Raw genomic sequence first — 53559 nt, forward strand, 5'->3', positions numbered from 1 at the left:
CTGTTCAGGCGTAGAGCGATCATGGACGGGGCAATTGATCCCGTCTAATCTAACCTGGCATTCGATTGATACCTGGATTAGATCAATGTTCGAATTGACCCAACTGCGCTGCTTCACCACCGTCGCCACCGAACTCAACTTCCGCCGCGCCGCCGAGCGGTTGAACATGACCCAGCCGCCACTCAGCCGGCAGATCCAGTTACTGGAACATCATCTGGGCGTCGAACTGTTTACCCGCAGCACGCGCAGTGTCGCGCTCACCGCCGCCGGCCGGGCGTTTTTCATCGAAGCGCAGAATCTGCTCGAACGCGCGCAACAGGCTGCCGTCACCGCCCGGCGCTTTGCCGAGGGCGATATCGGTTCGGTGAACATCAGTTTTGTCGGCAGCGCGGTGTACGAGTTCTTGCCCAAGGTCATCGCCGAGGCGCGCCTCAAGCAGCCGCAGGTGAAGATCGACCTGACTGAAATGAACACCTATCAGCAACACGAAGCCCTGCGCGCCCGACGCATCGATCTGGGCATCGTCCGCGCGCCGTTGCTGGAACCGGGCTACGCCACCGAATGCCTGGTGCGCGAGCCGTTTGTGCTGGCGGTGCCGAGCGGCCATCGACTGGCGGAGGCTGACGACGTTTCAGTGAAGGATCTGGATGGGCAGCCGTTCCTGATGTATTCCCACGCGGCCTATCCGCCGTTCAACGAATTGCTGACCGGCATGCTGCGTTCGGCCCGGGTCGCGCCGGATTACGTGCAGTGGCTGGGGTCTTCGCTGACGATTCTGGCGCTGGTCAACGCGGGCATGGGGCTGGCGCTGGTGCCGCGTTGCGCGACCAGTGTGGTGTTCAGGAGTGTGGTGTTTCGCGAGATCGATCTGGGCGAAGGGGTTCAGAGCGAGCTGCATCTGATCTGGCGGGAGAACAACGACAACCCGGCGTTTGCGATGTTGCTGGAGGGCATTCGCCGGGCGGTGAAGGATGGATGGGGCTAGGAATGGGTATGAGGATATGGAGGGTACTTCGGCGGAGGAGGTGCCTTTGATGCCTCGATCAATGGTTTCTCCAGCCGCTTTCCGTCCGGCCCTACAAAAAGACGCTTTATATGTGGCGGTATTGGTTGTGATGCCCTGGCGGTCATGATGAACCCTCTGATACAGGGCTGAATTCAACCCATTTAACCCTTGTGGAATCTATCAACAAAAATTCCGCACTAATAGGCACCTCCGTTCCATCCTCGTTGATCCAGCAGGGATACTGCATCACAAACTGCCCGCTGGTTGACTCGGGTGGCCAGTCAACCGGCCACCCTAGAACGCGCCTTTCATCATCCAAATGCAGGGTGATAACGCGATCATATTTCGCAAATGCGCTGAACCATTGACCGGGGTAGGAAGATTGTTTCGTGACGTTTCTGCTGCGCAACCAACCATGTAACTTGCCATTCGCTGACAGGCAACAGGCCAACAACCCGAGTACCAGCGATGCAAAAAATGCCCACAACGCTTCAGCCTTCGCATCCCACTTCCCTACAGAAAACCCCTTCTCCCCCACCCACACACAAACCGCTCCAACCCCCAACACCATCCCGTGAATCACAAACGTGAAAATCAACGCCTGCACAATCTGCCCGAACGTATCCGGCCGTTTGAACGCCGTCAGGGTGTAGAAAATCCAGGCCGAGACAAACCCCGGGATCAGGTACTGCAACAGCGGAATCACTTCTTTCACCAGATCATCCATGATCGGTCGCTCCTTGAATCAAAAACAATCCTCCAGAAACAGCAATGCCGGCCCGTAATGGGCCGGCATTCAAAGCCTAGTGCACGCTGGAAAGACGCTTGCGATCAAGTGTCACGGGGCATTACGCATCGTAGAGAAAACAGGGAGCCGTGAGGATTAGTCACAGCCGTGGCACAAAGAAGATCAAACAGGGATCTCTTCAGGTAACCGATGCTCGCGACAGATCAGTTCGATTTCCGGCGGGGCCAACGCTTCGCCGGTCAATCCGCAGACGGCGCCGGCAGTCGATGTCTGGTGGAAGCGACAAGTCCGGCAAAGCCCGTAACTGGGTACGTTTTCGCTGTGTTGAATGTTGCGCAGCAACTCCAGCAACAAGCCTTCCAGATCGCCGGCACGCGCGCCCATGCGTTGCGCGGCATTGCTCAGGAAATCCGGCGGCATCACTGCGTCGATCAGCTCGCGTGCAGTGGTCGTCAATTCCAGATGCACGCTGCGTTTGTCTCGGGCGTCCGGAACCTTGGTCAGAAAACCATGGGTCTCCAGCGCCTTGAGCGACTGCGACACGGTGCCCTTGGTCAGGCCCAGATAATCGGTAACCGCCAGCGGCGTATTCGAATAGCGGTTGCACCGCGCCAGGTACAGCAGCGCGCTGAGTTGAATCGGTTGCAGTTCGGCCAGCAGCGGGTGTTCGCGAAACCACACGCGGGTCAGGCTCGACAATCTTTCCAGCAGGTCAAACAACACGGTCATCGCCTGTTTCAATGGGATCGATAAATAGTATCGTTTAAAAACCTTATTGACAAAAAGCAGTGTCACTTTAGGATTGCGGTGTCGATTCGAAACTTAAAACACACTTTGAGGCATCCCATGAAAAGCGCATTGGCATTGACTATCAGCACGCTTCTGGCAACACAAGCCTGGGCCCACGGACCTGAAGGCATTCACAGCGAACCCGGTAAAACCGACGCCGCGTTCGACCTCGTCCACACCCGTGTTTTCAAGGACGGCAACACCCTGGTCTTCGAACAATTGGTCGATGGCAAGGCAGGCAGCCGCGTACCGACCGCCAAGGGTTCGTTCGCCGGCGCCGAGGTTTACAGCTACGTCTGGCCCACCAGCCTCGACAGCGGCGCCGTCGGTTTTGAAGCGAACTCAGGCATTCTCGCCCTCGCTCTGACCTCGCATCCGGACTTCGATGACACCCCGCAGCTGGATGAAAACAAGGATGGCAAGAAGGACAACGATGGTGGCCTCTGGCACTCGCACTGGGTGGTTCTGAGCAAGGATGAAAGCTGCGGCCCCGGAGGCCTGAAAGTGCGCGACATCCCCAAGGATGCCAAACCGAAACTGCCTGCGACCTGGCCCGGCGCGCCGATTTACATCGACTCCCCCGGCTACGACCTGAGTGTGAAACAGAACGCCGCGCAGATCCGCGTGCCGCTGGCTGCCGTCGGTTTCCCGCAAAGCTTCAACTATGACGGCGTCACCGCAGCGCTGAAGGTCAATGCCGACCTGCACAACCCGCTGCTGTGTGTCAGCAGCGTCTACGACATCGCCTCGGGCAACCTCTCGCTGCCCGGCACCTGGAAAATGCAGGAGAGCCAATAATGTTCGTCAAAGTATTCGATACCCACGTGCGCACCAAAGATGGCCGCTATCTTCATTTTGACGTACTGACCGATCGCGAAGCCGAAGCGGCAAAGGCCTACGCCCGGCAGTTCCTGATGGACAACGGCTTGCAGGACGAAGACATTTCCCAGAGCCAGTGTCTGTTCTGCCACAGCGAGCCGGCCAATCCGCAGGTCGCCAAGGCCATCGCCGAAGACGGCTATTTCATCATCACCCTGCAAGGTTTCGAGGAGTAACGCAATGACCCGTTATCAGCCGTTGAACTGTGATCTGCACGACTACCTGGAAATCGCCTGCCTGCGCGGCTATCAGCTGGACATCGAGCTGATCGACGGTCAGCGGCTGATGGCCCGGGCCGTGACCACGCGAACCAGCAGTGACAAAGAAGAATTTCTGGTGATCGAACAACTGGGCGCGCAACAGGAAATTCGCCTCGACCAGTTGCTCGCCATCACACCTCAGGAGACCAACGCCGAGTTCGGTCGGGTGGTACTTACCGGAGAGGTCTGCGGAATCTGAACGAAAAAAATCCCGCCCAGCGTCAACCGGGCGGGATTGTCTGCGACACGTCGTTTTACGCGACCACGGGAATCATCGGATCCGCAGCCGCCAGCGCGCTCGCGCGGTCAGCCGCCGGCGGGTAAATCCACTGGGTGTTGATCTGGGTCTTGAGCGACTTGCCCTCTTCCTTGACCAGTTTCACCTGACGATCCCAGCCTTCGGTGTACACCGCGCCCCAGGCGCCGAGGTCGAGGCAGGTCACGTATTTCGGCTGGCTGTACGGCGTCGGGTCGACCCCGAGGATCTGCGCCGCAACGTTGTTGCCGGCGTGACGGCCAAGGGAAATCGCGTGCTGGCAGGTCATCAGGGCGAAGTTGCCGATGTCGTCGGTGGCCGCGTAAGCCACGTCGCCGGTGGCGAAGATGTCGTCCTGGCCGATGACTTTCAGGTTGGCATCAACGTGCAGACGGCCCTGGCGATCACGCTCGGCAGGAATCTGCTCGGTGAGGGAGCTGGCGCGTACACCGGTGGTCCAGACCACGGTTTTTGCCTCGATACGCTGGCCGTCCGACAGGGTCACGCCGTTTTCATCGACCGACAGCACCGACACACCCAGTCGCCATTCCACGCCCAACTCTTCGCTCGCTTCGGCAATAGACACGCTGATCGCTTCGCCCATGGATGCGCCGACTTTCTGCCCGCGATCAACGATGATCACTTGAATATTGGCATCATCGCCCAGCACGGCCCGCAGACGCGCCGGCATTTCAGTGGCGGTTTCGATGCCGGTGAAACCACCGCCGGCGACGACCACGGTGTTGCGCGCCTGGCTTTCAGGCAGGCCAATCAGCGAATCAAGGTGGTTTTCCAGGCGAATCGCAGCTTCGATCTGGTCGACGTCAAACGCGTATTGCGCCACGCCCGGGGTGTCCGGCAGGGCCAGGCCGCTGCCGGAGGCCAGTACCAGTTTGTCGTAGTTGAACACCTGCTGCGCACCGGCTGCGTCGGTGTAGCCCACGGTTTTCGTCTGTACGTCGATGGTGTTCGCCGCGCCCTTGATGAAGTTGACGCCGACCGCGTCGAACAGATCGCCCAGCGGTGCTGCCAGTGTGTGGGCATTCGGCTCGTAGAAACGCGGACGAACGCGCAGCTCGGCCTGCGGCGCCAACACGGTCACTTCGATGTTGTCCCGATTGTGAATGTCGACCAGACGCGTGGCGCTCAACGCCGTCCACATGCCACCGAAACCTGCGCCGATTACCAGAATGTGCTGTTTCATTGTTCTCTCCAGGCACGAAGCCAAGTCACTGAATGCGGTTGAAGGATTCACATCATCGGGAGCGGACTCGGCTGTATTTTTCAAGAACGCGGAAGGCTGCTCACCGGATAACGGCGACTCTATTGGTCGCCTTTAGATCCAACAAGTCAGATTTTGTGATGATTAGCATCGAAAACTTCGATAGCTCAGATTGAACTGAGCCACCCTCTTTAACTCTTTGATTTAGCTGAAAACCAAGAAAAACGGGATCCTCATAGCCAAAAAACCAAAGCGTTCCCGAATTGTTTGCCACGAACAACCCTGATAACATCGGCGACAAATACAGTCGGAGATAGTTATGTCGCTTTACAGTGCGGGGGTCGAGTACGGCATTCACTGCCTGGCCTTTCTGGTGGGCAGCGGCGGTGACAGTCGTGAAGCCAGCGTGCGTGACCTGGCAGAGCTGCAAGGGGTGCCGCTGGATTACCTGGCGAAGATCTTCACCAAACTGGCCAAAGGCAAACTGGTGGAATCCACCGGCGGTGTGCGCGGCGGCTTCACTCTGGCGCGTCCGGCGGACGAAATCACCCTGCTCGACATCGTCAATGCCATCGATGGTCCCAAGAACATTTTCGAATGCCGGGACATTCGCGGACGCTGCGCGCTGTTCGACGGCTCCCCGCCGGACTGGGCGCTGGACGGCACCTGCTCGATTCACGCCGCGATGATGACCGCGCAAAAGCGTATGGAAGAAGCCCTCGCCCAACAGACCATCCTCGACATCGCCAGAAAGGTCGGGCGCAAGGCGCCGGCGGGCTTCAATAGCCAAGTGGAAGACTGGATGCAGGATCGCCGGGAAAAGAAAACCGGTGGCGCGGGCATTCCGCTAACCGACATCTCGGATTGAGCCCGATCAGCAGGCAAAAAAAAGCAGAAACCGATCTCCGGTTTCTGCTTTTTTTATTTCGCCATTACAGGCAGTCGCGCACCGCTTTGCGCAACGACCCGGACTTCGCCCACGGCGGCCCCTGGTACAGGGAAACGCGGCTGCCGTCCTTGTACTTGACCACATCGAGAATCTCGTCGGCGGTGACGATGCTCGGCGCGGTGATCCGGTAGCCATTGGAAATCGCTGTCTGGGACGTCTTGGCAACGTCTTGCTGCCATAGCGGCAATACACATGCGGCGTAGTCCTTGGGAGTCTTGTCGCTGGTCTTGCTGACATTCGGCTCGCCCGGCACCAGTGACGCAGGCAACGAACAACCGGCCAATGCCGCCATCAGCATCCCTCCGATCAACATCCGCATAGTGATTCCTTCATCTGAAAAAACGCAAATGTACCCTGTAACTGTTCAGACATCCATCGTAGCGCTCTGCCTGTACTCCCCGAAAACCGGGCCATTCAGCTCACCGACAGAAGACCTTGCCCCACACCGGAAAAATGCGGCTACTCTGTTTTACCGAGAATGTTCCGGAGGTGATCATGCGGCTCAATGAATACGAACACGAACTTCAGCGTGACCTGCAAAGCGTGGCATCGGACCTGAGATGGTCGGCGGTGGACCTCAAGCGCATCGCCGAGCAACTGCGTCAGTCGGGCAACGAGGCGGACGCCCAGGCGGTACTGCGATCCTGCGAAGTGCTGCAAAGCGATGAAGAACGCCTGCAACTGTATGCCCGGGAAGTGAAAGCCCGCGCCATCAGCCGAACCAAAGTTCACTGAAACCCACCCGGTCCACAACAAAAAGCCCCGGACATCCGGGGCTTTTTCTCCACAGGCCTTCAGCCTGTCTTGCGACCGCGTACACGGCTTTTGTACCCCGGCAGCGCAGCGGCGTAGGCCAGCGCTTCTTCGCGACTGGCAAACGAAGCGAGCCGGTCACCCTGCGTGCAGACCCGCCACGGGCCGTTGTTCACGCTGAGTACGTCGTAGCCATTCATGTGCATTTTGTTCAGCATCGCCATGCTCATAGGCACCTCCTGTCTTCTAACGAACTTTTGCACCTTACACCCGCAACACGCAGTCGTGCCGACCGAACGTCGCACCGCGGCCGCGTCAAGTCTCCGGCACTTTTGCCGCTTCCAGGCACTCAGAAGCTCTAAACCGGTAGCGGCCCAAATATTGCTAATTCATGACAGATTTATGACAACCGGCAATCGGGTAACACATGAAAGTACGAGCAACCGTCATCTGCGAACAGGATCGACACATTCTCCTGGTGCGCAAACCCAGGTGCCGCTGGACGCTTCCGGGGGGCACCGTCGAACCGGGAGAAACCCGCGCGCAAGCCGCCGTCCGAGAACTCAAGGAGGAAACCGGGCTGGACAGCGATGACATGCTTTATCTGATGGAATTGCAGAACGGCAGCACCCGCCACCACGTCTACGAGGCATCGGTGCTGAACATCGATCAGGTTCGCCCGCTGAATGAAATCGTCGACTGTCTCTGGCACCCGCTGGATGCGGTGCAGAATCTGAACGTCAGTGACGCCACGCTGAGCATCGTCCGCGCCTTTCAGCGACGCCTTTGACCCTCAACCGGCGAATGCCCGGCGTCCGGCGCTCATTTCCGTGCGCAATTCACCGATAAAATTGGAGATGTCACGAATGGTGACCAGATGCTCCGGGGACACCCCGTTGAGCAACAGGTTGACACGCCCGCTGTCGGGTTCGTAAACCTTGATCTGCAAGAGGCCCTGCGCCGTTTCGGTGCAATCGCAATACAGCGGCGAAAAGCCGGATTCGACGATGCGGCAAATGTCGGTAATGGCAATCATGGGGGCACGCCTCACAGGCGCAGGCTCGGGCGACCCGATCAGCATAGATGAGCTTTTGTCGCCTTGCTCTCACCGACACCCGCAAAATTTGCCAACCGCTTCACATCTTCAAGTCGCCGCTCTCAATGGGCGTCATGGTCCCAAATCCAGTTCCAGATCCCCGGCAGATTCACCGGTTTCGACGACTCGCCCACCGTGCGCGCCAGCGCGGCTTTTTCCAGTGCTGCGCGATCCTCATAGAACGGTTTGTCCGCCAGTCGCACGCCGGTGGCGGCGGCGCTGTCGAGCAGAATCTGCAAGTACTCGCGGGTATGGCGGGCGGTGTAGCGGTTGAGATCGTGGAAGGTCACCACCACCGGAATCACCCCGTCCACTGTTGGCAATTCACCGAGGGCTATCCGTTCGCGGACCTCAGACAGCTGACGCAGCATGTTCGCCCGCCGCCGGGGGCTGGCGTTGAAGCCCCAGATCTTGCCGTCGTTGGCGCTCAGATCAGTCAGCAAAACCTGCATGTGGTGCTGCTGATAGGCGGCGAAGGTGCGTTTGTCGTAGTTCCAGAACGGCGGGCGCAATAACGTCGGCGGCGCGCCGGTAATTGCCGCGATGTCCGCCGAGCCGTTGGTCAACGTGGTTTCGAGCTCATCCGGGTCGAGCAATCGATGATTGGTGTGCCAATGGGTGGCGGTGTGAAAGCCCAGAATGTGCCCTTCAGCGTGCTCGCGGCGCATCACCTGCCGGCCGATCTCACTGTTGCCCGCTCGCGGCGCGCGGGTCTGGACGAAAAACACCGCTTTGATCCCCGGCTGCAGCGGGTTGTCCTTGAGGCTGTCGAGCACGGTGTCGGTGGGGTTGAAAAGACTGGAAGCGCTGGGCCCGTCATCGAAGGTCAACAGAAAGCGCACAGGCGCCTGCTCTTTGAGCCGGGCTTCTGTCTGCGCGGTCATTTCAATGGGAGCGGCGATGCACCCGGCCAACCCGACGGCCATCGCCATCGCGCAGAAAAGCTTGAACCACTGTGTCATGTTTTGCCTTGAGCCCCGACCGTTACGGTCATGTTGTCGATTGGCAAAACTCCTTCGCCGCTGCTGCCTCCCTGCGACCCATTGAGATGGGCCGAGGTTGGATAAAGATACACAGGGTTTGGTTCCGGCGCTCGCTCAGCGTGCCAGTGCCTGTTGAAACGAGCTGTCGATGATCCCCGCCGTGGCCAGCGGAGCCGGCAGCGCCTTGACCTTGAACAGGAAGTCGGCGGTGCTTTGCAGATCGGCGGCGGCCTGCTGATCCACCGGGCCGACCGTCATGTGCGCCTGGCGCAACCAGTGCCGCGAAACCTGCTGATCGAGGTTGGCTTTCTTCGCCCACAGGTCGGCGTATTCGTCGGTGTGGCTGTCGACCCAGGCCCGGGCCTGCTTCAGGCGCCCGAGGAAATCGGCGATCGCTTCGCGCTTGCTGTCGATGGACGGCGCAGACGCGGCGATGGCGCTCAAACCCGGCATCAGGTTTTTCGCGGTGAGAATCGGCCGCGCACCGGAGAACACGATCTGCTGGGAAATGTAGGGTTCCCAGACCGGGAACGCATCGATGCTGCCTTGCGGTAGCGCCGCCGCTGCATCGATCGGCATCAGCTTGACGAAGTCGACGTAGTTCTCCGGCAAACCGCCCTGCTCCAGTGCCCGCAAGGTCAATTGCTGACTCCAGGCACCCGGCCAGTAGGCGACTTTTTTGCCCTTCAGGTCCTCGATGGTTTTCACCGGAGAATCCTTGGGCACCAACAGGGCGATGGTGTCCGGGTTCTGTCGCGACACCCCGATCAGTTTCACCGGCGCCTGTTTGGCAGCCAGAAACAGAAACCCCGAATCCCCCAAGAAACCCAGATCCAGGGATCCGGTCTGCAACGCCTCGGCCAACGGCGCGGCAGCCTGGAAGTGTTTCCAGTCGACCGTGTAAGGCGCGTCCTTCAACACGCCGGACGCCTCTATGGACGCGCGGATGTTGTAGTAATTCTGGTCGCCGACGTGCAGGACCAAGGGTTCGGCAGCGTAGGTCAATGGCGTGGCAAACAGTGCGCTGGTCAACGCGGCGCGTAGGAAACGTGAGAGCTTCATGGCGAGTCCTGCAGAGGGATTTTTATAGACCATAACGCTCTTACAAATCAGATTTTAAATTCGATTTTCGCATAAGCTCAGCACCTTCCCGCCGCACTGTTGGCCGAGCAACAGTGGCTCGGCACAGTGTTCTCCCTGCAACACTTCAAACCTGCAAAACCGGCGTTAGACCCCGTAAATACGGGACAAGGCGCACATGGCACAGAGCCTGCGATATTCCATTCATGCAGGAAGCATTCGATAAAAGTATCTTTTTGGACATAAGAATCTGTTGCCTTGCCGGAGCGTGCCCATGAAATCCCTCTTACCGTTTTCCCGCGTCAAAACGCTGCTCGCGGCCTGCGCAGTCGCCCTGAGCCTGCACCCTTTCGCCCACGCTGCCGAAGCGCCGCCGGCCGAAGTGCATCTGGATTACGCCTATTACTCGCCGGTCAGCCTGGCGCTCAAACATCTGGGCTACCTGGAAAAAGCCCTGCCCCAGAGCAAAGTCAGCTGGGTGCTGAGCCAGGGCAGCAACCGCTCGCTGGAGTACCTCAACAGCGGCGGCGTGGATTTCGCCTCGTCGGCCAGCCTCGCTGCCGTGCTCAGCCGCGCCAATGGCAGCCCGATCAAATCGGTCTACGTCTACAGCCGCGCCGAGTGGACCGCGCTGGTGGTGCGCAAGGACTCGCCGATCCAGTCCGTCGCCGACCTCAAGGGCAAGAAAATCGCCGCCACCAAAGGCACCGATCCGTACCTGTTCACCTTGCGCACCCTGCAACAGGCCGGGCTGAAAAAGGACGATGTGGAACTGGTGCACCTGCAACACCCGGACGGCCGCACCGCGCTGGAGAAAGGCGATGTCGACGCCTGGGCCGGCCTCGATCCGCACATGGCCGCCAGCCAGGTGCAGGCCGGTTCGCGCCTGCTGTACCGCAATCGCGACTTCAACAGCTACGGCGTGGTCAGCGTTACCGAGCAATACGCCAAGCAACACCCGCAAACCATCGACACCGTGATCAAGGCCTATGAGCAGGCCCGCGAATGGTCGGTGAAGAACCCCGACGAATTGGCAAAGTTGCTCGCCAGCGAATCCGGCCTGCCGCTGGACGTGGCCAAACTGCAACTGTCGCGCACCGACCTGAGCAGCCCGCAACTGACCGCCAGGGACGTGCTGGCCTCGAAAGCCGCCGCGCCGATTCTGGTCTCCGAAGAACTGGTGCGCCGTGGAGTGAATGTCGACCAGGTCATCGATCAGTTGATCGACACCGGTTTCCAGCAAGTCGCCGCCGCCCAGTAACCGATCAGGCTCATGACAAGTCCGCGCCCGTCGCGGATTTGTCGTGAGCGGAGAACCGTCCATGAGCAACGACTTGCCCGCCCGCCTCGCCTTGTCGGCACCACGGCGAAAACTCCCACTGCTGAATCCGCTCTGGCGCCGGCGCCTTAAGGGCCTGGCCCTGCCATTGCTGATCGTGATCGCCTTGGAATTTATCGTACGCATCGGCTGGCTGCCGTCCTACCAGATGCCGGCGCCGAGCGAGATTGCCCTGACCCTTACAGATCTGGCCGAAGGCGCCTTGTGGAAACACATCGGCGCCAGCCTGATTCGCGTGCTGCTGGGGTTTGCCATCGGCGCGAGTCTGGCGCTGGTGTTCGCCGCATGGGTCGGCCTCAGCCGCGAAGCCGAGGCCTATCTGGAACCGACCTTCGCCGCGCTGCGTTCGATTCCCAGCCTGGCCTGGGTGCCGCTGTTGTTGCTGTGGCTGGGGATCGACGAGACCTCGAAAATCGTCCTGATCGCCATCGGCGCGTTCTTCCCGGTTTACGTCAACGTGGTCGCGGCGATTCGCAACATCGACCGCAAACTGGTGGAGGTCGGGCATATCTACGGTTTCAGTCCGCTGCAACTGGTGCGACGGATTCTGTTGCCAGCTGCCCTGCCCGGTCTGTTTACCGGATTGCGCAGCGGCATGAGCCTGTCGTGGATGTTTCTGGTGGCGGCCGAACTGATCGCGGCGACCAAAGGGCTGGGTTACCTGCTCAGTGACGGTCGCGAGACTTCGCGACCGGACATCGTGCTGGCCGCGATCATCGTCCTGGCACTGCTCGGCAAACTCAGCGATGGCCTGCTGGCCATATTGGAACGCCGCTGGCTGGTCTGGCGCGACGCGTTCACCGGCCAGGGCAGCAAGGATTGAACCGTGCAACTAAGCTGAAGCCTTCAGGCAGCTGTTCGCCGGAGGATCGGCCGATGTGCGGAAGACTGTCGCAATACCGTGGCATCCACGATTTCGTCGCGGTGCTGAGCATTCCCGATGCGCTGATCAATCACGTCGGCGACGCACCGCTGGCGCATTACAACGCTGCGCCCACGACGTCGCTGGCGATCCTCCATCAGCACCAACAACGGCTATACGCCGACAATCTGCGCTGGGGCTGGCGCCCGCACTGGGCCAAGGATCGCGCTGCGCCAATCAACGCGCGGGTGGAAAAAGTCGCCCACGGGCCGTTCTTTCGAGCGATCTGGCGCCATCGACTGATCGTGCCGGTCGACAACTGGTTCGAGTGGGTCGATGCACCCGACAAGAGCCGACAGCCGTGGCTGATTCGTCGCGCCGACCATCAACCGGTTTTCTGCGCCGCCATCGGCCAGTTTCCGATACCCGGCGAACCCTCACGGGAAGACGACGGCTTCGTCATCATCACCGCCGACAGCGAAGGTGGCTTGCTCGATGTGCATGACCGGCGCCCGATCGTGCTGCGCGCCGATCAGGTGCAGGAATGGCTCGATCCCGCCACGCCCACCGAGCGCGCCGAGCAGATGCTGCTGTTTGAAGCCGAACCCAGCGAAGCGTTCCAATGGCACAAAGTCGGCAAAGCGGTGGGCAACTCCCGCAATCAGGGCTCTGAATTGATTGAAGCGGTGACGTAAATAAATGCCGATGCGGTGCGTTATCAAGAGCAGGAATTCACGAATTGAATCCTGCGCGTTACACCCGGTGTTTCAAACGCGAAACATTCAACATAAACAGTCGTTTGATTGAACTAACCGCCTGTCTGACATTTCAACCGTCATACATACATTTACAAACACTACGGATAGCATGCGCGCCGCATTTCCTTTTGGCATACCAGTTGACCAAAGAGTCAGCAAAACCAGGAATACCCCACAAACTTAACAAGCCTTGCAGAGAACTAAGTTGCGCGACGATTTTGCAATCAAACAGGTCACAGGCCTGGAGTGTATTCATCTGTCCACGACAGAACGCTTTCAACTCGACTGTTTTATCGGCCACTACATAAAGACTCGAAACCTGCGTGACGTACCCGATATCGACCGCATCCTGCGCGCCACACTCGAAAACTATCCCTGCCACCCGCCGGTGATGGTCAACGAGCTGAATGCCTGGATCGACAAGACCTTGGGTTATCGGGCCTCCCACCCCGATTTCACGCAGCTGGACGATCTTTGATGAAACGAAAAAGCCCCGCAATCGCGGGGCTTTTTCGTTGTGGCGTTCAGGGTTTCAGCGGGCGTTCCTGATCACGGTCGGACAACTCGCGGCTGTCGTCATGCTTCCAGGTCTGCTCCTTGTGTTTCTCCCGCTCGATCTCTTCTTCGCTCGGCTCGTCATCTTTTTCGGGACGTTTCTGCTCGGTTGCCATGTTCACCTCGCTAATGGAATTCATCCATTAAGCGTAGAACTTAAAGCCACCAGCGCAATAGAAAGAAGAACGCCATGCTCAATAGCATGCTAAGCAATGTATTACGCGTGTAGATCACCAGGCCGATTGCCACTAGTGAACTCAGCAGATAAGGGTTATCCCACTGCAGATTCAGTTGTTTGTCCGGCATGAATACAATCGGCCCGCAAATCGCGGTCAACATCCCCGGCACGGCAAACCCGAGAAACTGCCGCGCGTTACTGCTCAAACGCACCGGCAGGCGCGGTTCGAGAAACACGTAACGATTGAGGAACACCAGAATCCCCATGCCGAAAATCACTGCCCAGACCATCATGTGCGCTCCCGATACAGCTTGTTGCAGATAAACCCGGCGGTCATGCCGGCCAGGCCCGACAGCACCAGCGCCGAACCCCATTGCCAGTAGCTGAACAGCACCGAGCAGAACAGCGACACCGCCACGCAGACCACCGTCGGCACATTGCGCACCACCGGGGTGATCAGGGCAATGAAGGTCGCGGCAATCGAGAAGTCCAGCCCCAGATGCTCAAGCCCCGGAATGCTGCTGCCGAGCACGATGCCGGCCAGGGTGAAGAGGTTCCAGGCGATGTAAAACGTCAGACCCACGCCCAAGGCGTACCAGCGGTTGAACTGCTGACGATCATGCTGACTGGTCAGAGCGAACAGTTCATCAGTGAGCAAAAAGCCCAGACCGATACGCCAGCGCCCCGGCAACGGCGAAATCACGTGGCGCATGCTCATTCCATAAAGCAGATGCTGCGAAGTCAGCAGCAGCGTGGTCAACAGAATCGAGAAAATCCCCGCGCCGCCCTTGAGCATGCCGATCGCCACCAATTGCGCAGCGCCGGCGAACACGATGCTCGACAGGCCCTGCCCTTGCAGCGGTGTGAGGTTGGCTTCGATCGCCATGGAGCCGGCCAGCAGCCCCCACGGCGCGGTCGCCAGCGATAACGGCATGATCGCCGCGGCTCCGCGAAGGAAGGCACTGCGCGGCATTAATGAGTCAGACATAACACGCTTCAACCGTGAGACAAGGCCCCGGACTCTGCCAGCAAACGCCCGTTCATGGCTTGAACAATCTTGCGCAGTTGGCGCAAATCCTTCCGTCAGTCATTTACCGGCGTAACATGGCAACCATTCACACACGCGTCAGGGAGACGACATGCTGTATCGAATAGCCGCCGACGGGCTGGTGCTGTTTCATTTGCTGTTCATTCTGTTCGTGCTGTTCGGCGGGCTGCTGGTGCTCAAGTGGCCGCGGCTGATGTGGCTGCATTTACCGGCGGCGGCCTGGGGCGTGGCGGTCGAGGTGTTGCACCTGACCTGTCCGCTGACCTATTGGGAAAACCTGATGCGCCACGCCGCCGGGCAGACCGAATACGCCGGCGGATTCATCGAACATTACATCTGGCCGATCATCTACCCGGCGGGGCTGACCCCGCAGATTCAGTTGGTGCTGGGCAGCGTGGTGCTGGTGGTCAACCTGCTGGTGTACGGGCGCCTGATTCGCCGCTGGAAACTGCGGCGCGCCGCGCGCATTCCGTTTTAACGCGCTTTCAAGGTTTCCAGCCAGGCCGGATCGAGGCGCGTCTGATCGGTATCCAGACCGAGCGCCTCCATCCGCGTCTTGTGTGTTTCGACTTCCCGGTGCAATTGCGCGTGATCGCTGGAGTTACCGTCCAGTTCATGCATCTGGGTCAGCCCCAGGTGATAGAAACGCAGCACCTTCATCGCCACCGGATCACCCTTCTCCACCGCTGCCGTCACCTGATGCATCACGTTGGTGACGCTCATCAGGCTGCGCTTGAGCCGCCAGCCGTACACCGCCGGGGCCATCCAGGTCTGATTCCAGAAACGCCCGCGCAGCAACGCCGCTGTCAGCAGAAATGCGCCAAATACCCCGCCGACATTGAACCGCAGGTTATCCCCGCCCGGTTCGCCGAACAGCGCCACCGCCGCCGTCGAAAACGCCATCGCCAGCACCAGAAACAGCACCGCGATGATCAGCGTGCTGCGCCGGGTCTGCTGGCGATAAGTGATGGCATTGATCGGTTGAATCTCGAACATCGCGACAGGCTTCCATGGCTTGAAATAAAAAGAGGCCGGCGCATTATCGCCTCTGAGGCGGATTTAGCTATGCTGGAGCTCCTTTTCATCTTTTCAAAGTCCAGCGGGGACATGGCGATACCACGCAGATCGTGCCATCTTCATTCATGGATACACACTATTCGGATGCCATTGGCCATGCCGGCAATGACATCGTTTTAAGGATCACTGCATGACCCAACGACACGTAATCAATGCCTCGGTCAGCCCGAAAGGCAGCCTCGAAACCCTTTCCCAACGTGAAGTTCAGCAACTGAGCCAGGCCGGAACCGGCAGCACCTACACCCTCTTTCGCCAGTGCGCCCTGGCCATCCTCAATACTGGCGCCCATGTCGACAACGCAAAAACCATTCTTGAAGCCTACAAAGACTTCGAAATCCGCATCCACCAGCAGGATCGCGGCGTGCGCCTGGAACTGCTGAACGCCCCGGCCGACGCCTTCGTCGACGGCGAAATGATCGCCAGCACCCGGGAAATGCTGTTCAGCGCCCTGCGCGATATCGTCTACACCGAAAACGAACTCGATGCCCTGAGCATCGACCTCAGCACCTCCCAAGGCATCAGCGACTACGTCTTCCACCTGCTGCGCAACGCGCGCACCCTGCGTCCGGGCGTCGAGCCGAAAATCGTCGTGTGCTGGGGCGGCCACTCGATCAACACCGAAGAATACAAATACACCAAGAAAGTCGGCCACGAACTGGGCCTGCGCAGCCTCGATATCTGCACCGGCTGCGGCCCGGGCGTGATGAAAGGCCCGATGAAAGGCGCGACCATCGCCCACGCCAAACAGCGCATTCATGGCGGCCGCTATCTGGGCCTGACCGAGCCGGGCATCATCGCCGCCGAAGCGCCGAACCCGATCGTCAACGAGCTGGTGATCCTGCCGGACATCGAAAAACGCCTGGAAGCCTTCGTCCGCGTCGGCCACGGCATCATCATCTTCCCGGGCGGCGCCGGCACCGCCGAAGAGTTCCTGTACCTGCTGGGCATCCTGATGCACCCGGACAACGCCGGCCTGCCGTTCCCGGTGATTTTGACCGGGCCGAAACACGCCGCGCCGTACCTGGAACAACTGGACGCCTTCGTCACCGCCACCCTCGGCGAAGCGGCGAAGAAGCACTACGAAATCATCATCGACAACCCGGCCGAAGTGGCGCGGCAGATGACCGCGGGCCTCAAGGCCGTGAAGCAGTTCCGCCGCGAACGCGCCGACGCGTTCCACTTCAACTGGCTGCTGAAGATCGACGAAGGCTTCCAGCGCCCGTTCGATCCGACCCACGAAAACATGGCCAACCTCAAGCTGCACCGCGATCAGCCGCCCCATGAACTGGCGGCCAACCTGCGCCGCGCGTTCTCCGGGATCGTCGCCGGCAACGTCAAGGACAAGGGCATCCGCCTGATCGAGGAACACGGGCCGTATCAGATCCGTGGCGACGCCGCGATCATGCAGCCCCTCGATCTGCTGCTCAAAGCCTTCGTCGCCCAGCACCGGATGAAACTGCCGGGCGGCGCGGCGTATGTGCCGTGCTATCGCGTGGTGTCCTGACTAGAAGCGACCAGTGCCCGAAGCGCAACGCTTCGGGCACTCCTTATAAAAAGAGCGAACCATGGATCACATCAACCACATCCTGATCGTCGACGATGACCGCGAGATCCGCGAGCTGGTCGGCAATTACCTGACCAAGAACGGCCTGCGCAGCACCGTGGTCGCCGATGGCCGGCAGATGCGCAGCTTTCTGGAAGCCAACACGGTCGACCTGATCGTGCTCGACATCATGCTCCCCGGCGATGACGGGCTGGTGCTGTGCCGCGAACTGCGCGCCGGCAAGCACAAGGCGATCCCGATCCTGATGCTCACCGCCCGCGACGACCAGACCGACCGCATCCTCGGCCTGGAAATGGGTGCCGACGATTACCTGACCAAGCCCTTCGCTGCCCGCGAATTGCTGGCGCGGATCAACGCCGTGCTGCGCCGCACGCGAATGCTGCCGCCCAATCTGCTGATCACCGAAACCGGACGCCTGCTCGCGTTCGGCCGCTGGCGCCTGGACACCACCGCCCGCCACCTGCTCGATGAAGACGACACCATGGTCGCCCTAAGCGGCGCCGAATATCGCCTGCTCCGGGTGTTTCTCGATCATCCGCAACGGGTGCTCAGCCGCGATCAGTTGTTGAATTTGACCCAGGGTCGCGACGCGGACCTGTTCGACCGCTCCATCGATTTGCTGGTCAGCCGCCTGCGCCAGCGTCTGCTGGACGACTCCCGCGAGCCGACCTACATCAAGACCGTGCGCAACGAGGGTTATGTTTTCTCCTTCGCCGTGGAGATGCTCGCCGAATCCTGACGGATTTGTATCGCTCTGTATAAATTCGCCGCGCAGATACGTAATCCGCGTTTTCGGGCCGCAACACCACATATCAGCGATACACCCTCGCGTTTGAATGAACCCACCAGAAAGCACTGGTTCACTCATCTCAAACGCAAGGAGAAGCACCATGTTCAAGTCCTCGAAATCCCTGGTACTCGCAATCAGCCTGTTCAGCGGTTTGGCCCTGGCCGACCTGGCGTCCGCCAGCTCCCAGCCGCTGGTTGCCGAATACGGCTCGGAAAACCTGCAGAAGGATCGCGTAGCCGAAGGTGGCGCGGATCGTTTGCAGGAACTGCGTGAGCGCGTCGCCGAGGGCGGTGCGGACCGCTTGCAAGAGCTGCGCGAACGCGTCGCCGAAGGGGGTGCCGATCGCTTACAGGAACTGCGCGAACGTTCGGCCCGCAGCGTACTGGTCGCCGAGAACCGTCCCGAGTTCGGCTCCAAGTACCAGCGTTACTGATCGTTTGTACCGCCGTTGTCGATTCCTGCCGGGGGCGCTCTGCCCCCGCAGCGTTCACTACCGATAAGCCTTGTTCTCTGACACAAAAGCCCGCTGTTTCCCCACGACAGCCGCCATGGCTCGTACTAAGCTGCGCGATTGATTTGTTCAGGGACGATCCATGAAACGATTTGCCGCCTGTCTGCTGTCCATGCTGGCCCTGACGGCCACCGCGGCGGATCTGCAACTGCTCACCGACAACCACCCGCCCCTGCATTTCATGCAAGGCAATCAGCTCGCAGGATTCGGTGTGGACGTGGTGCAGGCTCTGGCGACCCAGACCGGCGACCGCATCCATCTGCAACAAGTCCCGCTGCTGCGCGCCCTGCGCATGGCCAGCGACACGCCCGACACCGGCGTATTCACCGTGCTGCGTACCGATGCGCGCGACGATCGCTATCAATGGGTCGGGCCGCTGATCGAAGTCGAAACCGCGCTATACGCCCGCGACAATCTCCAGCCTCCCGTGCACAGCCTGCGTGAAGCCGATCACCTGGGCCGGATCACCGTACCGCGCAAATGGCTGGTCTACAGCTATCTGCAAGGGCAAGACCTGAACAACCTCTACGGCGTGGAAACCCCGGAGCAGATGATGCGACTGTTCAGCCTGGGGCGTACCGATTTCGTGGTCTCCGATACCTGGTCCAAAGCCGCCCTCGCCCGCGAACAAGGCATGGAGCCGGGACGCTTGCAGTACCAGATCCCGTTGATGAAACAGAACACCTACATTGCCTTTTCGCCGCAGACCGATCCGGAACAGGTCGCACGCTGGCAGCAGGCGCTGGATACATTGCGGGCCGACGGTCGTCTGGAGCAACTGCGCCAGCGCTGGCTGAGCAATACCCTACCGCGCTGATCGCGCATCAACACCTTCGATAACAACTATGCGCAAGGGTGTTTTCACATCAAACCCCTCCAGCACTACAGTGGGCCCCATCTTCTCCCCACTCTCTGGAGCAACATCATGAAAGACATCATCGCACTCGGCTTCATTGTTTCTCTGATTGGCGCCACCTCCGCCATCGCCGCCCCACACGCCAGCACCCCGGTTGTCGCGGCGGCGACCGTCGGCCAGTCCGGCACCCTGAACGTCGACACCGTCAGCAACGACGCCGAACACCAAGGCCTCAAACTGCAACAGAACGCCGAACAGACCAAACTGTACGTCGCGGAAAATCGCCCGGAATTCGGTTCCAAATATCAGCGCTACTGAGTGATCGGTTTGAGCTGCCAGAAACAGGAAACCCCGCCGAAGCGGGGTTTCTTGCATTTGGGCATCAGCGAACCAGTCGCGCGGCCAGTGCCTTGGCCTGCAACGCCACATCGGTGACGGCGGTGCTTTCCCACCACATGCCACGCAACGGCGGGCCCATGGCAAACAGGCGGTTCGAGACCCGGCCCTCGACATCCAGCACCGCACCGTCCACCTCTGCCGCGATCCCCAGTGCCAATGGCCCCGGCCGAACCAGACCGCGCGCCAGCAACTGCTGTGGCAAAGGTCGCGCGACCCGGCGCCAGTCGTATTCGATGCCGCTTGAGTTGATCAACGCCGCGCCCTGCACCACGCGGGTTTCAGCCTCGCCGCGAGGGCGAATGCGGATACTCACGCCGTCGCCCGATACCGGCTCAAGCCCCTTGTAAGACGCCGCATGAATGCACAATCGTCCTTCCTGGTGCAGACGCTCGACCAGTTCCGCACTCAGCGGCGGCGAACGATGGTGATGACTTTCCCACCACGGCCGCACATGCCGCACGAACTGCCGACGCTGCACATCGCTGGCCTGACTCCATAACCGGCCGATGTGCGCACGCACGGTGTCGAGCGGCGCCTGCCAGTCAATGCCTTGGGCGATGGCGTCGCGGCAATGCCGGCGCAATTCGCGCAATAAATGGCGTGGCGTTCGGATGCTGTGATCCTCGGCGAGAAAGTCCACCCACGCGGGCGGTTGCCGACGCACATGGGGCAACAACCCGTGCCGGGAAAACACCTCGATCGGCCCGCGATGCCCGGCCTGCTCCAGCGACACCACGGCATCGACCATGGTCAGGCCGGAACCGATGATCAGCACCGTCGATTGCGGATCGAGCTGGCGCATGGCCGCGACATCCCACGGATCGAGTGCCGCCGCGTTGAGGCCGCTGGACTCCTTTTGCGGGGTGCGGGCAGCCGGGAACATCCCGGTCGCCAACACGGCAAAAGCCCCGAGCAATTGCTGACCGTTACTCAAGTTGAGCTGCACGGAATCACTGGAGGCCTGAACATCGACCACTTCGGCGCGCACATGCTCGACCGTAGAACCGTGTTGCGCGCCCACCTGCTGAGCTTCGGCGAGACGCTGTTGCACATACACGCCAAACAGCCCCCGAGGTGGAAACAGTTCGCTGACCGGCACATGTTGCTGATCCGACTCCGGCCAGCCGCCACCGGCAATGTGAGCGGTCAGCCACTGGGTCAGGTCATCGGCATTGTCCGGATCAACGCTCATCCGCGCCGCGTTGCCGTTAAGCGTGTGGCCCAGCTCCACCGCACTGTACGCTTCGCCCCGGCCCAGCTCGGCCCGGGGCTCGATCACCAGAATCTTTCTGCGCCCCGGCAAACGCAGCAATTGCACCGCCAGCATCGTGCCGCTGAGGCCGCCGCCGACAATCAGGATGTCGGCGTGATGCAGTGCGGTCGTATCGGTTTGAGTCATGCCGTTCTCGCTGCAGAGGGTTTTCTCAAGGCAGTGTCATTCAGACGCCGCGAAGGCGTCTAGACGGACGCGACTTTTTTCTCCTGCCGATGCAGCTCGCCGAGGTTTCGATAGCCGCTGCCCGGATGAACCTCTGGCAGTCTCGGCCCTTCGCCAAACAGCTTCTCGCGCAAGGTCCCCGGCGCGTACTCGGTCTTGTAGACCCCGCGCTTCTGCAACTCCGGCACCAGCAATTCCACGGCGTCGATGAAGGTTTCGTGGGTCAGCGCGTAGGCCAGGTTGAAGCCGTCGACGTCGGTTTCGTCGACCCATTCCTGCAACAGGTCCGCCACCGTTTCCGGGCTGCCGACGAACAGGGGGCCGAAGCCGCCGATGCCGACCCAGTCAGCCAGTTCGTTGGGGGTCCAGACCTTGTTCGGATCCGCCGTGGAAAACGCCTCGACCGCCGATTGAATCGCGTTGGTGTGCACGTGTTTCAGGGGTTCGTCCGGCTTGAAGCGGCTGAAGTCGATGCCGGTCCAGCCGGAAATCAGCGCCATCGCGCCTTCGTAGCTGACCCAGGATTTGTATTCTTCGAATTTGGCTTTGGCCTTGGCGTCGGTTTCGCCGAGGATCACGGTTTGCAGGTTGAAGATCAGGATCTTCGACGGATCGCGCCCGGCCTCGGCGGCGCGGCGGCGGATGTCGGCCACGGTTTTCTTCAGCAGCACTTTCGACGGGGCAGCGACAAAAACGCATTCGGCATGCTCGGCGGCAAACTGCTTGCCCCGGCTGGAAGCTCCCGCCTGATAGAGAACCGGCGTGCGCTGCGGCGACGGTTCGCAAAGGTGAATGCCCGGCACCTGAAAGTGTTTCCCGTGGTGGCGGATCTCGTGAATCTTGCTCGGGTCACTGAAGATCCGCCGTTCGCGATCGCGCAGAATCGCGCCCTCTTCCCAACTTCCTTCCCAGAGTTTGTAGCAGACCTCCAGGTATTCCTCGGCGAAGTCGTAGCGCGCATCGTGTTCAGTCTGGGCTTGCTGGCCGATGTTCTTCGCGCCGCTCTCCAGATAAGAGGTAACGATGTTCCAGCCGGCACGGCCCTTGGTCAGGTGATCGAGAGTCGACAGGCGCCGGGCGAACGGATACGGATGTTCGAAGGACAACGAAGCGGTCAGACCGAAACCCAGGTGCTCGGTGACCAGCGCCATCGGTGGGATCAACTGCAACGGATCGTTGACCGGCACCTGCGCCGCCTGCCGGATCGCCGCTTCGCCATTGCCGTTGTACACGTCGTAGATGCCCAGCACATCGGCGATAAACAAACCGTCGAACTTGCCGCGCTCGAGGATTTTCGCCAGATCGGTCCAGTACTCCAGATCCTTGTACTGCCAGGAGCGGTCCCGAGGGTGAGCCCACAGGCCCGGCGACTGATGGCCGACGCAATTCATGTCGAAAGCGTTGAGACGGATTTCGCGGGGCATCAGATGGCACTCCCGATTGTCAGGAGGCGTCTAAAAGTTTGATTGGAAGCGGTCATGTGAGGCGACTCCGTGGTTTCCGGATGAGGATCCAGAACCCTTAGCAGGAGTCATGCCTGAATAAATTTTCTTTATTTATCAATAGATTGAGATAACAACCTAAAGCAGTCTGCACGCAGGATGGAGCAATCTGTTTATCCGCTGTCGGCCCTGCAACAGTCAGATCACCACATTGCGCACGAACCGCGCCGCGACTTCCCCGTCATTGCGATAGGTGTGCGGCTGGTTGCTGGCGAACATGAAAAACTCCCCAGCGGCGATGCGCTGAGGTTGATCGCCGAGCATCAGCGTCAGGCAGCCTTCGAATACGAAAATCTGCTCGCTCCAGCCTTCGGCGTCCGGTTGCGAGGGATAGACCTCACCCGGTTGCAGGCACCATTCCCACTGCTCCACCGCGCGGGTGGCATTGGCCTTGGATAGCAAAACGGCTTTGCTGCCGGGGATGCTGCCGGCCCAGGCAAGTTCGTTGATCCGGCCGGGATCGCGATTGTCCGGGGCCTGGATCAGATCACTGAAGGCCACTTCGAGGGCTTCGGCGACGCGGTCGAGGGTGGTCAGGCTGACATTCTTCTCGCCGGCCTCGATGGCCACCAGCATCCGCCGGCTGACCCCGGACTTTTCCGCGAGGGCCGTCTGGCTCATGTCGGCGGCGTGGCGCAGGCGCCGGACGTTCTGGCTGACGTGTTGCAGGACCGAAGCCCGCTGAACGGAATCTTTGTGCACTATATTGCTCACTGGCTGGAGTTGGGCAGTATACTGCGCAACATTTGGCGCATTGTGCGTCTCCTCTTTAAAAGTGCGCAAGGTCATGACGTCAGCCAATCCTTCTCAATCTCCCCTGCGGTTTTCCCGGTTCAGCAAAGCCGAGTGCGTGCTGGTGCTGATCACCATGCTTTGGGGCGGCACCTTCCTGCTGGTGCAGCACGCGATGACCGTCAGCGGCCCGATGTTTTTCGTCGGCCTGCGCTTTGCCGCCGCCGCGATCATAGTGGCGCTATTCTCCTGGAAACACCTGCGTGAACTGACCCTGTTCGAACTCAGGGCTGGCGCCTTTATCGGCGTCGCGATCCTGCTCGGTTATGGCTTGCAGACCGTCGGCTTGCAGAGTATTCCCAGCAGTCAGTCGGCGTTCATCACGGCGTTGTACGTGCCGTTTGTGCCACTACTGCAATGGCTGGTGCTCGGTCGGCGTCCGGGTTTGATGCCGAGCATCGGCATCATGCTGGCGTTTACCGGGCTGATGCTGCTTTCCGGGCCGTCCGGGGCTTCGCTGAATTTCAGCCCCGGGGAAATCGCCACGCTGATCAGCGCCATTGCCATAGCGGCCGAAATCATCCTGATCAGCAACTATGCCGGGCAAGTCGATGTGCGCCGGGTAACCGTGGTGCAGCTGGCGACGACTTCGGTGCTGTCGTTTTTGATGGTGGTGCCGACCGACGAGGCGATTCCGGACTTCTCGTGGTTGTTACTGAGCACCGCCCTGGGCCTGGGCGCGATGAGTGCGGCGATTCAGGTGGCGATGAACTGGGCGCAGAAAAGTGTTTCGCCAACCCGAGCGACCTTGATCTACGCCGGTGAACCGGTGTGGGCCGGGATCGTCGGGCGCATCGCGGGGGAGCGTTTGCCAACGATTGCATTGGTGGGTGCGGGGCTGATCGTGGCGGCAGTGATCGTCAGTGAATTGAAGACCAAAGGCAAAGAGACACAAACGGTCACGGAAGAATTGGAGCACGAGACCGAAGGCTAAACGGGGGTTTTACGGCTACTTTGTAGGATTCAGAGACATCCTCGCGTTTGGCGATCCGGGAGCTGGCACGTATGATGCTTCACAAACTTCCGCAGATTAGAAGCCTATGTCCCTGATAGTTCTACTGCTTCTGCCTTTTCTGGGCAGCTGTCTGGCAGCCGTGCTGCCGCACAACGCACGTAACGCCGAATCCCTGCTGGCAGGTCTGGTCGCACTGGTCGGGACTGTCTCGGTCGCGCTGCTATACCCGCAGATCGCCCACGGCGGCGTGATCCGCGAAGAATTCACGTGGCTGCCCAGCCTGGGCCTGAACTTCGTCCTGCGCATGGACGGCTTCGCCTGGCTGTTCTCGATGCTGGTGCTGGGCATCGGCACCCTCGTTTCCTTATATGCCCGTTATTACATGTCGCCGGACGATCCGGTGCCGCGTTTCTTTGCGTTCTTTCTGGCGTTCATGGGCGCCATGCTCGGGCTGGTGATCTCCGGCAACCTGATTCAAATCGTGTTCTTCTGGGAGCTGACCAGCCTTTTCTCGTTCCTGTTGATCGGCTACTGGCACCACCGCCACGACGCGCGCCGTGGTGCGTACATGGCGTTGATGGTCACCGGTGCGGGCGGATTATGTCTGCTGGCGGGGGTCATGATTCTCGGCCATGTGGTCGGCAGCTATGACCTGGACAAGGTCCTGGCCGCCGGCGATCTGATTCGCGCACATGCACTCTACCCTATCCTGCTTCCCCTCATTCTTATCGGCGCCCTCAGCAAAAGCGCCCAGTTCCCCTTCCACTTCTGGCTGCCGCACGCGATGGCGGCGCCCACACCGGTTTCGGCGTACCTCCATTCGGCGACCATGGTCAAGGCAGGGGTTTTCCTGCTGGCCCGGCTGTGGCCGTCGCTGTCCGGCAGCGAAGAATGGTTCTACATCGTCAGCGGCGCCGGTGCCGCCACGCTATTGCTCGGCGCGTACTGCGCGATGTTCCAGAACGATCTCAAAGGACTGCTGGCCTACTCGACCATCAGCCATCTCGGCCTGATCACGCTGCTGCTCGGCCTGAACAGCCCGCTGGCCGCCGTGGCGGCGGTGTTCCACATTCTCAACCACGCGACCTTCAAGGCTTCGCTGTTCATGGCCGCGGGGATCATCGACCACGAAAGCGGCACCCGCGACATCCGCAAACTCAACGGCCTGTTCAAACTGATTCCGTTCACCGCCACCCTGGCGATGGTGGCCAGTGCATCCATGGCCGGCGTGCCACTGCTCAACGGTTTCCTGTCGAAAGAAATGTTCTTCGCCGAAACCGTGTTCATCAACGCCACGGCGTGGGTCGAAGCCGCGTTGCCTATCGTCGCGACGATTGCCGGCACGTTCAGCGTGGCCTATTCACTGCGCTTCACTGTTGATGTGTTCTTCGGCCCGACCGCCACCGACCTGCCGCACACCCCGCACGAACCGCCACGCTGGATGCGCGCGCCAGTTGAGTTGCTGGTCTTCACCTGTTTGCTGGTGGGGATTTTCCCGGCCCAAATTGTAGGCCCGTTGCTGGCCGCTGCCGCCTTGCCGGTGGTGGGTGGCGTGCTGCCGGAATACAGCCTGGCGATCTGGCACGGCCTCAATGCACCGATGATCATGAGCCTGATCGCCATGTCCGGCGGCATCGTGCTGTATCTGCTACTGCGCAACCAGCTCAAGCGCGGCCGCTTCAAGTATCCGCCGCTGGCGGGCCGCCTCAACGGCAAGCGAATGTTCGAGCGCAGTCTGGTGGCGATGATGCGCCTGGCCCGGCGGCTGGAGCGGCGCATCGGCACCAAGCGTCTGCAAATCCAGCTGTTCCTGATGGTGTTGGCGGCAGTGCTGGCCGGCCTGATCCCAATGCTGCACAGCAGCCTGAGCTGGGGCGACCGGCCGAAGATCCCTGGCTCGATCGTGTTCGTGACCCTGTGGCTGCTGGCAATCGCCTGCGCCCTCGGCGCCGCGTGGCAGGCCAAGTATCACCGTCTCGCGGCCCTGACCATGGTCAGCGTCTGCGGGCTAATGACGTGCGTGACCTTCGTCTGGTTCTCGGCGCCGGATCTGGCCCTGACGCAACTGGTGGTCGAAGTGGTGACCACCGTGTTGATCCTGCTCGGCCTGCGCTGGCTGCCACGGCGGATCGAAGAGGTTTCGCCACTGCCAAGCAGCCTGCGCAAGGCGCGGGTCCGGCGTCTGCGCGACTTGCTGCTGTCGATTGCCGTCGGTGGCGGCATGGCGTTGCTGTCCTACGCGATGCTGACCCGCCAGACGCCGAACGACATTTCTTCGTTCTACCTGAGCCGCGCCCTGCCCGAGGGCGGCGGAAGCAACGTGGTCAACGTGATGCTGGTGGATTTCCGTGGTTTCGACACCCTTGGCGAAATCACGGTGCTCGCCGCCGTAGCGCTGACCGTATTCGCCCTGCTGCGTCGCTTCCGCCCGCCGAAAGAAAGCCTGCAACTGCCGGCTCAGCAGCGCCTGCTCGCCCCCGACGTGGTCACCGATCTGGTCAACCCGCGTTCGGCCAGCGACACCGCGCTCGGTTTCATGATGGTGCCGGCGGTACTGGTGCGCCTGCTGCTGCCGATTGCGCTGGTGGTGTCGTTCTACCTGTTCATGCGCGGGCATAACCAGCCGGGCGGCGGTTTCGTCGCCGGTCTGGTGATGTCGGTGGCGTTCATCCTGCAATACATGGTCGCCGGCACCCAGTGGGTCGAGGCGCAAATGAGCCTGCGCCCACTGCGCTGGATGGGCACCGGCCTGCTGTTCGCCACCGTCACCGGGCTCGGGGCGATGGCGGTCGGGTATCCATTCCTCACCACCCACACCTGGCATTTCAGCTTGCCGCTGCTCGGTGACATCCATATCGCCAGCGCGCTGTTCTTCGATATCGGCGTCTACGCCGTGGTGGTCGGCTCGACCTTGCTGATCCTCACCGCCCTCGCCCACCAATCGGTCCGGGGCCACAAAACCGCTGCCGCCAAAGGAGCCGTCTGATGGAAGAAGTCATCGCAATCGCCATCGGCGTGCTCGCCGCCTCCGGGGTCTGGCTGATTCTGCGGCCACGGACGTTCCAGGTGGTGATGGGCCTGTGCCTGCTGTCCTACGGCGTCAACCTGTTCATCTTCAGCATGGGCAGCCTGTTCATCGGCAAGGAGCCGATCATCAAGGACGGCGTGCCGCAGGACCTGCTCAACTACACCGACCCGCTGCCCCAGGCGCTGGTGCTGACGGCCATCGTCATCAGCTTCGCCATGACCGCATTGTTCCTGGTGGTGCTGCTGGCCTCGCGGGGCCTGACCGGTACCGACCACGTTGACGGAAGGGAGCCCAAGGAATGACGGCGATGACTCACCTGATCGCCGCACCGATCCTGCTGCCGCTGCTGACCGCCGCCATCATGCTGATGCTCGGCGAGAAGCACCGTCCGCTGAAGGCGAAAATCAACCTGTTCTCCAGCCTCCTCGGCCTCGGCATCTCGGTAATGCTGCTGCAATGGACCCAGACCACCGGCGTTCCCGGTTCGATTGGGGTTTATCTGCCGGGCAACTGGCAGGTGCCGTTCGGCATCGTGCTGGTGGTCGATCGTCTGTCGGCATTGATGCTGGTGCTGACCGGAATCATTGGCGTCAGCGCCCTGCTCTTCGCCATGGCCCGCTGGGACGGCGCCGCGTCGAGCTTCCACGCGTTGTTCCAGATTCAGTTGATGGGCCTCTACGGTGCATTCCTGACGGCGGACCTGTTCAATCTGTTTGTGTTCTTCGAGGTATTGCTGGCCGCGTCCTACGGCCTGTTGCTTCATGGCTCGGGCCGGGCGCGGGTGTCGTCGGGGCTGCATTACATCTCGATCAACCTGCTGGCCTCGTCGCTGTTCCTGATCGGCGCTGCGTTGATCTACGGTGTGACCGGCACGCTGAACATGGCGGATCTGGCCCTGAAGATCCCGCTGGTGCCGGAAGCCGACCGTGGCCTGTTGCACGCCGGCGCGGGGATCCTCGCCGTGGCCTTCCTGGCCAAGGCCGGCATGTGGCCGCTGAACTTCTGGCTGGTGCCGGCCTACTCGTCAGCCAGCGCGCCAGTCGCGGCGATGTTCGCGATCATGACCAAGGTCGGCGTCTACACCTTGCTGCGTCTGTGGACGCTGCTGTTCTCGGGCCAAGCGGGCGCTTCGGCTTACTTCGGCGGTGACTGGCTGATCTACGGCGGCATGGCGACCATGGCCGGTGCGGGCGTGGCAATCATTGCCGCGCAACGCCTGGAACGCATGGCTAGCCTAAGCATTCTGGTGTCGGCGGGGATCCTGCTGTCGGCCGTGGGTTTCGCCCAGCCGAACCTGATTGGCGCCGCGCTGTTCTATCTGGTCAGCTCGACCCTGGCGCTGAGCGCGCTGTTCCTGCTGGCTGAGTTGATCGAACGCTCGCGTACCGCCATCGAAGTGCCGCTGGAAGATGAAAACGAACTGCTGCCGCGTCCGCAGGAGTGGCAACGACCGGTCAAGGGCATCAACCTCGACGACGATCAGAAAGCCGTGGTCGGTCAGGTGATCCCGTGGACCATGGCATTCCTCGGTCTGAGCTTCATTGCCTGCGCGTTGCTGATTATCGGCATGCCGCCGCTGTCCGGATTCATCGGCAAACTTAGCCTGATCGGCGCCCTGCTCAACCCGCTGGGCCTCGGCGCCGGCGAACCGATCTCGAATGCCGCCTGGGCGTTGCTGGCCCTGCTGATCCTCACCGGGCTCGGCTCGCTGATGGCGTTCTCGCGCCTCGGGATCCAGCGCTTCTGGTCGCCTGAAGAGCGACCGTCGCCGCTGCTGCGCAAACTGGAATGCACGCCGATTTTCCTGCTGCTCGGCCTGAGCATCGCGCTGACCTTCAAGGCTGAGCCGCTGCTGCGTTACACCCAGGCAGCCGCAGATGCCCTGAACAATCCGCAGCAATACGTGATGGCGGTGCTCGGCACCCGCGCCATACCCAGCCCGGAAGCCAAGGCTGCGCTGCTGGAGGCGCAACCATGAAGCGTCTGTTCCCTGCGCCGTGGTTGTCGCTTGCGCTGTGGTTGCTCTGGCTGGTGCTGAACCTGTCGGTCAGCCCGGGTAACCTGCTGCTCGGTGCCGTACTCGGTTTCTGCGCCCCGCTGATGATGCGCAAACTGCGCCCGCAGCGGATTCACATCCGCCGCCCGGGCACGATCCTGCGATTGTTTCTGCTGGTCGGGCGCGATGTGATCGTCTCGAACCTGCAAGTGGCCTGGGGCGTTCTCAACGCCGGTCGTCGGCCGCTTCGTTCACGCTTCATCAAGGTGCCGCTGGACCTTCGCGATGCCAACGGTCTGGCGGCGCTGTCGATGATCTGTACGGTCGTGCCCGGCACGGTGTGGTCGGAGCTGGCGCTGGATCGCAGCGTTCTGTTGCTGCACGTCTGGAATCTGGATGACGAGGCGCAATTCATCCAGCACTTCAAGGTCACTTACGAGCGGCCGTTGATGGAGATTTTCGAATGAGCCCGCTGCTGTCGAACGCGATTCTGCTGACGCTGTTCCTGTTTTCACTGGCCATGGTCCTCACGCTGGTACGCCTGTTCAAAGGCCCGTCGGCGCAAGACCGGGTACTGGCACTGGATTACCTGTACATCGTCGCCATGCTGATGATGCTGACCCTGGGGATTCGTTATGCCAGTGACACCTACTTCGAAGCGGCGCTGCTGATCGCGCTGTTCGGCTTCGTCGGCTCGTTTGCTTTGGCGAAGTTCCTCCTGCGTGGCGAGGTGATCGAATGAACGCTGAACTGTCTCTCTGGGTGGAAATCCCGGTGGCGATCCTGCTGGTCCTCAGCGGCGTGTTCGCCCTGATCGGCGCGACCGGCCTGCTGCGGATGAAAGATTACTTCCAGCGCATGCACCCGCCGGCGCTGGCCTCGACGTTGGGCGCGTGGTGCGTGGCGCTGGCGTCGATCATCTGTTTTTCCGCGCTCAAATCCGGGCCGGTGCTGCACGCATGGCTGATCCCGATTCTGCTTTCGATCACCGTGCCAGTGACCACCCTGCTGCTGGCGCGGGCGGCATTGTTCCGCAAGCGCATGGCCGGGGATGACGTGCCGGCCGAGGTCAGCAGCCGGCGTACTGAAACCGGCAGTTAGATCCAGGCGACAGCCAACAGCCCGGCTCCCAATATCAGACACAGCGGCGAGTAAACCCAAGTGTCGAGCCGGGCAAATCGCGACCCCTTCACTTCCTTGAAAAACCCCACCAGCTCCGAATCGCCGATTGCCCGCGCAAACATCAGCAGCGCAATCGCGCTGATCACCCATTGCAGCGCCCAGTGATGCACGGCGGGCAGCCACCACCCCACTCGCATGCACACCAGTGCGGCAATCAGTAGCAGGGCTGCCGCCACCACCAGCGTGATCCAGCCTGACGGCTTGAACGCCGGCCTGAGCGTCAGTCCGCCGTTGTCAACCGGAACCTGCGGCACCACCGCCACGGCCGCCCACTGCCCACCCATCGCCCAATACACATGCATCAGGCTGATCACCGCAAATATCGCCACCAGCCATTGAGCCAACACAAAGGTCATGGTCGAGAATCCTTTAAAGGGATTTGAACAAAACATCCTAGTCGGCATTTTTCCATGTGCACGACCGGTCGGCGGTGCGGTAAAGTGCCGCCCCATGAAATTCACCCGTACCGATCGCTCACTGCTGGCCTGGATGCTCTATTGCTGCGTCCTGTTCAACGTGTTCGCCTGCAGCATCGGTCACGGACAAATGGTCGGCATGCAGCTCAACGGTATCGGCGGCCAGTTCTGCGCCGTCGACCCGAGCACCCAAGCGCCGCTCGCCTCGAGTCCCGCCGAAGAAAAACTGCCGACTCTGGCCAAGGCCTTCGGCTGCCCGCTGTGCTCTACCGGTGGCATGGGTCCGGCATTCAACTCCAGCCTGACCCTGGCGATCCTGCCGGAACAACACAGCCCGCCGCTGCCGGTCATCGTCAGCGCCGACCTCCCTGCCCGCTTTATCTGGCCTTCGGCCAACCCTCGCGCCCCGCCCCTCGCCTGAGTGTCCTTGCCTTTTTGATTTGTCAGCCTACTGCGCCAACGCGCGGCGTTCGCCTGTGCGCTGACTCCTAGACAAGTATTCAGGATTCAATCGATGAAACAACTTACCTTGCTGGCGAGCCTTTGCGGCTGCCTGTCCGTCAACGTCTGGGCGCAATCCACCGTGGATCTGGCGCCGATCACCATTGACGGCGAGTCCGGCGTCGAACCGGGCCTGAGCCTCGACCAGTCCAGCGGCATGGCCTCGCGCCTTGGTTTGAGCGTACGCGACACTCCGGCCTCGGTGGCGATCGCCAACCGCAATGACATCGAGCGTCACGGTTCACAAAACTTTCAGGACGCGGCCAACACCTTGCCGGGGGTGAACGCCAGTGCGCCGCCGGGCTTTGGCGGGTTCGTCTCCTATCGCGGTTTTACCAGCAGCCAGATCACCCAGATGTTCAATGGCGTGAACGTTTCCGGCGGCCTGGCTCGCCCCGTAGATTCATGGATTTATGATCGGGTGGAATTGGTCGGCGGCCCCTCGTCGCTGATCAACGGCGCAGGCTCGGTCGGTGGCTCGCTGAACTACGTGACCAAACTGGCCACGCGCGACGAGCAAGCCATCGAAGGTCGGGTCAGCTACGGCACCTACGACACTACCGAAACCGCATTCGGCCTCAACCACGCGCTGACCGAACCCGGCGCCGAGGTGCAGCATTACGCGCGTCTCGACGTCAGCCACAACACCAGCAACGGCTACATCGACCGCCAAGAGCGCGATGCCTGGAGCGTGGCGTTCTCGCTGCTCAGCGACCTGACGCCGAACCTGTCGCACACCCTGGCCCTGGAATATCAGGACGAACACGAGGACAGCCCGTACTGGGGCACGCCGGTGCTCAACCCCAAGGCCGGCGAGTTGAAAATCGGCAAGCACAACCGCTTCAACAACTACAACGTCGAGGACGGCCGCTACGAGCAGCGGACCATCTGGGTGCGCTCGATCATCGACTACCGGATCAACGACAGCACCACCCTGCGCAACACCCTCTATCACCTCGACAGCCAGCGCGATTACCGCAACCTGGAAACCTATCAATACAACGCCGACAACAGCGCCGTGAACCGCTCCACTGCGTATCAGGTGCGACACCAGGGCGAGCAGAACGGCAACCAGTTCGAACTGCGCCACGACAACAGCCTGTTCGGCCTCGACACCACCTGGTCCGGCGGATTCGAGTACAAGGTCAACCAGACCACCAACTCGCCGCTGAACGTCAAAGGCGCCAGCACGGTGAACCCGAACAACTACCGACCGGGGCATTTCTATGACATTCCCGGAACGATGCCGGGTTTCGTCAGCGACAAGACCAACGAAATCACCACCAAAGCGCTGTTTGCCGAAAACCGCCTGGCACTGACTGACAAGCTCTCGCTGCTTACTGGCCTGCGGTACGACGATATCGACCTCGACGTGACCAACCATCGCACGGTGACCGCGAGTAACCCGCGCCATCTCAAACGTAGCTGGGAACCGGTCACCGGGCGCATCGGCCTGACATACCAGTTCATTCCGTCAGCCAATGTGTACGTGCAATACAGCAACGCCGCCGAGCAACCCAATGGCACCCAGGACTTCGATGTCTCGACCGGCAAGCAATGGGAAATCGGCAGCAAGTTCGACTACCTGAACGGGCGCGGCTCGGCGACAGTGGCCGCCTACACCATCGAGCGCAAGGACTTCGCGGTGACGGATCCGATGGACCCGACTAGCAGCATTCCGGTCGGCCAACAGACTTCGAAGGGCATCGAGATTGCCAGCTCGCTCAGGATCACCGACAAGCTGCTGGCCGAAGGCAACTTCGCCTGGGTCGATGCGCAATACGATGAGTTCAACGAAAAGAACGCCGCCGGCGTAGTGGTTTCCCGCAAAGGCAACACACCGACCAACGTGCCGGACCGGGTCGGCAATCTGTGGCTGACCTACGATTTCTCGCCGCAATGGCAAGGCGGGGTCGATGCTCGGTATGTGGCATCGGTGTTCGCCGACACGGCCAACACCATGACCGTGCCGTCGTACACGCTGTTTGGCAGCTTCCTCAGCTACCAGGTGGATTCGCACACCACCGTGACCGGGCGGGTGCGCAACCTGACGAATGAGGTGTATGCCGAGTTCGCCCATGTATCGCCGGCGTATTACCTCGGCTCACCGCGCACCTTTGAGCTGGCTGTGCAAACCCGCTTCTAAAAGCTTCGCGGGCAAACCCGCTCCCACAGGAATCGATGTGTTTTCAAAGCTCAGAGCACACCGAAAAACCTGTGGGAGCGGGCTTGCCCGCGATAAGGCCCGTCGTTACGGCCTCTATTTCAAATCAGCTGAAACCTTATCTGCCACATCCTTCGGCAACCACGCCTGCCACACATCCGGATGCGCCTTCATGAACGCCACCGCCGCATCCCGGGGCGCCGTGTGTTTCTCGCTCATTTCGGCCAGCGCCTTGTTCAGGTCATCAATCGGAAAATCGACCTTGCTGAAAAACTCGGCAATCTGCGGATACTGCTTCTGGAACGGCGTGGACACCCCGATCGACAGCTTAGAGGCCAGTGAACGGGTCGGTTTCGGATTGGGGTTATCGGCGTCGGTCAGGGTTTTCCAGGCCTCGGCATCAAAAGGCGGCTCTTCCAGCTGGATCAGCTTGAACTTACCGAGCAGAGGGGTCGGCGACCAGTAATAGAACAGCACCGGTTTGCCCCGACGGATCGATGAGCTGATTTCCGCATCCAGTGCCGCACCGGAGCCGCTGCGGAAATTGACGAAATCATCCTGCAAGCCATAAGCCGTGAGCTTCTGCTTGTTGACCACCTCCGATGTCCAGCCGATCGGGCTGTTGAGGAACCGTCCCTTGCTCGGGGTTTCCGGATCCTTGAACACGTCCTTGTACTTCTTTAGATCGCTGACACTGCGCAGCTCCGGCGCCAATGGCTTGATGCCTTTGGCCGGATCGCCCTTGATCACGTACTCCGGCACCCACCAGCCTTCGGTGGCGCCTTTGACCGTGTCGCCCAGGCTGACGACCTTGCCTTCGGCCTCGGCCTTGACCCATACCGGACTGCGCCCGGCCCACTCTTCGCCGATGACCTGAATGTCATTGTTGGCCAGCGCAGTCTCAAGGGTGATGGTGGTGCCCGGCAAGGTATCGGTCGGCAGGCCGTAACCCTTCTCGACGATGATCCGCAGGACGTCGGTGATCAGGCTGCCGCTTTCCCAGTTCAGGTCGGCAAAGTGGATCGGCGCCTGTGCCGCGCTCACCGCAGGCACCGCCGTCATCAAGCCGAAGGAGGTCAGGCCAGCGGCCAGCAACCGTCGAAATCCGTTCATGCTTTTGCACCTCGTGCTGTTCACAGCAATAGCAGGATGGCCTGACAGAAGACCGCAAGCCTCTGAATACTCAGTCAACTGACTGTAGACGAGGTTCCTGCTTTTTCAGGGGCATGACACGGATGAGGCTACTTTTCAGAAATTTCCTGCAGGTTCTTCAGCTCGCGTCTGACCATGCTGGCGTATTCCGCAGGCTGCAAGGCGTAGATCTGCGAGGCGACCCACCCCAGCCAGGCGCTCTTCATTTCGGCCTTTGCAGTGAACAATCGACGTGCTTCTTCACGGGCGCTGTCGAGGTTCTGCAAATGGAAATCGGCGCGGCTCACTCGCTGGCCTTGAAGGTCACCAGTTCGCCCTTGCGCCACTTGGCGGCTTTGGCGGTGACGGCTTTCAGGGTCTTGGTCAGGCCTTCCTGCAGTTGTTCATTGGCGGCGAACACGGTGACCGCGCTGTGGCCTTCCTTGAACACAATGGCATGGCCGTCGGCCGTGGTGACGAACGCGTAGTCGCCCAAGCCGTACACAGTCATTTTGATTTCGCGAAAGCGGATGTCCATCTTGCCGCCTTCACGGCTCGGCAGCACCGACGCGCTGAAATGATCACCGACCTTGAGCTTGAGGCCAGGTTTGTCATCGACCACCAATGCGCTTTCGGTGTCGATCTCGGCAACGTAAATGCCTTCGGCGTTTTGCTCGGTGATGTAAACAAAACGCGATTGAAACTGCTTGACCAGCTTTGCCCGCAAATCACCCAGCACGAACAAAGCATGCATATCGAGGTTACTGACTGCCAAAGAAACATCCCCACACTTGAAAAGAGTGCCGTACGCGAAAAGCGCGCACGGCAGAAAAAATCGGCCAGGCCGAAGGTGTTGCGCGATGACTCGAATATACGCCTGAGCGAGCGAAGTGCTCATTCAACGCGAGTTGCACAAGACTACTGGAATGCCACTCACGAAACCTGCAAAGACGTTCTCCAAATGTTGAAGGAAAACGCGTCACGTTCAGCCAGAGAAAACTGACTACGAACTTTAGGGAAAAAACTCACCAAGAAAATCACTTTTCCGACATATCGCACGCAAAAAATTGCTTTAGATAGTGCCATGCCGTCAACAGGTGTTGGCGATTCTAGAGCAGCGATGCTGTTCACGACTACCCGCAACACCCTGTAAATGCGGGTCAATCCATGAAAAGGACTTCATATGTGCACTATGACGCATTTTGCCGTGACTCACGAACCTGCCTTTGTCCTGAACACTCCAGGCTTTGAGACTGTTCCTACAATCGAGTCTTGCGGTCAGGCACCGTTGTTTCAGGTGATCCCGGCGGGCAATGGCTTTTTCCATATCAGGGAAAAGTCGACGGGGCTTGTCAGAGGTTTCCGCGAGGATCACAACGCCGCCTGCGCCCTCGCCCGTTCACTGGAATCGCGGATCGAACTCCTGGCCGACGAGCACCTCAGATAAAGAGAGTGACCGACCCCGCCATCCTTCAAGGAGTACACCATGGAACTGCCTGCTTACAACCTGACAACCCTGTTCGATCAATTAGGGCTGCCTTCGGAGGAAACGGCGATCGACGACTTCATCGAAGCCCATCCGCTGGACGCCGATACCAAGCTGATCGACGCCGACTTCTGGAGCCCGCAGCAGGCGCAGATGCTCAAGGAGTGGCTACGGGCCGATGGCGAGGAAGCCATCATGGTCGATGAGCTGAATGTGCGCCTGCACCGGGGCAAGTAATCTTGATCAGTGCAGGCTGTCACCGGTTTCAGCGCTCAATTGCGCAAGCCATGCGGCCCTGCACTCTTCCGCTTCATTACGACTCGCGAAAGCGGTGCCGCGGCGTTCACCATTGAGCAGCACCACCCAGCAGACACTTTGTCCCATCGCGCGCAGCCCGGCAGGTACGCCGCTGCCGATCATCACCGCGACATCGACTCTGCATTGCATGTTGACCTCCCAACTTCATTAGCAACCTAACTATGTGGGCATGTTAATGATTTGGATCAAGAGGAAACAGCAACGCCGCTGCACAGATTAATTGCAGTTCCGGCAACAATGCCTCAGCGCGGATTTTCGGGTTTGTAGCCCAGACGCAACCCGCCCCAATGCCGGCCCTTGACCATGATCGGCACCGACAGGTCGTGCATCAACTCGCCGGTATCGCGGGTGTAAGTCTGCAACAGCACCGGTTGCTGGTGGCTGCCGCAACGGATTCCGGTGCGGTCGGCAAATTTGCGTTTGGTGCGATTGTTGACGGTATCGACCTGCACATTACCGGTCAGCGGTTGGCTGAATGCCTGATTGTGGGTCGGCACATAACCCTGCTGCGTGCAGGCGATGGCGAACACCAGACCTTCGTGACGCGGCAGTAACGGTTCCTGAATGGCCGGCAGCACCTGATCGGTGTAGCGATCGAAACGAGTCTGGAACTTGGCGGGCTGGGTGTCGGGAATCGGTTGATATTGGCGGTCGAACAGGTCTTCAAGACTAATGCGTCCCTGCTCGACATCGGCCTCGAACCGCGCGGCAATCTGGCTGGCCCCTTCGCGGGCGAGGTCGTAGATGCGCTGGTGATAGTCGTCCAGCCCGACTTCGGCCAGGCGTTCGCTGATGGTTTCTGCCTGCCCTTCCATCTGCACGGCGGCCTCGGCCAAGCGTCGGGTCTGTTGGTCGCTGATCGCCAGATCACTGCGCATCTGTTCGATGGCAGTGAACAGGCTGTCGAGCTGTTCACGATTGGTTTCCGCGCCTCGGGCGATTTCGCCGACTTGGGTTTCTACGCCGGCAGCCAGTCGCGCGATGTTTTCCAGGTGCTGACCGGTGTGTTCGACTTGCTCGACGCCCGTGTGCAAATCGTCGGAGAGCTGGCGGATCTGCTCCACCACCTGCGCCGTGCGTTGCTGGATGTCGGCGACCATCTCGCCCACTTCGCCGGTGGCCGTCGCAGTACGGGCCGCCAGACCGCGTACTTCGTCCGCGACCACCGCAAAACCGCGACCGTGCTCGCCGGCCCGGGCCGCTTCGATGGCGGCGTTCAATGCCAGGAGATTGGTCTGACTGGCAATCGACTGAATCACCAGCGTCACGCGCTGGATGTCATCACTGCGCTGGCTCAAGGCTTCGATCAGTTCGCGGCTGGCATTGGCGCGCTGGCTGAGTTGATGCATGCGCGTGATCGAGTCCACCAGTTCGGTGCGCCCTGCTGCGCTGCTGTGATGGGCTTCGCTGGCAGCGCCCAAGGCTTCACGGCTGAGCTGCGAAGTGGCTTGCTCAGTGGCGATCATGACTTCAGCGTTATTAACGATCTGCGCGGCGGCGTCGAGTTGCGATTGCAGCTTGCCGGCCAGCTCTTTGACGGAAAACGCAACGCCGGCGGCTGACAGCGCGTTATGACTGGTTGTGTAGGAAAGGTCGCGAGTCAGCTCGGACATCGCGTTGCTGCTGTCGACCGGTTGCGCATCGGGGACCGCCCGGGAACGCAGGCGCGGCAGCCAGACAATCAGCACCGCCAGCGGCATGCCGATGTACAAGGGCCATTCACCCAGGCTCATCCCGGCCAGCAACAGCATCAGGGCGATGCTTTGCAGGGTCGGCGTCAGCCAGCGACTCTTCGGCAAAACAACTGGTGCAGGCAGAGCCGCAACCAGAGATCCATCTCTCGTCATTTCGTTACCCCACGCTTGTTCTCATTGTTGTGACTGCATTAAACGCCACTACAACGCCATTATCCATGGTCCGTTAGTCGTGGGTCTGTGGCAGGTCAATGGAATGGCGGGGAGACTTTCCGGCAGACGAGAAAAAGCAAAGATCGCAGCCTTTTGCAGTTCATGTAGAAACTGCAAAAGGCTGCGATCTTTTCGCGACGACCCGCATTGAAGGGGTCGCCTCAGGAATCAGGCCTGACGCTGGTGCTTGTCGATCTGCTCGTGACGCTCTTGAGCTTCGATGCAGTACTTGGTGGTCGGGCTGATCAGCAGGCGTTTCAGGCCGATCGGCTCGCCGCTGTCGTCGCACCAGCCGAAGCTGTCTTCCTTGATACGCTCAAGGGCCTGCTCGAGTTGCGGCAGCATGCGCTGGTCGCGATCGATCGCGTTTACCAGCCAGGTGCGCTCTTCTTCCACCGATGCGGCGTCCGCCGGGTCAGCCGGGGTGTCCAGGCTTTCGATGGCAATACGGTTCTGCTCAATGCGCTCATGGGTTTCGACTTTCATGTTCTGCAACAGCTCTTGAAAGAAAGCGTGTTGCTCGGCATTCATGTAGTCATCTGCCGGCATGGCCAGCAACTTGTCCTTTGTCATTGATATCTCTATAAAAAACGTGCATTAAGGCGAATTAGGGAGCGTTCCGGCGAACCGCCTGCGGTCATCGGAAAGGCATCGTTTATTGCAAACGCCACCCGGCACTCAATTTACGAAGGGGCGGCAGTCTAAGGCCCGTTTGAGGCCTCAGCAACTGTAAATACCGGGAATTTGTCCGACAAGGCCCGGAAACTGCTCTGACACAGGCTTCACAGCGCTCATCGGAGTGCGTTTATAGCAAGAAATTCAGTCGAGCGGCTGTATATAGAAGACAAACGTCGGACGAGCGGCGCTTTGTCGCAATTCGTTACGGTCGTTGACGGCGACAGCAGCCCTTTCCAAAGACTGACAAATCCCCCCAACCTCAGCTACGTTATGCCCTCCCCGGTTCGACTTGAAGGAACGCGTCATGAAACTGATCGGCATGCTGGACTCCCCTTACGTGCGCCGCGTGGCGATCTCCGCCAAATGCTTGGGGATCGAACTGGAGCACGATCCAGTCTCGGTGTTCCGTCACTTCGAGCGCTTCCAGCAGATCAATCCGGTGGTCAAAGCGCCGACTTTGGTCTTAGATGACGGCGAAGTGCTGATCGACTCGACCCTGATCCTCGACTATCTCGAAGCCCTGTCCGGCAAAACCCTGCTGCCAGCCGACCTGCCGCAACGGGTCAAAGCCCTGCGCCTGATCGGTCTCGGCCTCGCCGCCTGCGAAAAACCCGTGCAGCTCTACTACGAACGCAACCTGCGCCCGGCCGACATTCAATACCAGCCGTGGGTCAAACGCGTCGAAGGCCAACTCGCCGCCGCCTTCACCGCCCTTGAACATGAACTCGAAAAACACCCACTGCCCACCGACGGCCCTCTCCAGCAGGACGGCATCACTCTCGCCGTCGCCTGGAGCTTCACCGGCCTCGTCGTCCCCGACCAGATCGACGCTCAACGTTTCCCGCGCATCGCCCAATACACCGCGTACGCCGAAAGCACCCAGGCGTTCATCGACACCCCGATGACCTGACCATGAGCGCCACCGAAACCGCCGCCCCGGCCCTCAAAGAAATCTTCAACGCCGAACGCCTGCAACACATCGCCACAGAAATGAGCGCCGTGTACCCGGCGTTCAAGGCCAAGGCGTTTCTCAAGCACGCCAACGACGGCCTCGCCGACCTCTCCGTCATGCAACGCATGGCCCGCGTCAGCGAAAGCCTGCACCACGTGCTACCGCTGGATTACGCAGATTCCCTCGCTGTCCTGCGCGAACTTGCCCCGCGACTGAACAGCGGCTTCGTCAGCATGTGCCTGCCGCACTACGTCGCGTGCTACGGCGCGCACGCGTTCGACACTTCCATGGAGGCCCTGAAATACTTCACCACCTTCGGCTCCTCTGAATTCGCCATCCGCCACTTCCTTCGCAGCGACCTTGAACGCTCGCTGGAACTGATGCACGACTGGACCCAAGACGAAAACCACCACGTCCGAAGACTCGCCAGCGAAGGCAGCCGCCCTCGCCTGCCGTGGTCGTTTCGGCTGGAACCGGTGCAGGCTGATCCACACTTGGCCGCCGGGATTCTTGACCGGTTGAAAGCCGATGAAAGTTTGTACGTGCGCAAGTCCGTGGCGAATCATTTGAATGACGTGACCAAAGAGCATCCGGAGTGGGTGCTGGATACAGTTGAGGGGTGGTCGCTGGAGAACAAACACACGGCGTGGATTGCCAAACATGCGCTACGAAGTTTGATCAAACAGGGGAATTCTCGGGCGCTCACGGTTATCGGTGCGGGGGCGAAGGCTGAGGTTGAGTTGCTGGATGTGAAGGTGGAACCGGCGGTTGTGCGGCTTGGGGAGACGATTACTTTGTCGTTTACCGTTCGATCGTTGGTGCCAGTTGAACAGCGGTTGGTGATTGATTATGCGATTGACTATGTGAAGGCGAATGGCGGGACTTCGGCGAAGGTTTTCAAGTTGAAGACGTTGGAGCTGGCGGGGTATGGGAGTGAGGTTGTGGCGCGGCGACAGGTGATCAAGGATTTCACTACGCGCAAGCACTATGCGGGGGTACATACGGTGCATGTGGTAGTTAATGGGGAGCGGTTGGGGAGTACTGCCGTTGACATCATCACTTAATAAGCGTCAAAAATGGTCTGCTCATCGGATGACAACCGAAAGTAGCAGGTACGTTGGATCTTGAACCGAATGATGACCTCTCCAACTACTGAGCTCGCAAAGGAACGCACATGATCGATGGTCCCGCTGTTTTGACAGTTTTTTTGGTTTACCTGGCCGGTGTCGTTATTCCAGGACCCAATTTCGTTGCGGTAGTCCACAAAGCGGTCGCTGCGTCGCGGCCAGAAGCCTTGGCCTTGGTGGCAGGCATTGTATTGGTCAACTTACTCTGGGCCACCTGTGCAATAGCAGGTATCGGCGTTGTATTTGCTGCGTTTCCTTGGGCGGCGCTGATCGTAAAAGTTCTGGGGGCCGCCTATCTGATGTGGTTTGGACTCCGACTGTTGCTAAATGCCGGAAAGACCGCGCTTGCCCCCAATAATGATGCTGCCGTCGGAAACTTTCGGCAGTCATTCATCCAAGGAGTCATCACGAACATCGGCAACCCAAAATCCATGGCCTTCTACGCCGCTATTTTCTCAGCGGCAGCCCCCGCCCACGTGTCAACAAGCACGTTTTTGTCGATGCTGGCAGTCGTAGTGGTGGTTTCAATGACTTGGTATGGAATGGTCGCAATCGCTCTTTCGCAACCTGACATCGCGTCAGCGTATCGAAGGAGGAAAAAAGCTATTGATCAATTATGCGGTGGTTTGATTTTGTCTCTGGGGATCCGGCAGCTTGTTCAATAAGTCAGGGAGGAATGCGGGCAGATTTAAAAATGGGACGCATCTATTTATCAAAAGAGCCGCCCTATCTTTTCCGACTCGCCCCCGTTTCCCAAGAATTACCAACTGCCATACGGAATGCCGAATTTGTCGATATAACGCTTGGATTTTTCACTGACCGGATAGGCGTAACGTCCTTGGTTCTTACCCTGACTAGGCCCTAACGGCTCAATCTCTGCTTTCGCCCGAGCGACCTTGATCGCCTTATGACACGAGTCTTTAACCCAAGCCTGCACCACCCCGCCGGGCGCCAGCCCCAAGTAAACCGACGCCATAAACCGCGCCTCTCGTTCAGGTGTTTGCGGGCAACGTTTGCTGGTGGATTCCAACATCAATTGCCTGGCATGTTCTGGAATATCCACCCAGGCTTGCCAGGTTTTCTTTTCAACGATTGACTGCCATCGAACATATATCCGAACGGGAAGATCGGCACCCACTACTCGTTTCCCGCTGCCGTCCACTATTGACCAGCCGCGAGCCGACTCGGTGCCGTCCTCTGGCTCGCCACCGGCTGCGGAGCCACCATTGGCCTTGAAGTAGACCTTGCCGGTAACGTCCTGCACAGAACTGTCCTCCACCCAAACCTGCATGTAATCAGGTTCGATGAATGCCAATTCCCACCATTCGGATTTGGGGTCGTTTTTGCCTGATAGCGGGTCAGCAGACTGGCAGCCAGCCATGAACAACGCGCAAAACAGAGTGACGAGTAATTTCATTACCAGAGCGTCCAGTCAGGTACGTGAGGATGTTGTACGCGAATTGAGTCTGCGGTAGGAGCATTGATATAGACCGCGCTCATTCCGCTGCCATCTCTGCGGCCAAGGGGGTGGTTCCAGTTTGCGGACGTGTGAATGTACTTCAGTTTCAACAGCTTTTCTTCTTGCGGAGTAACGCTGTAGTCACCCGCCAAGAACCGATCACACAACGCTTGAAGCTCTGAAGGAACAGCCAATTCCGGTGTATCCGGAATGTCTTTAAAGCGAACGCCCTTCTCTTTCGCCAACTGGTGCATCAAGCGCAGGTACACCCGGGAGAGCATGCCACTCACCGGACGTTTTAGTTGGACGGCGGCGTACACCCGTTTTAGGCGCGGACTGAGCCGATCTTGTAACGCATTAGGCAAGGGCAACGCAGCTGGCGTGACAATCTCCAGCATTTCCGCAGGCCAACCTTTGGCAAGCAACTGATCCTTCACTATCTCTGCATCACGATAAATCGAGGTTGTCACAACATCAGTATTCTGCGACACGTCCAAGCTTTGCATGGGGCTGACGAGTACATTCTCTTGTGCTTCTTCGAGGTAACCACCACCAAGGTCGGAATGAACTCCCGGTAAAACGATTTCCAAATGATCGGGCTTGACGCGACTCAAAGCGAAATTCGCCCGGCATTCATCGCGGGCAGTCAGCTGGACGACATCAGAGAAATAGCGACGATCCAGGTACAACCTGATGCCAGTGGCAACAGGGCTTTTGATATTGCCCAGATTTGACCATCCGGCAATCGAGGGTACGGTGTCGAACAGACCAATGAAGCCCATGTTGATGCTGCTTTTGTATTGATCATTGAAAGTAGAACTAAATCCTCTCGCACTACTGCGCATCACATCCCCAAGAGGGCCCTGCTTTCCGCGTGCAATTTCATTGGCAAAATGCCGAGCGGCAGCAGCTCCACGGCTGAAACCGAACGTATCGAATGTCAGAGAAGTAATTTCGCTCTCAGGATGGCTAGCCAGTACCCCTTCAATACGCAGTTTGATCTCTGAAAACGAAAGCTGAACACGACCTGCAACCCCCGTCTCACCTCGACCAGTGCCGGCCCCAAGCGTGCTGTCCTCCATGCCTGAGCGAGTACCGATCCCCTCGACATACACCATGCGAAAGGCTTGCTTCTGCGAGCCGTCTCCTTCGGCTTTCTGAGGTGCGTAATACAAGTCACTCAGTTTCTGCACATTGCTGGTGTCGTTACCGTAGCTGCTGTCCGGATCTTTCATGAACGGCTTACAACTGGCATCAATATCTTGAGCCGCAATCGGATGATGAGCACCACACAGAAGCCCGGCCGCAGCATTATTGGCATTATTCCCCGTACCATCGAAGAACACTCCGATCCGCAGGGCTATGCCAATTTTTTCACGTGCAGATGCCGGTTCCTTCCCGTGTTTCTCATACTCAGCCCAACGCTGGGCATGAATATCGACGGGGTCGGTTCCTTTGTTGCGATAGTTTTTAGGCGGGTTGGGAATGTAGCCACTCAATCCTTGATTCCTTCTTCTGATCCTTGAAGAACGGGCCGAAGGGTGACAGCGGAAATCGGGGGGCGCAAGGCGTGGCCGCATGCCAGCACTTGGCGCTCTTTCTTCCTGCCTGCAATGGTGGCGCCGAGCCACGAATGATATGGTTCAGCCTCAAAACCAGGGACGACACCTCGTGCACAAACAATGTCTGGCAGCAGCAGTAACCTTCGCCATCAGTTTTTCCGCCCTTGCCTCTCCTGTGCCGCAGGAAGAGCTCGAAGAGTGCCAACGAATAGAAAACTCGGCCAAACAGGTCATGAAAACCAGGCAGCAAGGCGTGCCCATGGCTTCGGTGATGGAACTGGCCGAAGCGGCAGGTAAGCAGAACGAGTATGTGGGTGAGGTGTTCAAGTCGTTGATCCGCGAGGCGTACGAGATTCCTCAATACTCAAGCGAGAGCTTGCAGCAGAAAGCGATCAGCGATTTCCACTCCAATTTCTACAAGGCTTGCATCGTGACGGTGGAAAAGAGAGCAAACGCCAAAGGCTGAGCTCAACGAACAAAAAAGGGAGCAGATTCAGGTAGTGAATCTGCTCCCTTTTTACTGAAGGACAGCCTTAAGTCTTCAGTTCGACGTTATCCAACGCCTGATTCACCGCCAATTCTCCGAGCATCACAATCTGCGCAATCCCTATCGCAGTCTTACGGTGAGCGGGCTCCAGCGTGGCCGCAAAGTTGTTGAGCATTTCGCTGGCCGAGCCTAGGGATTCGCTGGCATTGGCGAGCAGTGATTCGGTGTCATACGCCGGATTGGCCAGGTACATCGGATCGTGTTTGTGATGACTCCCCATGACCCGTTGCTGCGGAGTGAGGTAATGATCGAGCGCGCGTTCGGCGGCTTCGTTCAGGGTTCGGGAGTCGGGGAATCTGTAGGGTGAAACCGAATCGGTTTCCGGGGGATTCGGTGTGGGTTTGATCATGGTGAAACTCCTGATTTTCAATAGGAGCTACCAGCATCACTTGCAGATGATGGGTGGCAGCCATGTGCGGGTCTGCAAGACCGGGAAACCAGGCACCCGGCAGACCCGAGGGTCTCCCGCACAAAGCCGCCATTGAGCGGACGCGAACGAGCGTCCTTTTGGCAGGCTGTGCGACTGGTTTTTCCGGCGGGCTTGCAGACCCGATCACTGATGGGCAGTGACGGGAATCAAGTTACGGTCGGGAGTCCAGACGCACAAGCCGGCGGATTCTGTCTTAGGTGTAGGGCGTGGCGCAAGGCGTTGTGGGCATCGGGATGTGACGAAAGACCACGCATAAACGGGCCACGTATTCTGTGTTTAATGTCTGACAAAAAAGACTGTTTCGCAGTCCGACGGGAATACGTAAATCAGGCCGTCCGCTTTCACCCAGACACCACCATTCCCCTGTGTCTAAAAAACCGGCCACCCGGCATAATCCGCGCAAATTTCCCCATCAACCCAAGTCCGACCGTCATGCCTGAAGAGTTCGAAGTCCCCAGTCCTCACGAGCAACACGTTGAACACACCACCCATCACGCCCACGCAAAAGGCGATCGCTTTGCCAGCAAGATTGCGGTCATGACGGCGATCATGGCGACGGTCGGCGCCCTGATGAGTTATCAGGCCGGCTCGACGGAGAGTGAGGCGGCCATGGACAAAAACAACGCGGCCATTCAGAAGACCGAAGCGGCCAACGAGTGGAGCTATTACCAGGCCAAGTCCAGTCGGCAGAACCTGTCGGAGCTGGCCAGCCATCTTCCGGGACTGGATTCCGCTCATTATGTTGCCGAGGCTCGGCGCTATGCCGAGCAGAAAGAGCAAGCGCGCAAAAAGGCGGAAACACTTGAGCAACAGGCGCGAGAGTGGGACGAAAAGTCAGAGCAGGTCCTGCATCAGCATCACCGCTGGGCCCAGGCCATGACCGCGATTCAAATCGCTATTTCGCTGGCGGCCATCACCCTGCTGACGCGCAAGGAATGGCTCAGACGGGTCTCGTTTGGGGCGGCGGGCCTGGGTGTCATGTTGGGCTCCTTGGCCTGGTTGCATATCTGAAAAAGGGCGAAACCGCTGAAGCTGACGAAAAAAGGAACAGACTCAGTGCATGAATCTGTTCCTTTTCGCTTGGGAACGGCCTCTGCCCCTTCGGCTCCACGCTCTCCAATGCCTGCTTCACCACCAATGCCCCCGACATCACTACCTGCACGGTCATGCGGCGGGCAGGCGCCAGGATGGCGACCTTCCAGGAGTCGATCCGAACAGGCCTACTGCGAATTGCTACGCCCCGGCAACATCCGCACCAAGGTGTTATCCCGCACCCAATAGTGGTGAAAAAGCCCCGCCGCCGCATGCAGACCGATCAGCCAGTAGCCGGTGCTGCCCAGCAGTTCATGCCAGTATTTGAGGCGTTTGGCAAAGTCCGGGTCGATAGCCACCGGGGCTGGAAGATGGAAGCCAAAGTACGGAAAAGGTTTGTCGCCGGCCGCAAGCATCAGCCAGGCCAGCACCGGGGTGGCGATCATCAGCCCATACAGGGCCAGGTGCATCAGGTGCGCGATTGCCGTCTGCCAGGCAGGCGGTTTGGGGGTGATCGGCGGACGCGGCGTCAGGCGGCCAAACAGGCGCACCCACACCAGAACGAAAATGCTCGCGCCGAACATCCCGTGCAGGCCCATTAACAGGCCCCGCGCTTCGCTGCCTCGGGGCATGAAGCCTTTGATTTCAACGCAGGCATACACGCCCACGAACAGCGCCAGCATCAGCCAGTGCAAGGTGATCGACAGTTTTCCATAACGGGGTGCGGCCATGTCGCGGGTCATAGTTGCCTCGTGATTGTTGTAAGCGACGGCCGACTCGTTCGGCTGTCTCGATCCGGTTGCCGGGCGAACCGACGGCGTCACACTGCCGTGACAGTCTTAAGACAATCTGAAGATCCGTCGTTCGTTAACCTTTTTTCACCTTCAGACTTCGTTAAGAAATGGTCCGGATACTCCACTCAAACCTATTGAGGGAGGCGTTCAGCCCATGCCCGATTCTGACTGGAACATCCACCTGCCCCTGCGTTTTGGCCAAGGCGAAACAACGCAGATGCAGCTGTCGAGCGCCCAACCCGGCGACGCTCAACGGGCGGCGTTCGAAGCGTTTATTCAACAACGTTTTCGCAAGGCCCACGGCGCCGATATCCGCCATTTCATGCCTGAACTGTTTGGTGTGCACAACGACTCCGGGGACTTGTGCGCGGTCGCTGGAGTACGTCGTGCGCACCTTGAACCACTTTTTCTCGAACGTTACCTGGATGAACCGATCGAGCCGTTGATCAGCGCGGCGGCAGACCATCCGGTGGAGCGCAGCGCGATTGTCGAAGTCGGCAACCTTGCCGCCAACGACACCGGCAGCGCGCGCCTGAGCATCATTGCGATCACTTATCTGTTGGCCATGGGCGGTCTGGAATGGGTGACCTTCACCGGCAATATCGGGCTGGTCAACAGCTTCCATCGCCTGGGTCTGAAGCCGGTGACGCTGTGCGCCGCTGACCCGGAGCGTCTGGGCGATGACCGTCACCACTGGGGCAGTTACTACGAAAGCAAACCCTGGGTGCACGTGGGCAATATCCGCTCCGGTTTCATCCATCTGCGCAACATCGGTCTGTTCAGTCGGCTGGGATTGCCGACTTCTGTCGAAGGAGCCTGCCATGTCGCTTGAACGTCAACGATTCCAGGAAACCCTGCGCAGCCATGCAGGGCGCAATGACAACGCGCTGGCGTTATGGGGCGACACCCTGAAAGTCAGTTACACGACGCTGTACGCCGAAGTGATGTACCGCCAGCAACGCTTGCGCGATGAAAACGTGAAGGTCATTGCCCTGGCACTGGACAACGGTGTCGAGGCCATACTCTGGGATCTGGCGGCGTTGTTTGAAGGCTTGACGTGCGTGCCCCTGCCGCCGTTCTTCAGTCCGGCACAACGTGCCCATTGTCTGGAACAAAGCCAGGCCGAAAGAGTGATCGCCGAACCGGAGCTGGAGCCAGAATTGCTCGCCGCCGGTTATGAACAACGCGGTGAATTCTGGTGCCGCGCCTTTGAAGGCCCGAACCGCCTGCCAGTCGGCACCGCCAAACTGACGTTTACCTCCGGCACCACCGGCACACCGAAAGGCGTGTGCCTGAGCGCCGACAGTCTGCTGCGGGTCGCTCGGGAGCTGGAAGAGGCCAGCAAACCCACAGCCCCTCAACATCACGTGGCGTTGCTGCCGCTGGCGATCCTGCTGGAGAACCTCGGGTGTTACGCCGCGCTGTACGCCGGCGCGACGCTGAGCGTGCCGAGCCAGAAAACCCTGGGCATCCAGGGCGCCAGCGGCGTCGACCTGCCGCGCTTGCTGGGCTGTCTGGCCAGCCGGGCACCCGAGAGCCTGATTCTGGTACCGCAATTGCTGTTGCTACTGGTCAGCGCTGCCGAACAGAAAGCCTTCGATCCGCAATCGCTGCGCTTTGCCGCCGTTGGTGGCGCACGGGTTTCCGAGGATCTGCTGCACCGCGCGCAACGGGTCGGCCTGCCGGTCTACGAAGGCTACGGCCTGTCCGAGTGCGCCTCGGTAGTCTGTCTCAACCGGCCTGGGGCTCGACGTCCGGGCAGCGTCGGGCGGCCCCTGCCCCACGTCGACGTGCGCGTGGCCGAAGACGGTGAGGTGTTGATCAAAGGCTCGACCCTGCTCGGTTACCTTGGCGAACCGGCGTACACCGATGAGTGGTGGCCCAGCGGCGATCTGGGGGAGTTCGACCCGGAAGGTTTTCTCTACCTCAAGGGCCGCAAGAAGCATCAGTTCGTCACCAGTTTCGGGCGCAACGTCAACCCGGAATGGGTCGAGTCCGAACTGACCCAGCGCCATCACATCGCCCAGGCCTTTGTTTACGGCGAGGCCTTGCCGCACAACCACGCCCTGCTCTGGCCGCACCGTCCGGACTGCACCGATGCTCAGTTGGCGGCCGCCGTCGCCGCTGCCAACGAGGCCTTGCCCGATTACGCCCAGGTGCATCACTGGACACGTCTCAAACAACCTTTCACGGCCGCCAACGGCCTGCTCACCGCCAACGGTCGCCCGCGCCGTGAGGCAATCGTCGCGCAGTACCGTGCCGTGCTTACCGAATCCGCCCTTTCCGAGGAATCCGCACCATGAGTTTTTTCGACACCCTGCAAGAAGCCACGCACCAGGAACGCCACGAGCTGTTCAATCTGCCGATCATTCTCGATGCGCTGCAAGGCAAGGTCAGCCTTGAAAGTTATCGCGCGTTTCTCGCCCAGGCCTACTACCACGTGCGTCACACCGTACCTCTGATGATGGCCTGTGGTGCACGCCTGCCGACGCACCTGGAATGGCTGCGCAAAGCCGTGTGCGAATACATCGAGGACGAATACGGCCACGAGCAATGGGTGCTCAACGACATCGAGGCCTGTGGCGGAGACCGTAACGCGGTGCGTGATGGCCAGCCGTCGCTGCCGATCGAGCTGATGGTCAGCTTTCTCTACGACCTGATCGCCCGAGGCAATCCGGTGGGTCTGTTTGGCATGGTCAACGTGCTCGAGGGCACCAGCATCGCCTTGGCCACCCATGCGGCGGGCAGTATCCGCGAGCGTCTGGCCCTGCCGGAAACGGCGTTCAGCTACCTCAGTTCCCACGGCTCGCTGGACATCGAGCACATGCAAACCTATCGCCGGCTGATGAATCAGCTGGAAGATCCGGCCGACCAGGCGGCGGTGATCCATGCCTCGAAAGTCGTCTATCGGCTCTACACCGACATGTTCCGCGGCCTGCCCCGTGACGCGGAGGCTCAACATGCAGCTGCATGAAGCCCGTGTGGTGTTGACCGGTGCCAGCGGCGGCATCGGAATGGCGATCACGCGTGCCTTGTGCGCTGCCGGTGCGCAGGTCCTGGCGGTCGCGCGGCATCAGGAATCGCTGCGCCCGTTGCTCGACCTTTACCCGCAGAACCTGTGCTGGGTCGCCGCCGATCTGACGTTCCTCAGCGACCGGCGCAAGGTGCTGGCCGCCGCCGAGGCCATCGGCGGCATCAACCTGCTGATCAACGCCGCCGGGGTCAATCATTTCGCAATGCTGGAACAGCTCGACGACAGCGACATCAACGCCATGCTGGCGGTGAACATCGGTGCGCCGATCTGCCTGACCAAACTGTTGCTGCCGCTGCTCAAGCAGGCCGACAGTGCCATGGTGGTCAACGTCGGCTCGACCTATGGTTCGATCGGTTATCCAGGTTATGCCAGTTACTGCGCGACCAAGTTTGCCTTGCGCGGATTTTCCGAGGCCTTGCGCCGAGAGTTGGCGGATACCCGGGTCGGTGTGTTGTACGTGGCGCCCCGCGCCACACGCACCGCCATGAACAGCCCCGCCGCCCAGGCATTGAACGACGCACTCAAATCCAGCGTCGACGATCCGCAAGCCGTCGCTGCCGCCGTAATCCATGCAATTGCCGGCGATCGCCGAGACCTCTATCTGGGCTGGCCGGAGCGCTTTTTCGTACGCCTCAACAGCCTGCTGCCCAATCTGGTGGATCGCGGTCTGCGCAAGCAATTGCCATTGATCCGTCGCCTGAGTGAAAAACCTGAAAACGAGACGCCGAAACCATGAAAAAAATTCTCGCCTGTGTGCTGCTGGGCGCCCTCAGTCAAAGTGTCTGGGCGCTGGACGCTGCCGATCAACAACGCCTCAACAGCATCCAGCAGAGCTGGGCGCACATCCAGTACGAAACACCGGAAAAACAGCGCGCCGCTGCATTTGAACAGTTGGCCGTCCAGGCAACGCACTTCGCCACCGAACGTCCGGCCGTCGCCGAGGCCTGGATCTGGAAAGGCATCGTCACCAGCAGTTGGGCCGGTGCCGAGGGCGGGCTCGGGGCCCTGGGCAAAGCCAAGGACGCCAAAGCCGATCTGGAAAAATCCCTGACCCTCGACCCCAAGGCATTGCAAGGTTCGGCCTACACCAGCCTCGCCGCGTTGTACGATCGGGTACCGGGATGGCCGATCGGGTTCGGCGACAGCGACAAGGCTGAACAACTGCTCAAACAAGCCCTGCAACTCAACCCCGAGGGAATCGACAGTCTGTACTTCTGGGGCGATCACCTTTACCGTCAAAAACGCTACGCTGAAGCCAAAGCAGCGCTGCTCAAGGCCCTGCAAGCCGCTCCTCGCCCAGGCCGGGAAAGTGCCGATGCCGGACGCCGCAAAGAGATCGCCGCGTTGCTGGTGGACGTGAACAAGAAACTCGACTGACAGGAGTCCGTGTGCGTTTATTACTGATCGAGGATGACGTGGCCCTCGGCGAGGGCATTCATCAGGCGCTGGGGCGCGAGGGTTACACCGTCGACTGGCTCAAGGACGGCAGCAGCGCCCTGCACGCCCTGCTCAGCGAAACCTTTGATCTGGCGGTGCTTGATCTCGGCCTGCCACGCATGGACGGACTTGAAGTATTACGTCGTCTGCGTGGCAGCGGTTCGAACCTGCCGGTGCTGATCCTCACCGCCCGCGATGCCACCGAAGACCGCATCGCGGGGCTGGATGCCGGCGCCGACGACTATCTGATCAAACCCTTCGACCTGGCCGAGCTCAAGGCCCGCCTGCGCGCCCTGCTGCGACGCAGTGCCGGACGCGCGCAGATGCTGATCGAACATGCCGGCATCAGCCTCAACCCCGGCACCCAGCAAGTCAGCTACCTGGGGCAGCCGGTGGTGCTCACGCCCAAGGAATATCAGTTGTTGCACGAACTGCTCTCGCCGCCGGGTCGGGTCATGACCCGCGACCACCTCACACAACTGCTTTACGGCTGGAACGAAGAAGCCGAAAGCAACACTCTCGAAGTGCATATTCATCACCTGCGCAAGAAATTCTCCACCGACCTGATCCGCACCATCCGTGGCGTGGGTTATCTGGTGGAGGAGCGCCGATGACCTCGATCCGGCGCCGCACCCTGACCCTGATCATCGGCCTGATGCTCGCCGGTCTGACCGTGCTCAGCCTGTTCAATCTGCACGACAGCAACCACGAAATCGCCGAAGTCTACGACGCGCAACTGGCGCAGAACGCACGGTTGCTGCAAGGCGTGATGCGCATGCCGTTGCCGGGGCAGGAGCACGCGGATCTTTATCGGGCGTTCAACTCGGCCCTGGCTGAAGCCGTGCCCAAGGGTGACGGCCATCCCTACGAAAGAAAGCTCGCCTTCCAGGTCTGGAATGCCAAGGGCGAGGTCCTGGTGCATACCGCCAGCGCGCCCTCCTTCAGCACGCCGCCGATCCAGCCAGGCTTCAGTGATGTGGTGGATTTGAACAAGCGCCACTGGCGGGCGTTTGTCCTGGAAGACCGACAGAACGGTTTGCGCATCTGGGTGGGTGAACGCGGTGACGTGCGAGCGGATCTGGTTGACCGGATCGTCCGCCATACCCTGTGGCCGAACGTGATCGGCAGTCTGATCCTGGCGGCGATGATCTGGCTGGCCATCGGCTGGGGTCTCAAGCCTTTGGCCAACATGGCGGCGACCCTGCGCGCCCGCCACAGTGGCGCCCTCGAACCGCTGCAACTGACGCCGCTGCCCAGCGAACTGGAACCAATGCAGGCCGCGCTCAACCGCATGCTTGCGCAGATCCAGGAAGTGCTCGGTCGCGAGCGCCGGTTCATCGCCGACGCCGCCCACGAAATGCGCACGCCGCTGGCGGTTCTGCGGGTACACGCGCAAAACCTGCTGGAAGCCGGCACCGAGCAGGAACGTCGCGAGTCACTCGAGTTTCTGATTGCCGGCGTGGATCGAACCAGCCGACTGGTCAATCAGTTGCTGACCATGGCCCGCCTCGAACCCAAGGCCAGTGCGCCTGCCAACCAACGCATCGACCTTGGCGACACCGTGCGCAACAGTCTGGTGCAGCTCACGCCATGGCTGCTGAGCAAGCATCTGGAACTGGCCTTCGACGTCAGCGAACAACCTTTTCCAGCGTTCGCCGATGCTGCCACCATCGACATTGCCCTGAACAACCTCATCACCAACGCCGCCAACTTCTCCCCGGAGCAAGGCGTGA

General features: G+C 60.1%; 66 protein-coding genes (1 of these 66 cut by a window edge). 40 read left to right on the top strand and 26 right to left on the bottom strand.

Annotated elements, in window-relative coordinates; genetic code table 11:
• Positions 1–85 precede the first annotated feature (85 nt).
• Positions 86–985 carry a LysR substrate-binding domain-containing protein gene (locus GQX66_RS25240; protein WP_085746196.1) on the top strand — a complete coding sequence of 300 codons (900 nt, stop codon included), beginning with the start codon at positions 86–88 and terminating at the stop codon, positions 983–985.
• A gap of 142 nt (positions 986–1127) precedes the next feature.
• Here the strand turns inward: GQX66_RS25240 and GQX66_RS25245 are convergent, their stop codons facing one another.
• Positions 1128–1733, bottom strand: coding sequence for a DUF6338 family protein (locus GQX66_RS25245; protein ID WP_236190190.1), 606 nt, complete (start codon positions 1731–1733; stop codon positions 1128–1130).
• Between the two features lie 183 nt (positions 1734–1916).
• Positions 1917–2483 carry a MarR family transcriptional regulator gene (locus tag GQX66_RS25250; protein WP_102687084.1) on the bottom strand — a complete coding sequence of 189 codons (567 nt, stop codon included), beginning with the start codon at positions 2481–2483 and terminating at the stop codon, positions 1917–1919.
• Positions 2484–2600: 117 nt separating this feature from the next.
• Here GQX66_RS25250 and GQX66_RS25255 point away from each other — a divergent pair, with 117 nt between their 5' ends.
• From GQX66_RS25255 to GQX66_RS25265, 3 genes are read left to right on the top strand one after another with little or no spacing between them, the layout of a single operon-like run.
• Positions 2601–3341 (top strand): hypothetical protein, encoded by a 741-nt coding sequence (locus tag GQX66_RS25255; RefSeq protein WP_102717554.1) that lies wholly within the window; start codon positions 2601–2603, stop codon positions 3339–3341.
• Entirely contained in the window at positions 3341–3598 is a 258-nt protein-coding gene (locus tag GQX66_RS25260) for a DUF2024 family protein (RefSeq protein ID WP_007950496.1), read from the top strand. Before GQX66_RS25255 ends, GQX66_RS25260 begins: the two co-directional genes overlap by 1 nt.
• Before the next feature lie 4 nt (positions 3599–3602).
• A complete protein-coding gene (locus tag GQX66_RS25265) occupies positions 3603–3881 on the top strand; it encodes a Rho-binding antiterminator (protein ID WP_102717555.1) in 279 nt (92 codons plus the stop codon).
• A gap of 55 nt (positions 3882–3936) precedes the next feature.
• Here the strand turns inward: GQX66_RS25265 and GQX66_RS25270 are convergent, their stop codons facing one another.
• Positions 3937–5142 (bottom strand): NAD(P)/FAD-dependent oxidoreductase, encoded by a 1206-nt coding sequence (locus GQX66_RS25270; protein ID WP_240871952.1) that lies wholly within the window; start codon positions 5140–5142, stop codon positions 3937–3939.
• Between the two features lie 337 nt (positions 5143–5479).
• Between GQX66_RS25270 and GQX66_RS25275 the strand changes: the two genes are divergently transcribed.
• Positions 5480–6028: an Rrf2 family transcriptional regulator gene (locus tag GQX66_RS25275; RefSeq protein WP_007950499.1), complete on the top strand. Its 549-nt coding sequence runs from the start codon at positions 5480–5482 to the stop codon at positions 6026–6028.
• A gap of 64 nt (positions 6029–6092) precedes the next feature.
• Here the strand turns inward: GQX66_RS25275 and GQX66_RS25280 are convergent, their stop codons facing one another.
• On the bottom strand, positions 6093–6428 hold the full coding sequence (locus GQX66_RS25280) for a hypothetical protein (RefSeq protein ID WP_041475321.1): 336 nt from the start codon (positions 6426–6428) through the stop codon (positions 6093–6095).
• A 176-nt stretch (positions 6429–6604) separates the two neighbouring features.
• On the opposite strand from GQX66_RS25280, the gene GQX66_RS25285 reads away from it, so the two are divergent.
• Positions 6605–6844 carry a hypothetical protein gene (locus GQX66_RS25285; protein ID WP_007950501.1) on the top strand — a complete coding sequence of 80 codons (240 nt, stop codon included), beginning with the start codon at positions 6605–6607 and terminating at the stop codon, positions 6842–6844.
• 59 nt (positions 6845–6903) lie between these two features.
• On the opposite strand, the gene GQX66_RS25290 is transcribed toward GQX66_RS25285, so the two are convergent.
• Entirely contained in the window at positions 6904–7092 is a 189-nt protein-coding gene (locus GQX66_RS25290; protein WP_039766970.1) for a hypothetical protein, read from the bottom strand.
• Between the two features lie 197 nt (positions 7093–7289).
• Here GQX66_RS25290 and GQX66_RS25295 point away from each other — a divergent pair, with 197 nt between their 5' ends.
• Positions 7290–7652, top strand: a complete 363-nt coding sequence (locus GQX66_RS25295) for an NUDIX hydrolase (RefSeq protein WP_085602944.1) — start codon at positions 7290–7292, stop codon at positions 7650–7652.
• 3 nt (positions 7653–7655) lie between these two features.
• Here the strand turns inward: GQX66_RS25295 and GQX66_RS25300 are convergent, their stop codons facing one another.
• The 3 genes from GQX66_RS25300 to GQX66_RS25310 all read right to left on the bottom strand — a co-directional run bounded on the left by GQX66_RS25300 (position 7656) and on the right by GQX66_RS25310 (position 10003).
• Positions 7656–7898, bottom strand: a complete 243-nt coding sequence (locus tag GQX66_RS25300) for a DUF1652 domain-containing protein (RefSeq protein ID WP_007950507.1) — start codon at positions 7896–7898, stop codon at positions 7656–7658.
• 122 nt (positions 7899–8020) lie between these two features.
• A complete protein-coding gene (locus tag GQX66_RS25305; RefSeq protein WP_102717558.1) occupies positions 8021–8920 on the bottom strand; it encodes a polysaccharide deacetylase family protein in 900 nt (299 codons plus the stop codon).
• 135 nt (positions 8921–9055) lie between these two features.
• Entirely contained in the window at positions 9056–10003 is a 948-nt protein-coding gene (locus GQX66_RS25310) for an ABC transporter substrate-binding protein (RefSeq protein WP_011334669.1), read from the bottom strand.
• 292 nt (positions 10004–10295) lie between these two features.
• Here GQX66_RS25310 and GQX66_RS25315 point away from each other — a divergent pair, with 292 nt between their 5' ends.
• From GQX66_RS25315 to GQX66_RS25330, 4 genes are all read left to right on the top strand, one after another.
• Positions 10296–11282 carry an aliphatic sulfonate ABC transporter substrate-binding protein gene (locus tag GQX66_RS25315; RefSeq protein WP_102687081.1) on the top strand — a complete coding sequence of 329 codons (987 nt, stop codon included), beginning with the start codon at positions 10296–10298 and terminating at the stop codon, positions 11280–11282.
• A 61-nt stretch (positions 11283–11343) separates the two neighbouring features.
• Positions 11344–12183, top strand: coding sequence for an ABC transporter permease (locus GQX66_RS25320; RefSeq protein ID WP_011334671.1), 840 nt, complete (start codon positions 11344–11346; stop codon positions 12181–12183).
• 53 nt (positions 12184–12236) lie between these two features.
• Positions 12237–12917 (top strand): SOS response-associated peptidase family protein, encoded by a 681-nt coding sequence (locus GQX66_RS25325; protein WP_240871953.1) that lies wholly within the window; start codon positions 12237–12239, stop codon positions 12915–12917.
• Positions 12918–13185: 268 nt separating this feature from the next.
• Entirely contained in the window at positions 13186–13458 is a 273-nt protein-coding gene (locus GQX66_RS25330) for a hypothetical protein (RefSeq protein WP_085605099.1), read from the top strand.
• A 46-nt stretch (positions 13459–13504) separates the two neighbouring features.
• On the opposite strand, the gene GQX66_RS25335 is transcribed toward GQX66_RS25330, so the two are convergent.
• The 3 genes from GQX66_RS25335 to GQX66_RS25345 are packed head-to-tail and all read right to left on the bottom strand — an operon-like array spanning position 13505 to position 14701.
• Positions 13505–13651 carry a hypothetical protein gene (locus tag GQX66_RS25335; protein WP_165369550.1) on the bottom strand — a complete coding sequence of 49 codons (147 nt, stop codon included), beginning with the start codon at positions 13649–13651 and terminating at the stop codon, positions 13505–13507.
• 40 nt (positions 13652–13691) lie between these two features.
• On the bottom strand, positions 13692–14003 hold the full coding sequence (locus GQX66_RS25340; RefSeq protein WP_164872179.1) for an AzlD domain-containing protein: 312 nt from the start codon (positions 14001–14003) through the stop codon (positions 13692–13694).
• The gene (locus tag GQX66_RS25345; RefSeq protein ID WP_045121617.1) at positions 14003–14701 is read right to left on the bottom strand and encodes an AzlC family ABC transporter permease; all 699 of its coding nucleotides are present in this window, start codon (positions 14699–14701) and stop codon (positions 14003–14005) included. The genes GQX66_RS25340 and GQX66_RS25345 overlap by 1 nt, the downstream gene beginning before the upstream one ends.
• A gap of 151 nt (positions 14702–14852) precedes the next feature.
• On the opposite strand from GQX66_RS25345, the gene GQX66_RS25350 reads away from it, so the two are divergent.
• Entirely contained in the window at positions 14853–15239 is a 387-nt protein-coding gene (locus GQX66_RS25350) for a DUF2784 domain-containing protein (RefSeq protein WP_007950517.1), read from the top strand.
• Here GQX66_RS25350 and GQX66_RS25355 read toward each other — a convergent pair.
• The gene (locus GQX66_RS25355) at positions 15236–15757 is read right to left on the bottom strand and encodes a DUF3087 domain-containing protein (protein WP_236190172.1); all 522 of its coding nucleotides are present in this window, start codon (positions 15755–15757) and stop codon (positions 15236–15238) included. The two genes, GQX66_RS25350 and GQX66_RS25355, sit on opposite strands and share 4 nt — an antisense overlap.
• A 211-nt stretch (positions 15758–15968) precedes the next feature.
• Here GQX66_RS25355 and ppnN point away from each other — a divergent pair, with 211 nt between their 5' ends.
• The 5 genes from ppnN to GQX66_RS25380 all read left to right on the top strand — a co-directional run bounded on the left by ppnN (position 15969) and on the right by GQX66_RS25380 (position 19877).
• On the top strand, positions 15969–17342 hold the full coding sequence (gene ppnN, locus GQX66_RS25360; protein WP_039766997.1) for a nucleotide 5'-monophosphate nucleosidase PpnN: 1374 nt from the start codon (positions 15969–15971) through the stop codon (positions 17340–17342).
• 61 nt (positions 17343–17403) lie between these two features.
• Positions 17404–18141, top strand: coding sequence for a response regulator (locus GQX66_RS25365; protein ID WP_039766999.1), 738 nt, complete (start codon positions 17404–17406; stop codon positions 18139–18141).
• Between the two features lie 151 nt (positions 18142–18292).
• On the top strand, positions 18293–18625 hold the full coding sequence (locus GQX66_RS25370) for a hypothetical protein (protein WP_240871954.1): 333 nt from the start codon (positions 18293–18295) through the stop codon (positions 18623–18625).
• 160 nt (positions 18626–18785) lie between these two features.
• Entirely contained in the window at positions 18786–19520 is a 735-nt protein-coding gene (locus GQX66_RS25375; protein ID WP_085746179.1) for a transporter substrate-binding domain-containing protein, read from the top strand.
• Between the two features lie 108 nt (positions 19521–19628).
• Positions 19629–19877, top strand: a complete 249-nt coding sequence (locus GQX66_RS25380; protein ID WP_039767006.1) for a hypothetical protein — start codon at positions 19629–19631, stop codon at positions 19875–19877.
• A 64-nt stretch (positions 19878–19941) separates the two neighbouring features.
• Here the strand turns inward: GQX66_RS25380 and GQX66_RS25385 are convergent, their stop codons facing one another.
• The 3 genes from GQX66_RS25385 to GQX66_RS25395 form a co-directional block, all read right to left on the bottom strand.
• Complete coding sequence (locus tag GQX66_RS25385; protein WP_240871955.1) at positions 19942–21357, bottom strand: FAD/NAD(P)-binding protein; 1416 nt, start codon at positions 21355–21357, stop codon at positions 19942–19944.
• Between the two features lie 59 nt (positions 21358–21416).
• Entirely contained in the window at positions 21417–22820 is a 1404-nt protein-coding gene (locus GQX66_RS25390; protein ID WP_240871956.1) for an LLM class flavin-dependent oxidoreductase, read from the bottom strand.
• Between the two features lie 216 nt (positions 22821–23036).
• The gene (locus tag GQX66_RS25395) at positions 23037–23600 is read right to left on the bottom strand and encodes an XRE family transcriptional regulator (protein WP_007950529.1); all 564 of its coding nucleotides are present in this window, start codon (positions 23598–23600) and stop codon (positions 23037–23039) included.
• A gap of 85 nt (positions 23601–23685) precedes the next feature.
• Here GQX66_RS25395 and GQX66_RS25400 point away from each other — a divergent pair, with 85 nt between their 5' ends.
• From GQX66_RS25400 to GQX66_RS25430, 7 genes are all read left to right on the top strand, one after another.
• The gene (locus GQX66_RS25400; protein ID WP_240871957.1) at positions 23686–24624 is read left to right on the top strand and encodes a DMT family transporter; all 939 of its coding nucleotides are present in this window, start codon (positions 23686–23688) and stop codon (positions 24622–24624) included.
• A 106-nt stretch (positions 24625–24730) separates the two neighbouring features.
• A complete protein-coding gene (locus tag GQX66_RS25405) occupies positions 24731–27631 on the top strand; it encodes a monovalent cation/H+ antiporter subunit A (RefSeq protein ID WP_240871958.1) in 2901 nt (966 codons plus the stop codon).
• Positions 27631–27975, top strand: a complete 345-nt coding sequence (locus GQX66_RS25410; RefSeq protein WP_003192163.1) for a Na+/H+ antiporter subunit C — start codon at positions 27631–27633, stop codon at positions 27973–27975. Before GQX66_RS25405 ends, GQX66_RS25410 begins: the two co-directional genes overlap by 1 nt.
• The gene (locus GQX66_RS25415; protein ID WP_240871959.1) at positions 27972–29651 is read left to right on the top strand and encodes a monovalent cation/H+ antiporter subunit D; all 1680 of its coding nucleotides are present in this window, start codon (positions 27972–27974) and stop codon (positions 29649–29651) included. Before GQX66_RS25410 ends, GQX66_RS25415 begins: the two co-directional genes overlap by 4 nt.
• Positions 29648–30136: a Na+/H+ antiporter subunit E gene (locus GQX66_RS25420; protein WP_240871960.1), complete on the top strand. Its 489-nt coding sequence runs from the start codon at positions 29648–29650 to the stop codon at positions 30134–30136. The genes GQX66_RS25415 and GQX66_RS25420 overlap by 4 nt, the downstream gene beginning before the upstream one ends.
• A complete protein-coding gene (locus tag GQX66_RS25425) occupies positions 30133–30411 on the top strand; it encodes a K+/H+ antiporter subunit F (protein ID WP_011334688.1) in 279 nt (92 codons plus the stop codon). The genes GQX66_RS25420 and GQX66_RS25425 overlap by 4 nt, the downstream gene beginning before the upstream one ends.
• The gene (locus GQX66_RS25430) at positions 30408–30770 is read left to right on the top strand and encodes a Na+/H+ antiporter subunit G (protein WP_007950534.1); all 363 of its coding nucleotides are present in this window, start codon (positions 30408–30410) and stop codon (positions 30768–30770) included. The genes GQX66_RS25425 and GQX66_RS25430 overlap by 4 nt, the downstream gene beginning before the upstream one ends.
• On the opposite strand, the gene GQX66_RS25435 is transcribed toward GQX66_RS25430, so the two are convergent.
• Entirely contained in the window at positions 30767–31207 is a 441-nt protein-coding gene (locus GQX66_RS25435) for a DUF3995 domain-containing protein (RefSeq protein ID WP_085746173.1), read from the bottom strand. The two genes, GQX66_RS25430 and GQX66_RS25435, sit on opposite strands and share 4 nt — an antisense overlap.
• Before the next feature lie 94 nt (positions 31208–31301).
• Here GQX66_RS25435 and GQX66_RS25440 point away from each other — a divergent pair, with 94 nt between their 5' ends.
• Together GQX66_RS25440 and GQX66_RS25445 are read left to right on the top strand one after the other, a co-directional pair.
• Positions 31302–31688, top strand: a complete 387-nt coding sequence (locus GQX66_RS25440) for a DUF2946 domain-containing protein (RefSeq protein ID WP_085746172.1) — start codon at positions 31302–31304, stop codon at positions 31686–31688.
• Positions 31689–31781: 93 nt separating this feature from the next.
• Positions 31782–33914, top strand: coding sequence for a TonB-dependent receptor (locus GQX66_RS25445; RefSeq protein WP_085746171.1), 2133 nt, complete (start codon positions 31782–31784; stop codon positions 33912–33914).
• A 114-nt stretch (positions 33915–34028) separates the two neighbouring features.
• Here the strand turns inward: GQX66_RS25445 and GQX66_RS25450 are convergent, their stop codons facing one another.
• The 3 genes from GQX66_RS25450 to GQX66_RS25460 all read right to left on the bottom strand — a co-directional run bounded on the left by GQX66_RS25450 (position 34029) and on the right by GQX66_RS25460 (position 35838).
• Positions 34029–35045 (bottom strand): ABC transporter substrate-binding protein, encoded by a 1017-nt coding sequence (locus GQX66_RS25450; protein WP_085746170.1) that lies wholly within the window; start codon positions 35043–35045, stop codon positions 34029–34031.
• A gap of 128 nt (positions 35046–35173) precedes the next feature.
• Positions 35174–35371, bottom strand: a complete 198-nt coding sequence (locus GQX66_RS25455; RefSeq protein WP_085746169.1) for a hypothetical protein — start codon at positions 35369–35371, stop codon at positions 35174–35176.
• A complete protein-coding gene (locus GQX66_RS25460; protein ID WP_007950541.1) occupies positions 35368–35838 on the bottom strand; it encodes a hypothetical protein in 471 nt (156 codons plus the stop codon). Before GQX66_RS25460 ends, GQX66_RS25455 begins: the two co-directional genes overlap by 4 nt.
• Before the next feature lie 408 nt (positions 35839–36246).
• Here GQX66_RS25460 and GQX66_RS25465 point away from each other — a divergent pair, with 408 nt between their 5' ends.
• A complete protein-coding gene (locus tag GQX66_RS25465) occupies positions 36247–36510 on the top strand; it encodes a hypothetical protein (RefSeq protein WP_085746168.1) in 264 nt (87 codons plus the stop codon).
• Between the two features lie 39 nt (positions 36511–36549).
• Positions 36550–36786, top strand: coding sequence for a DUF2789 family protein (locus GQX66_RS25470; protein WP_039767041.1), 237 nt, complete (start codon positions 36550–36552; stop codon positions 36784–36786).
• Positions 36787–36792: 6 nt separating this feature from the next.
• Here GQX66_RS25470 and GQX66_RS25475 read toward each other — a convergent pair whose 3' ends face one another.
• The 3 genes from GQX66_RS25475 to GQX66_RS25485 all read right to left on the bottom strand — a co-directional run bounded on the left by GQX66_RS25475 (position 36793) and on the right by GQX66_RS25485 (position 39347).
• Entirely contained in the window at positions 36793–36996 is a 204-nt protein-coding gene (locus GQX66_RS25475; RefSeq protein WP_039767042.1) for a hypothetical protein, read from the bottom strand.
• Between the two features lie 113 nt (positions 36997–37109).
• On the bottom strand, positions 37110–38714 hold the full coding sequence (locus tag GQX66_RS25480; protein ID WP_085746167.1) for a methyl-accepting chemotaxis protein: 1605 nt from the start codon (positions 38712–38714) through the stop codon (positions 37110–37112).
• 228 nt (positions 38715–38942) lie between these two features.
• Positions 38943–39347, bottom strand: a complete 405-nt coding sequence (locus tag GQX66_RS25485; protein WP_039767046.1) for a TraR/DksA C4-type zinc finger protein — start codon at positions 39345–39347, stop codon at positions 38943–38945.
• Between the two features lie 409 nt (positions 39348–39756).
• On the opposite strand from GQX66_RS25485, the gene GQX66_RS25490 reads away from it, so the two are divergent.
• The 3 genes from GQX66_RS25490 (at position 39757) to GQX66_RS25500 (ending at position 42196) form a co-directional block, all read left to right on the top strand.
• On the top strand, positions 39757–40362 hold the full coding sequence (locus GQX66_RS25490) for a glutathione S-transferase (RefSeq protein ID WP_240871961.1): 606 nt from the start codon (positions 39757–39759) through the stop codon (positions 40360–40362).
• A gap of 2 nt (positions 40363–40364) precedes the next feature.
• A complete protein-coding gene (locus tag GQX66_RS25495) occupies positions 40365–41468 on the top strand; it encodes a DNA alkylation repair protein (RefSeq protein ID WP_102717573.1) in 1104 nt (367 codons plus the stop codon).
• Positions 41469–41578: 110 nt separating this feature from the next.
• On the top strand, positions 41579–42196 hold the full coding sequence (locus tag GQX66_RS25500; RefSeq protein WP_085746164.1) for a LysE family translocator: 618 nt from the start codon (positions 41579–41581) through the stop codon (positions 42194–42196).
• A gap of 95 nt (positions 42197–42291) precedes the next feature.
• On the opposite strand, the gene GQX66_RS25505 is transcribed toward GQX66_RS25500, so the two are convergent.
• Positions 42292–42948 carry a DUF2931 family protein gene (locus GQX66_RS25505; RefSeq protein ID WP_102687066.1) on the bottom strand — a complete coding sequence of 219 codons (657 nt, stop codon included), beginning with the start codon at positions 42946–42948 and terminating at the stop codon, positions 42292–42294.
• On the bottom strand, positions 42948–44489 hold the full coding sequence (locus GQX66_RS25510) for a DUF2235 domain-containing protein (RefSeq protein ID WP_102687065.1): 1542 nt from the start codon (positions 44487–44489) through the stop codon (positions 42948–42950). Before GQX66_RS25510 ends, GQX66_RS25505 begins: the two co-directional genes overlap by 1 nt.
• Positions 44490–44568: 79 nt before the next feature.
• Here GQX66_RS25510 and GQX66_RS25515 point away from each other — a divergent pair, with 79 nt between their 5' ends.
• On the top strand, positions 44569–45018 hold the full coding sequence (locus GQX66_RS25515) for a hypothetical protein (RefSeq protein ID WP_240871962.1): 450 nt from the start codon (positions 44569–44571) through the stop codon (positions 45016–45018).
• Between the two features lie 67 nt (positions 45019–45085).
• Here GQX66_RS25515 and GQX66_RS25520 read toward each other — a convergent pair whose 3' ends face one another.
• Positions 45086–45448: a DUF6124 family protein gene (locus tag GQX66_RS25520; protein WP_240871963.1), complete on the bottom strand. Its 363-nt coding sequence runs from the start codon at positions 45446–45448 to the stop codon at positions 45086–45088.
• Between the two features lie 513 nt (positions 45449–45961).
• Between GQX66_RS25520 and GQX66_RS25525 the strand changes: the two genes are divergently transcribed.
• A complete protein-coding gene (locus GQX66_RS25525; RefSeq protein WP_169430773.1) occupies positions 45962–46540 on the top strand; it encodes a DUF4337 domain-containing protein in 579 nt (192 codons plus the stop codon).
• A gap of 209 nt (positions 46541–46749) precedes the next feature.
• Here GQX66_RS25525 and GQX66_RS25530 read toward each other — a convergent pair whose 3' ends face one another.
• Positions 46750–47304, bottom strand: a complete 555-nt coding sequence (locus GQX66_RS25530; protein WP_240871964.1) for a cytochrome b — start codon at positions 47302–47304, stop codon at positions 46750–46752.
• Positions 47305–47509: 205 nt separating this feature from the next.
• Between GQX66_RS25530 and GQX66_RS25535 the strand changes: the two genes are divergently transcribed.
• The 7 genes in view from GQX66_RS25535 to GQX66_RS25565 are tightly spaced (at most 11 nt apart) and all read left to right on the top strand, a layout consistent with a single transcriptional unit that may run on beyond the window.
• Positions 47510–48187, top strand: a complete 678-nt coding sequence (locus GQX66_RS25535; RefSeq protein WP_102717584.1) for a thermostable hemolysin — start codon at positions 47510–47512, stop codon at positions 48185–48187.
• Positions 48177–49658 (top strand): AMP-binding protein, encoded by a 1482-nt coding sequence (locus tag GQX66_RS25540; RefSeq protein WP_236190089.1) that lies wholly within the window; start codon positions 48177–48179, stop codon positions 49656–49658. Before GQX66_RS25535 ends, GQX66_RS25540 begins: the two co-directional genes overlap by 11 nt.
• The gene (locus GQX66_RS25545) at positions 49655–50329 is read left to right on the top strand and encodes an iron-containing redox enzyme family protein (protein ID WP_039767068.1); all 675 of its coding nucleotides are present in this window, start codon (positions 49655–49657) and stop codon (positions 50327–50329) included. Before GQX66_RS25540 ends, GQX66_RS25545 begins: the two co-directional genes overlap by 4 nt.
• Positions 50316–51125 carry an SDR family oxidoreductase gene (locus GQX66_RS25550; protein WP_240871965.1) on the top strand — a complete coding sequence of 270 codons (810 nt, stop codon included), beginning with the start codon at positions 50316–50318 and terminating at the stop codon, positions 51123–51125. The genes GQX66_RS25545 and GQX66_RS25550 overlap by 14 nt, the downstream gene beginning before the upstream one ends.
• Positions 51122–51766, top strand: coding sequence for a tetratricopeptide repeat protein (locus GQX66_RS25555; RefSeq protein ID WP_102687048.1), 645 nt, complete (start codon positions 51122–51124; stop codon positions 51764–51766). Before GQX66_RS25550 ends, GQX66_RS25555 begins: the two co-directional genes overlap by 4 nt.
• Before the next feature lie 11 nt (positions 51767–51777).
• Entirely contained in the window at positions 51778–52440 is a 663-nt protein-coding gene (locus tag GQX66_RS25560; protein ID WP_064379489.1) for a response regulator, read from the top strand.
• Positions 52437–53559, top strand: the 5' portion of a protein-coding gene (locus GQX66_RS25565) for an ATP-binding protein (RefSeq protein WP_085746137.1). The gene runs 245 nt beyond the window's last position; only the first 1123 of its 1368 coding nucleotides appear in the window; the start codon lies at positions 52437–52439; its stop codon lies beyond the right edge, outside the window. The genes GQX66_RS25560 and GQX66_RS25565 overlap by 4 nt, the downstream gene beginning before the upstream one ends.

Origin of the sequence: Pseudomonas sp. B707, assembly GCF_022496685.1 — a bacterium.
Lineage (GTDB): Bacteria > Pseudomonadota > Gammaproteobacteria > Pseudomonadales > Pseudomonadaceae > Aquipseudomonas > Aquipseudomonas paraglycinae.

Bases quoted from the DNA above. Each gene is read 5' to 3' on its own strand.
- GQX66_RS25240 (WP_085746196.1), top strand. From the start codon at position 86: ATGTTCGAATTGACCCAACTGCGCTGCTTCACCACCGTCGCCACCGAA.
- GQX66_RS25245 (WP_236190190.1), bottom strand. From the start codon at position 1,733: ATGGATGATCTGGTGAAAGAAGTGATTCCGCTGTTGCAGTACCTGATC.
- GQX66_RS25250 (WP_102687084.1), bottom strand. From the start codon at position 2,483: ATGACCGTGTTGTTTGACCTGCTGGAAAGATTGTCGAGCCTGACCCGC.
- GQX66_RS25255 (WP_102717554.1), top strand. From the start codon at position 2,601: ATGAAAAGCGCATTGGCATTGACTATCAGCACGCTTCTGGCAACACAA.
- GQX66_RS25260 (WP_007950496.1), top strand. From the start codon at position 3,341: ATGTTCGTCAAAGTATTCGATACCCACGTGCGCACCAAAGATGGCCGC.
- GQX66_RS25265 (WP_102717555.1), top strand. From the start codon at position 3,603: ATGACCCGTTATCAGCCGTTGAACTGTGATCTGCACGACTACCTGGAA.
- GQX66_RS25270 (WP_240871952.1), bottom strand. From the start codon at position 5,142: ATGAAACAGCACATTCTGGTAATCGGCGCAGGTTTCGGTGGCATGTGG.
- GQX66_RS25275 (WP_007950499.1), top strand. From the start codon at position 5,480: ATGTCGCTTTACAGTGCGGGGGTCGAGTACGGCATTCACTGCCTGGCC.
- GQX66_RS25280 (WP_041475321.1), bottom strand. From the start codon at position 6,428: ATGCGGATGTTGATCGGAGGGATGCTGATGGCGGCATTGGCCGGTTGT.
- GQX66_RS25285 (WP_007950501.1), top strand. From the start codon at position 6,605: ATGCGGCTCAATGAATACGAACACGAACTTCAGCGTGACCTGCAAAGC.
- GQX66_RS25290 (WP_039766970.1), bottom strand. From the start codon at position 7,092: ATGAGCATGGCGATGCTGAACAAAATGCACATGAATGGCTACGACGTA.
- GQX66_RS25295 (WP_085602944.1), top strand. From the start codon at position 7,290: ATGAAAGTACGAGCAACCGTCATCTGCGAACAGGATCGACACATTCTC.
- GQX66_RS25300 (WP_007950507.1), bottom strand. From the start codon at position 7,898: ATGATTGCCATTACCGACATTTGCCGCATCGTCGAATCCGGCTTTTCG.
- GQX66_RS25305 (WP_102717558.1), bottom strand. From the start codon at position 8,920: ATGACACAGTGGTTCAAGCTTTTCTGCGCGATGGCGATGGCCGTCGGG.
- GQX66_RS25310 (WP_011334669.1), bottom strand. From the start codon at position 10,003: ATGAAGCTCTCACGTTTCCTACGCGCCGCGTTGACCAGCGCACTGTTT.
- GQX66_RS25315 (WP_102687081.1), top strand. From the start codon at position 10,296: ATGAAATCCCTCTTACCGTTTTCCCGCGTCAAAACGCTGCTCGCGGCC.
- GQX66_RS25320 (WP_011334671.1), top strand. From the start codon at position 11,344: ATGAGCAACGACTTGCCCGCCCGCCTCGCCTTGTCGGCACCACGGCGA.
- GQX66_RS25325 (WP_240871953.1), top strand. From the start codon at position 12,237: ATGTGCGGAAGACTGTCGCAATACCGTGGCATCCACGATTTCGTCGCG.
- GQX66_RS25335 (WP_165369550.1), bottom strand. From the start codon at position 13,651: ATGGCAACCGAGCAGAAACGTCCCGAAAAAGATGACGAGCCGAGCGAA.
- GQX66_RS25340 (WP_164872179.1), bottom strand. From the start codon at position 14,003: ATGGTCTGGGCAGTGATTTTCGGCATGGGGATTCTGGTGTTCCTCAAT.
- GQX66_RS25345 (WP_045121617.1), bottom strand. From the start codon at position 14,701: ATGTCTGACTCATTAATGCCGCGCAGTGCCTTCCTTCGCGGAGCCGCG.
- GQX66_RS25350 (WP_007950517.1), top strand. From the start codon at position 14,853: ATGCTGTATCGAATAGCCGCCGACGGGCTGGTGCTGTTTCATTTGCTG.
- GQX66_RS25355 (WP_236190172.1), bottom strand. From the start codon at position 15,757: ATGTTCGAGATTCAACCGATCAATGCCATCACTTATCGCCAGCAGACC.
- ppnN (WP_039766997.1), top strand. From the start codon at position 15,969: ATGACCCAACGACACGTAATCAATGCCTCGGTCAGCCCGAAAGGCAGC.
- GQX66_RS25365 (WP_039766999.1), top strand. From the start codon at position 17,404: ATGGATCACATCAACCACATCCTGATCGTCGACGATGACCGCGAGATC.
- GQX66_RS25370 (WP_240871954.1), top strand. From the start codon at position 18,293: ATGTTCAAGTCCTCGAAATCCCTGGTACTCGCAATCAGCCTGTTCAGC.
- GQX66_RS25375 (WP_085746179.1), top strand. From the start codon at position 18,786: ATGAAACGATTTGCCGCCTGTCTGCTGTCCATGCTGGCCCTGACGGCC.
- GQX66_RS25380 (WP_039767006.1), top strand. From the start codon at position 19,629: ATGAAAGACATCATCGCACTCGGCTTCATTGTTTCTCTGATTGGCGCC.
- GQX66_RS25385 (WP_240871955.1), bottom strand. From the start codon at position 21,357: ATGACTCAAACCGATACGACCGCACTGCATCACGCCGACATCCTGATT.
- GQX66_RS25390 (WP_240871956.1), bottom strand. From the start codon at position 22,820: ATGCCCCGCGAAATCCGTCTCAACGCTTTCGACATGAATTGCGTCGGC.
- GQX66_RS25400 (WP_240871957.1), top strand. From the start codon at position 23,686: ATGACGTCAGCCAATCCTTCTCAATCTCCCCTGCGGTTTTCCCGGTTC.
- GQX66_RS25405 (WP_240871958.1), top strand. From the start codon at position 24,731: ATGTCCCTGATAGTTCTACTGCTTCTGCCTTTTCTGGGCAGCTGTCTG.
- GQX66_RS25410 (WP_003192163.1), top strand. From the start codon at position 27,631: ATGGAAGAAGTCATCGCAATCGCCATCGGCGTGCTCGCCGCCTCCGGG.
- GQX66_RS25415 (WP_240871959.1), top strand. From the start codon at position 27,972: ATGACGGCGATGACTCACCTGATCGCCGCACCGATCCTGCTGCCGCTG.
- GQX66_RS25420 (WP_240871960.1), top strand. From the start codon at position 29,648: ATGAAGCGTCTGTTCCCTGCGCCGTGGTTGTCGCTTGCGCTGTGGTTG.
- GQX66_RS25425 (WP_011334688.1), top strand. From the start codon at position 30,133: ATGAGCCCGCTGCTGTCGAACGCGATTCTGCTGACGCTGTTCCTGTTT.
- GQX66_RS25430 (WP_007950534.1), top strand. From the start codon at position 30,408: ATGAACGCTGAACTGTCTCTCTGGGTGGAAATCCCGGTGGCGATCCTG.
- GQX66_RS25435 (WP_085746173.1), bottom strand. From the start codon at position 31,207: ATGACCTTTGTGTTGGCTCAATGGCTGGTGGCGATATTTGCGGTGATC.
- GQX66_RS25440 (WP_085746172.1), top strand. From the start codon at position 31,302: ATGAAATTCACCCGTACCGATCGCTCACTGCTGGCCTGGATGCTCTAT.
- GQX66_RS25445 (WP_085746171.1), top strand. From the start codon at position 31,782: ATGAAACAACTTACCTTGCTGGCGAGCCTTTGCGGCTGCCTGTCCGTC.
- GQX66_RS25450 (WP_085746170.1), bottom strand. From the start codon at position 35,045: ATGAACGGATTTCGACGGTTGCTGGCCGCTGGCCTGACCTCCTTCGGC.
- GQX66_RS25465 (WP_085746168.1), top strand. From the start codon at position 36,247: ATGTGCACTATGACGCATTTTGCCGTGACTCACGAACCTGCCTTTGTC.
- GQX66_RS25470 (WP_039767041.1), top strand. From the start codon at position 36,550: ATGGAACTGCCTGCTTACAACCTGACAACCCTGTTCGATCAATTAGGG.
- GQX66_RS25475 (WP_039767042.1), bottom strand. From the start codon at position 36,996: ATGCAATGCAGAGTCGATGTCGCGGTGATGATCGGCAGCGGCGTACCT.
- GQX66_RS25480 (WP_085746167.1), bottom strand. From the start codon at position 38,714: ATGACGAGAGATGGATCTCTGGTTGCGGCTCTGCCTGCACCAGTTGTT.
- GQX66_RS25485 (WP_039767046.1), bottom strand. From the start codon at position 39,347: ATGACAAAGGACAAGTTGCTGGCCATGCCGGCAGATGACTACATGAAT.
- GQX66_RS25490 (WP_240871961.1), top strand. From the start codon at position 39,757: ATGAAACTGATCGGCATGCTGGACTCCCCTTACGTGCGCCGCGTGGCG.
- GQX66_RS25495 (WP_102717573.1), top strand. From the start codon at position 40,365: ATGAGCGCCACCGAAACCGCCGCCCCGGCCCTCAAAGAAATCTTCAAC.
- GQX66_RS25500 (WP_085746164.1), top strand. From the start codon at position 41,579: ATGATCGATGGTCCCGCTGTTTTGACAGTTTTTTTGGTTTACCTGGCC.
- GQX66_RS25505 (WP_102687066.1), bottom strand. From the start codon at position 42,948: ATGAAATTACTCGTCACTCTGTTTTGCGCGTTGTTCATGGCTGGCTGC.
- GQX66_RS25515 (WP_240871962.1), top strand. From the start codon at position 44,569: ATGCCAGCACTTGGCGCTCTTTCTTCCTGCCTGCAATGGTGGCGCCGA.
- GQX66_RS25520 (WP_240871963.1), bottom strand. From the start codon at position 45,448: ATGATCAAACCCACACCGAATCCCCCGGAAACCGATTCGGTTTCACCC.
- GQX66_RS25525 (WP_169430773.1), top strand. From the start codon at position 45,962: ATGCCTGAAGAGTTCGAAGTCCCCAGTCCTCACGAGCAACACGTTGAA.
- GQX66_RS25530 (WP_240871964.1), bottom strand. From the start codon at position 47,304: ATGACCCGCGACATGGCCGCACCCCGTTATGGAAAACTGTCGATCACC.
- GQX66_RS25535 (WP_102717584.1), top strand. From the start codon at position 47,510: ATGCCCGATTCTGACTGGAACATCCACCTGCCCCTGCGTTTTGGCCAA.
- GQX66_RS25540 (WP_236190089.1), top strand. From the start codon at position 48,177: ATGTCGCTTGAACGTCAACGATTCCAGGAAACCCTGCGCAGCCATGCA.
- GQX66_RS25545 (WP_039767068.1), top strand. From the start codon at position 49,655: ATGAGTTTTTTCGACACCCTGCAAGAAGCCACGCACCAGGAACGCCAC.
- GQX66_RS25550 (WP_240871965.1), top strand. From the start codon at position 50,316: ATGCAGCTGCATGAAGCCCGTGTGGTGTTGACCGGTGCCAGCGGCGGC.
- GQX66_RS25555 (WP_102687048.1), top strand. From the start codon at position 51,122: ATGAAAAAAATTCTCGCCTGTGTGCTGCTGGGCGCCCTCAGTCAAAGT.